Source organism: Tatumella sp. JGM130 (genome assembly GCF_018257525.1).
Classification (GTDB): Bacteria; Pseudomonadota; Gammaproteobacteria; order Enterobacterales; family Enterobacteriaceae; genus Tatumella; species Tatumella punctata.
Genome location: NZ_JAERJS010000005.1, coordinates 57672 through 112584 on the forward strand (window position 1 = coordinate 57672; position 54913 = coordinate 112584).

Annotated in this window: 65 protein-coding genes (1 of these 65 running past the window's edge); 33 read left to right on the top strand and 32 right to left on the bottom strand. The window is 51.4% G+C overall.

Translation table 11 applies throughout. The features are described from left to right. Nucleotides 1-112: 112 nt before the first annotated feature. The 4 genes from JK211_RS03675 (at nt 113) to JK211_RS03690 (ending at nt 2465) form a co-directional block, all read left to right on the top strand. On the top strand, nt 113-325 hold the full coding sequence (locus JK211_RS03675) for a YdgH/BhsA/McbA-like domain containing protein (protein ID WP_212707325.1): 213 nt from the start codon (nt 113-115) through the stop codon (nt 323-325). A 174-nt stretch (nt 326-499) separates the two neighbouring features. Then, the gene (locus tag JK211_RS03680) at nt 500-712 is read left to right on the top strand and encodes a YdgH/BhsA/McbA-like domain containing protein (protein WP_212707326.1); all 213 of its coding nucleotides are present in this window, start codon (nt 500-502) and stop codon (nt 710-712) included. 144 nt (nt 713-856) lie between these two features. Beyond that, nucleotides 857-1069 (top strand): YdgH/BhsA/McbA-like domain containing protein, encoded by a 213-nt coding sequence (locus JK211_RS03685; RefSeq protein WP_212707327.1) that lies wholly within the window; start codon nt 857-859, stop codon nt 1067-1069. A 136-nt stretch (nt 1070-1205) separates the two neighbouring features. Next, a complete protein-coding gene (locus tag JK211_RS03690; protein WP_212707328.1) occupies nt 1206-2465 on the top strand; it encodes a DUF3748 domain-containing protein in 1260 nt (419 codons plus the stop codon). Here the strand turns inward: JK211_RS03690 and JK211_RS03695 are convergent. Beyond that, entirely contained in the window at nt 2440-2805 is a 366-nt protein-coding gene (locus JK211_RS03695; RefSeq protein ID WP_212707424.1) for a YceK/YidQ family lipoprotein, read from the bottom strand. The genes JK211_RS03690 and JK211_RS03695 overlap by 26 nt on opposite strands. 266 nt (nt 2806-3071) lie before the next feature. On the opposite strand from JK211_RS03695, the gene ibpA reads away from it, so the two are divergent. Continuing rightward, a complete protein-coding gene (ibpA, locus tag JK211_RS03700) occupies nt 3072-3497 on the top strand; it encodes a small heat shock chaperone IbpA (RefSeq protein ID WP_212707329.1) in 426 nt (141 codons plus the stop codon). Between the two features lie 49 nt (nt 3498-3546). Here the strand turns inward: ibpA and JK211_RS03705 are convergent, their stop codons facing one another. The 7 genes from JK211_RS03705 to JK211_RS03735 form a co-directional block, all read right to left on the bottom strand. Then, complete coding sequence (locus JK211_RS03705) at nt 3547-4464, bottom strand: EamA family transporter (protein WP_212707330.1); 918 nt, start codon at nt 4462-4464, stop codon at nt 3547-3549. Nucleotides 4465-4492: 28 nt separating this feature from the next. After that, nucleotides 4493-5746 carry a valine--pyruvate transaminase gene (locus tag JK211_RS03710; RefSeq protein WP_212707425.1) on the bottom strand — a complete coding sequence of 418 codons (1254 nt, stop codon included), beginning with the start codon at nt 5744-5746 and terminating at the stop codon, nt 4493-4495. 100 nt (nt 5747-5846) lie between these two features. Next, nucleotides 5847-6827 (bottom strand): glyoxylate/hydroxypyruvate reductase GhrB, encoded by a 981-nt coding sequence (gene ghrB / locus JK211_RS03715; protein WP_212707331.1) that lies wholly within the window; start codon nt 6825-6827, stop codon nt 5847-5849. Nucleotides 6828-6945: 118 nt separating this feature from the next. Beyond that, nucleotides 6946-7695: a sugar phosphate isomerase/epimerase gene (locus tag JK211_RS03720; protein WP_212707332.1), complete on the bottom strand. Its 750-nt coding sequence runs from the start codon at nt 7693-7695 to the stop codon at nt 6946-6948. A 149-nt stretch (nt 7696-7844) separates the two neighbouring features. Beyond that, the gene (locus JK211_RS03725) at nt 7845-8867 is read right to left on the bottom strand and encodes a LacI family DNA-binding transcriptional regulator (RefSeq protein ID WP_212707333.1); all 1023 of its coding nucleotides are present in this window, start codon (nt 8865-8867) and stop codon (nt 7845-7847) included. A gap of 112 nt (nt 8868-8979) precedes the next feature. Next, nucleotides 8980-9552, bottom strand: a complete 573-nt coding sequence (locus JK211_RS03730; RefSeq protein ID WP_212707426.1) for a DNA-3-methyladenine glycosylase I — start codon at nt 9550-9552, stop codon at nt 8980-8982. Continuing rightward, nucleotides 9527-9697 (bottom strand): hypothetical protein, encoded by a 171-nt coding sequence (locus JK211_RS03735; protein WP_212707334.1) that lies wholly within the window; start codon nt 9695-9697, stop codon nt 9527-9529. The genes JK211_RS03730 and JK211_RS03735 overlap by 26 nt, the downstream gene beginning before the upstream one ends. A gap of 41 nt (nt 9698-9738) precedes the next feature. On the opposite strand from JK211_RS03735, the gene dnaT reads away from it, so the two are divergent. Further along, the gene (gene dnaT, locus JK211_RS03740; RefSeq protein WP_212707335.1) at nt 9739-10284 is read left to right on the top strand and encodes a primosomal protein DnaT; all 546 of its coding nucleotides are present in this window, start codon (nt 9739-9741) and stop codon (nt 10282-10284) included. After that, nucleotides 10284-11024, top strand: coding sequence for a DNA replication protein DnaC (gene dnaC, locus JK211_RS03745; RefSeq protein ID WP_212707336.1), 741 nt, complete (start codon nt 10284-10286; stop codon nt 11022-11024). The genes dnaT and dnaC overlap by 1 nt, the downstream gene beginning before the upstream one ends. Before the next feature lie 14 nt (nt 11025-11038). On the opposite strand, the gene JK211_RS03750 is transcribed toward dnaC, so the two are convergent. The 9 genes from JK211_RS03750 to JK211_RS03790 form a co-directional block, all read right to left on the bottom strand. Beyond that, nucleotides 11039-12940: a PRD domain-containing protein gene (locus tag JK211_RS03750; protein WP_212707337.1), complete on the bottom strand. Its 1902-nt coding sequence runs from the start codon at nt 12938-12940 to the stop codon at nt 11039-11041. Between the two features lie 22 nt (nt 12941-12962). Next, nucleotides 12963-13703 carry a KDGP aldolase family protein gene (locus JK211_RS03755; protein WP_212707338.1) on the bottom strand — a complete coding sequence of 247 codons (741 nt, stop codon included), beginning with the start codon at nt 13701-13703 and terminating at the stop codon, nt 12963-12965. Continuing rightward, nucleotides 13694-14821, bottom strand: coding sequence for a DgaE family pyridoxal phosphate-dependent ammonia lyase (locus JK211_RS03760; protein ID WP_212707427.1), 1128 nt, complete (start codon nt 14819-14821; stop codon nt 13694-13696). The genes JK211_RS03755 and JK211_RS03760 overlap by 10 nt, the downstream gene beginning before the upstream one ends. Beyond that, nucleotides 14805-15938: an amidohydrolase/deacetylase family metallohydrolase gene (locus tag JK211_RS03765; protein ID WP_212707339.1), complete on the bottom strand. Its 1134-nt coding sequence runs from the start codon at nt 15936-15938 to the stop codon at nt 14805-14807. The genes JK211_RS03760 and JK211_RS03765 overlap by 17 nt, the downstream gene beginning before the upstream one ends. 73 nt (nt 15939-16011) lie before the next feature. After that, nucleotides 16012-16656 carry a DUF4310 family protein gene (locus JK211_RS03770; RefSeq protein ID WP_212707340.1) on the bottom strand — a complete coding sequence of 215 codons (645 nt, stop codon included), beginning with the start codon at nt 16654-16656 and terminating at the stop codon, nt 16012-16014. Nucleotides 16657-16669: 13 nt separating this feature from the next. Further along, nucleotides 16670-17446 (bottom strand): DUF4311 domain-containing protein, encoded by a 777-nt coding sequence (locus JK211_RS03775; RefSeq protein ID WP_212707341.1) that lies wholly within the window; start codon nt 17444-17446, stop codon nt 16670-16672. A gap of 21 nt (nt 17447-17467) precedes the next feature. Beyond that, nucleotides 17468-17764 carry a DUF4312 family protein gene (locus JK211_RS03780; RefSeq protein WP_212707342.1) on the bottom strand — a complete coding sequence of 99 codons (297 nt, stop codon included), beginning with the start codon at nt 17762-17764 and terminating at the stop codon, nt 17468-17470. Between the two features lie 3 nt (nt 17765-17767). Continuing rightward, nucleotides 17768-18130 carry an SFCGS family glycine-rich protein gene (locus JK211_RS03785; RefSeq protein WP_212707343.1) on the bottom strand — a complete coding sequence of 121 codons (363 nt, stop codon included), beginning with the start codon at nt 18128-18130 and terminating at the stop codon, nt 17768-17770. Between the two features lie 72 nt (nt 18131-18202). Continuing rightward, entirely contained in the window at nt 18203-18532 is a 330-nt protein-coding gene (locus JK211_RS03790) for a glycine dehydrogenase (RefSeq protein WP_212707428.1), read from the bottom strand. Between the two features lie 321 nt (nt 18533-18853). Between JK211_RS03790 and pptA the strand changes: the two genes are divergently transcribed. The 3 genes from pptA (at nt 18854) to JK211_RS03805 (ending at nt 20678) form a co-directional block, all read left to right on the top strand. After that, entirely contained in the window at nt 18854-19084 is a 231-nt protein-coding gene (gene pptA, locus JK211_RS03795; protein ID WP_212707344.1) for a tautomerase PptA, read from the top strand. A gap of 155 nt (nt 19085-19239) precedes the next feature. Continuing rightward, nucleotides 19240-19794, top strand: coding sequence for an NADPH-dependent FMN reductase (ssuE, locus tag JK211_RS03800; RefSeq protein ID WP_212707345.1), 555 nt, complete (start codon nt 19240-19242; stop codon nt 19792-19794). A gap of 221 nt (nt 19795-20015) precedes the next feature. Continuing rightward, a complete protein-coding gene (locus JK211_RS03805) occupies nt 20016-20678 on the top strand; it encodes an epoxyqueuosine reductase QueH (protein WP_212707429.1) in 663 nt (220 codons plus the stop codon). A 66-nt stretch (nt 20679-20744) separates the two neighbouring features. On the opposite strand, the gene hemB is transcribed toward JK211_RS03805, so the two are convergent. From hemB to JK211_RS03825, 4 genes are all read right to left on the bottom strand, one after another. Then, entirely contained in the window at nt 20745-21728 is a 984-nt protein-coding gene (gene hemB, locus JK211_RS03810) for a porphobilinogen synthase (RefSeq protein WP_212707346.1), read from the bottom strand. 122 nt (nt 21729-21850) lie between these two features. Then, nucleotides 21851-23356, bottom strand: a complete 1506-nt coding sequence (gene proP, locus JK211_RS03815) for a glycine betaine/L-proline transporter ProP (protein ID WP_212707347.1) — start codon at nt 23354-23356, stop codon at nt 21851-21853. A gap of 301 nt (nt 23357-23657) precedes the next feature. Continuing rightward, complete coding sequence (locus JK211_RS03820) at nt 23658-24212, bottom strand: DcrB family lipoprotein (RefSeq protein WP_212707348.1); 555 nt, start codon at nt 24210-24212, stop codon at nt 23658-23660. A gap of 113 nt (nt 24213-24325) precedes the next feature. Next, nucleotides 24326-24991: a 7-cyano-7-deazaguanine/7-aminomethyl-7-deazaguanine transporter gene (locus JK211_RS03825; protein WP_212707349.1), complete on the bottom strand. Its 666-nt coding sequence runs from the start codon at nt 24989-24991 to the stop codon at nt 24326-24328. Between the two features lie 224 nt (nt 24992-25215). On the opposite strand from JK211_RS03825, the gene tusA reads away from it, so the two are divergent. Next, a complete protein-coding gene (tusA, locus tag JK211_RS03830; protein WP_212707350.1) occupies nt 25216-25461 on the top strand; it encodes a sulfurtransferase TusA in 246 nt (81 codons plus the stop codon). Nucleotides 25462-25510: 49 nt separating this feature from the next. Here the strand turns inward: tusA and JK211_RS03835 are convergent, their stop codons facing one another. Continuing rightward, complete coding sequence (locus tag JK211_RS03835) at nt 25511-26140, bottom strand: lysoplasmalogenase (RefSeq protein WP_212707351.1); 630 nt, start codon at nt 26138-26140, stop codon at nt 25511-25513. A 170-nt stretch (nt 26141-26310) separates the two neighbouring features. Between JK211_RS03835 and JK211_RS03840 the strand changes: the two genes are divergently transcribed. Next, on the top strand, nt 26311-26670 hold the full coding sequence (locus JK211_RS03840; RefSeq protein ID WP_212707352.1) for a DUF2500 domain-containing protein: 360 nt from the start codon (nt 26311-26313) through the stop codon (nt 26668-26670). Nucleotides 26671-26701: 31 nt separating this feature from the next. Here JK211_RS03840 and JK211_RS03845 read toward each other — a convergent pair whose 3' ends face one another. Continuing rightward, nucleotides 26702-26971, bottom strand: a complete 270-nt coding sequence (locus JK211_RS03845) for a DUF1145 family protein (protein WP_212707353.1) — start codon at nt 26969-26971, stop codon at nt 26702-26704. 2 nt (nt 26972-26973) lie between these two features. After that, nucleotides 26974-27573, bottom strand: a complete 600-nt coding sequence (gene rsmD / locus JK211_RS03850) for a 16S rRNA (guanine(966)-N(2))-methyltransferase (RefSeq protein WP_212707354.1) — start codon at nt 27571-27573, stop codon at nt 26974-26976. A gap of 244 nt (nt 27574-27817) precedes the next feature. Here rsmD and ftsY point away from each other — a divergent pair, with 244 nt between their 5' ends. The 4 genes from ftsY to rpoH all read left to right on the top strand — a co-directional run bounded on the left by ftsY (nt 27818) and on the right by rpoH (nt 32176). Then, on the top strand, nt 27818-29380 hold the full coding sequence (gene ftsY, locus JK211_RS03855; RefSeq protein ID WP_212707355.1) for a signal recognition particle-docking protein FtsY: 1563 nt from the start codon (nt 27818-27820) through the stop codon (nt 29378-29380). Between the two features lie 5 nt (nt 29381-29385). After that, nucleotides 29386-30048, top strand: coding sequence for a cell division ATP-binding protein FtsE (ftsE, locus tag JK211_RS03860; protein ID WP_029685343.1), 663 nt, complete (start codon nt 29386-29388; stop codon nt 30046-30048). Next, the gene (gene ftsX, locus JK211_RS03865) at nt 30045-31073 is read left to right on the top strand and encodes a permease-like cell division protein FtsX (protein WP_212707356.1); all 1029 of its coding nucleotides are present in this window, start codon (nt 30045-30047) and stop codon (nt 31071-31073) included. Before ftsE ends, ftsX begins: the two co-directional genes overlap by 4 nt. A gap of 245 nt (nt 31074-31318) precedes the next feature. Continuing rightward, nucleotides 31319-32176: an RNA polymerase sigma factor RpoH gene (rpoH, locus tag JK211_RS03870; protein ID WP_212707357.1), complete on the top strand. Its 858-nt coding sequence runs from the start codon at nt 31319-31321 to the stop codon at nt 32174-32176. 60 nt (nt 32177-32236) lie between these two features. Here rpoH and panM read toward each other — a convergent pair whose 3' ends face one another. Beyond that, entirely contained in the window at nt 32237-32629 is a 393-nt protein-coding gene (gene panM / locus JK211_RS03875; RefSeq protein WP_212707358.1) for an aspartate 1-decarboxylase autocleavage activator PanM, read from the bottom strand. A 186-nt stretch (nt 32630-32815) separates the two neighbouring features. Between panM and ugpB the strand changes: the two genes are divergently transcribed. The 5 genes from ugpB (at nt 32816) to ugpQ (ending at nt 37777) form a co-directional block, all read left to right on the top strand. Then, on the top strand, nt 32816-34135 hold the full coding sequence (ugpB, locus tag JK211_RS03880; protein ID WP_212707359.1) for a sn-glycerol-3-phosphate ABC transporter substrate-binding protein UgpB: 1320 nt from the start codon (nt 32816-32818) through the stop codon (nt 34133-34135). A gap of 96 nt (nt 34136-34231) precedes the next feature. Then, nucleotides 34232-35119: a sn-glycerol-3-phosphate ABC transporter permease UgpA gene (gene ugpA / locus JK211_RS03885; RefSeq protein ID WP_212707360.1), complete on the top strand. Its 888-nt coding sequence runs from the start codon at nt 34232-34234 to the stop codon at nt 35117-35119. Next, on the top strand, nt 35116-35961 hold the full coding sequence (gene ugpE / locus JK211_RS03890) for a sn-glycerol-3-phosphate ABC transporter permease UgpE (RefSeq protein WP_212707361.1): 846 nt from the start codon (nt 35116-35118) through the stop codon (nt 35959-35961). The genes ugpA and ugpE overlap by 4 nt, the downstream gene beginning before the upstream one ends. Nucleotides 35962-35963: 2 nt before the next feature. Next, nucleotides 35964-37037, top strand: a complete 1074-nt coding sequence (locus JK211_RS03895; protein ID WP_212707362.1) for a sn-glycerol-3-phosphate import ATP-binding protein UgpC — start codon at nt 35964-35966, stop codon at nt 37035-37037. After that, entirely contained in the window at nt 37034-37777 is a 744-nt protein-coding gene (gene ugpQ / locus JK211_RS03900; RefSeq protein WP_212707363.1) for a glycerophosphodiester phosphodiesterase, read from the top strand. Before JK211_RS03895 ends, ugpQ begins: the two co-directional genes overlap by 4 nt. 35 nt (nt 37778-37812) lie before the next feature. Here the strand turns inward: ugpQ and JK211_RS03905 are convergent, their stop codons facing one another. Beyond that, on the bottom strand, nt 37813-38079 hold the full coding sequence (locus tag JK211_RS03905) for a DUF2756 domain-containing protein (protein ID WP_212707364.1): 267 nt from the start codon (nt 38077-38079) through the stop codon (nt 37813-37815). 427 nt (nt 38080-38506) lie between these two features. Between JK211_RS03905 and JK211_RS03910 the strand changes: the two genes are divergently transcribed. From JK211_RS03910 to gntU, 4 genes are all read left to right on the top strand, one after another. After that, nucleotides 38507-39202 (top strand): pirin family protein, encoded by a 696-nt coding sequence (locus JK211_RS03910; protein WP_212707365.1) that lies wholly within the window; start codon nt 38507-38509, stop codon nt 39200-39202. Between the two features lie 110 nt (nt 39203-39312). Next, nucleotides 39313-40308: a gluconate operon transcriptional repressor GntR gene (gene gntR, locus JK211_RS03915; protein WP_212707366.1), complete on the top strand. Its 996-nt coding sequence runs from the start codon at nt 39313-39315 to the stop codon at nt 40306-40308. A 131-nt stretch (nt 40309-40439) separates the two neighbouring features. After that, nucleotides 40440-40970, top strand: a complete 531-nt coding sequence (gene gntK, locus JK211_RS03920) for a gluconokinase (protein WP_212707367.1) — start codon at nt 40440-40442, stop codon at nt 40968-40970. Between the two features lie 12 nt (nt 40971-40982). After that, the gene (gntU, locus tag JK211_RS03925) at nt 40983-42323 is read left to right on the top strand and encodes a gluconate transporter (protein WP_212707430.1); all 1341 of its coding nucleotides are present in this window, start codon (nt 40983-40985) and stop codon (nt 42321-42323) included. 51 nt (nt 42324-42374) lie between these two features. Here gntU and JK211_RS03930 read toward each other — a convergent pair whose 3' ends face one another. Next, on the bottom strand, nt 42375-42968 hold the full coding sequence (locus JK211_RS03930; protein ID WP_212707368.1) for a YhgN family NAAT transporter: 594 nt from the start codon (nt 42966-42968) through the stop codon (nt 42375-42377). 301 nt (nt 42969-43269) lie between these two features. Between JK211_RS03930 and asd the strand changes: the two genes are divergently transcribed. Next, complete coding sequence (gene asd, locus JK211_RS03935) at nt 43270-44379, top strand: aspartate-semialdehyde dehydrogenase (RefSeq protein ID WP_212707369.1); 1110 nt, start codon at nt 43270-43272, stop codon at nt 44377-44379. Between the two features lie 58 nt (nt 44380-44437). On the opposite strand, the gene glpD is transcribed toward asd, so the two are convergent. After that, nucleotides 44438-45964, bottom strand: coding sequence for a glycerol-3-phosphate dehydrogenase (gene glpD, locus JK211_RS03940; protein ID WP_212707370.1), 1527 nt, complete (start codon nt 45962-45964; stop codon nt 44438-44440). 229 nt (nt 45965-46193) lie between these two features. Here glpD and glpE point away from each other — a divergent pair, with 229 nt between their 5' ends. Genes glpE through JK211_RS03955 form a run of 3 tightly spaced genes read left to right on the top strand, consistent with a single transcriptional unit; the run spans nt 46194 to nt 48188 of the window. Continuing rightward, on the top strand, nt 46194-46526 hold the full coding sequence (glpE, locus tag JK211_RS03945) for a thiosulfate sulfurtransferase GlpE (protein ID WP_371734574.1): 333 nt from the start codon (nt 46194-46196) through the stop codon (nt 46524-46526). A gap of 24 nt (nt 46527-46550) precedes the next feature. Further along, nucleotides 46551-47390, top strand: coding sequence for a rhomboid family intramembrane serine protease GlpG (gene glpG, locus JK211_RS03950; protein ID WP_212707372.1), 840 nt, complete (start codon nt 46551-46553; stop codon nt 47388-47390). A 39-nt stretch (nt 47391-47429) separates the two neighbouring features. Further along, entirely contained in the window at nt 47430-48188 is a 759-nt protein-coding gene (locus tag JK211_RS03955) for a DeoR/GlpR family transcriptional regulator (RefSeq protein ID WP_212707373.1), read from the top strand. A gap of 46 nt (nt 48189-48234) precedes the next feature. Here JK211_RS03955 and nfuA read toward each other — a convergent pair whose 3' ends face one another. Together nfuA and gntX are read right to left on the bottom strand one after the other, a co-directional pair. Continuing rightward, nucleotides 48235-48810: a Fe-S biogenesis protein NfuA gene (gene nfuA, locus JK211_RS03960; RefSeq protein ID WP_212707374.1), complete on the bottom strand. Its 576-nt coding sequence runs from the start codon at nt 48808-48810 to the stop codon at nt 48235-48237. A 57-nt stretch (nt 48811-48867) separates the two neighbouring features. Continuing rightward, a complete protein-coding gene (gene gntX, locus JK211_RS03965) occupies nt 48868-49551 on the bottom strand; it encodes a DNA utilization protein GntX (RefSeq protein ID WP_212707375.1) in 684 nt (227 codons plus the stop codon). A 30-nt stretch (nt 49552-49581) separates the two neighbouring features. Between gntX and bioH the strand changes: the two genes are divergently transcribed. From bioH to JK211_RS03980, 3 genes are all read left to right on the top strand, one after another. Further along, on the top strand, nt 49582-50352 hold the full coding sequence (bioH, locus tag JK211_RS03970; RefSeq protein ID WP_212707431.1) for a pimeloyl-ACP methyl ester esterase BioH: 771 nt from the start codon (nt 49582-49584) through the stop codon (nt 50350-50352). A 154-nt stretch (nt 50353-50506) separates the two neighbouring features. Then, nucleotides 50507-50776 carry a DUF1471 domain-containing protein gene (locus JK211_RS03975; protein WP_212707376.1) on the top strand — a complete coding sequence of 90 codons (270 nt, stop codon included), beginning with the start codon at nt 50507-50509 and terminating at the stop codon, nt 50774-50776. A gap of 171 nt (nt 50777-50947) precedes the next feature. Beyond that, nucleotides 50948-51253 carry a putative quinol monooxygenase gene (locus JK211_RS03980; protein WP_212707377.1) on the top strand — a complete coding sequence of 102 codons (306 nt, stop codon included), beginning with the start codon at nt 50948-50950 and terminating at the stop codon, nt 51251-51253. A 52-nt stretch (nt 51254-51305) separates the two neighbouring features. On the opposite strand, the gene JK211_RS03985 is transcribed toward JK211_RS03980, so the two are convergent. Both JK211_RS03985 and greB read right to left on the bottom strand, forming a co-directional pair. Beyond that, nucleotides 51306-53627, bottom strand: coding sequence for a Tex family protein (locus tag JK211_RS03985; protein ID WP_212707378.1), 2322 nt, complete (start codon nt 53625-53627; stop codon nt 51306-51308). A gap of 98 nt (nt 53628-53725) precedes the next feature. After that, a complete protein-coding gene (greB, locus tag JK211_RS03990) occupies nt 53726-54205 on the bottom strand; it encodes a transcription elongation factor GreB (RefSeq protein ID WP_212707379.1) in 480 nt (159 codons plus the stop codon). A 330-nt stretch (nt 54206-54535) separates the two neighbouring features. Here greB and ompR point away from each other — a divergent pair, with 330 nt between their 5' ends. Further along, nucleotides 54536-54913 carry the 5' portion of a two-component system response regulator OmpR gene (ompR, locus tag JK211_RS03995; RefSeq protein WP_025901501.1) on the top strand. The gene runs 342 nt beyond the window's last position, so only the first 378 of its 720 coding nucleotides appear in the window; its start codon is at nt 54536-54538; its stop codon lies beyond the right edge, outside the window.

A 54913-nucleotide genomic window follows, 5' to 3' on the forward strand; every position in this document is an offset into this window, starting at 1 on the left:
GTTAATGAAACGGTATTTACCGCATCATTTGTTAACAAGCTAATAATAACCATTGTTATCACTATCCCGTCAAAACAAATGACATTTTTTAAACATTTATCAGGTATCCGTTATGAAAACCATTACTACGCTTGTTGCTGCCGCAGCATTATCTGTCCTGTCGTTCGGGGCTTTTGCTATTCCTGTATCAGCCAGTGGCAGTACTCTGGACAGTACTGAAGCGAATATTGCTGCGCAGGCGAAAGCGGCAGGAGCCTCTTCTTACATCATTACCAGTGCCCGTCAGGCGAATGGTGTCTATATGACGGCGGAACTGAATAAATAAGCGGTATCTTACCGATGCCGATTGGCCGGTCACTGAAAGTAATCGCAAAAATAATCGATTAAATGTGATGTAGATCGCACTTTCAGTTAATAGACTAATAATAACAATAGTTACTATATGCACTATCAGAACGACAGCTGTTCTGCGTAACAACCATAAAGAAGGATTTTGACCATGAAAACTATGACTGCATTATTTACTGCTGCGATGTTATCTGTCCTGTCATTTGGTGCGTTTGCTGAATCAGTGTCTGCCACCGGCAGTACCCTGGACAGTGCTGAAGCCCATATTGCAGCGCAGGCAAAAGCCGCGGGAGCCTCGTCTTACTCTATCACCAGCGCCCGTGATGATAATGGCGTCTACATGACTGCTGAACTGAATAAATAACCGTCCTGTCTTGCTGGCGCTGTATTTCCTGACCGGTAACCTCCTCAGAAAATAAAACAGATCTGCCGCGATAAGACGCGCGCCACGGGTTAACCCGGGACAATGTGTACCCTGCGTAACAAACCATAAACAAGGATTTTGACCATGAAAACGATGACTGCATTAGTTGCTGCTGCGATATTATCTGCCCTGTCATTTGGTGCGTTTGCCGAATCAGTGTCTGCCTCGGGCAGTACCCTGGACAGTGCTGAAGCCCATATTGCAGCGCAGGCAAAAGCTGCGGGTGCCTCCTCTTACTCTATCACCAGCGCCCGTGATGATAATGGCGTCTATATGACAGCCGAGTTAAATAAATAACCGCATTTGTTATTGAGTTCATTACCGGAAAGCTGCCTCAGGGCAGCTTTTGTTGTTTATCTGTCCCGCTTATGCTGGCACTGTCGGGCAGAATATTGCATATTCCCTTACCCCCAAGACTCATGCGGAACAGGCCATGCCGGACAGACAACTGACTTTTGAATCCCGTCATCATCAACTGACAAATGCTCAGATATGGACACCCGACAGCCAGTGGCTGGTGTTTGATGTGCGCCCGCCGGATGCAACCTTTAACAGCCAGACGGTGGAACGTGTAAATATAACGACCGGGGTCAGGGAAGTGATCTATCGGGCCTCACAAGGTGCCTGTGTCGGGGTAGTCAGTTGCAGCCCGCAATTACCTGAACGTTATGTCTGTATTCACGGGCCGGAAAATCCTGATCAGAGCTGGTATTACGATTTTCACCACCGTCGCGGGGTGATTATTAGTGATGGTCAGGCCGTGACCCTTGATGGCTGTGATATTACACCGCCTTATACGGCGGGTGCGTTACGTGGTGGCAGTCACGTGCATATGTTTGATGCAGACGGTGAGTTTCTCAGCTTTACCTATAATGACCATGTGATGCATCAACGTTCCACGGCTGAAGATTTACGGAATGTCGGAGTCGCGGTTCCCCTGCATCCGGTGATCGTCAGCAGGCAGCACCCGCGCGGACACGATGGCAGCCACTTTTGCGTCATTGTCAGCCAGACCACCCCGTTTCCTGATCCCGGCAGTGATCAGATTAATCGCGCCTATGAAGAAGGCTGGGTCGGGCATAAGGGCTACCGGAAAGCCAGCGGTGAATGGCAGCGCAGAGCGCTGGTCTTTATCGGGGATACACTGTCGACTGAAGGAAAGAAGGTCCCGGAGATTTTTATTGTCGATTTACCTGACGACCCGGCCGATTTTGCGGTGGCCGGTGAATACCCGTTACAGGGGACCGGGAGCCGGTTACCCGCCCCTCCTGCCGGCGTTACGCAACGCAGGCTGACCTATAGCCGGGGAATTGCACTACAGCCGCGCCACTGGCTGCGAACCTCGCCTGACGGCAGTATGGTGACATTTCTGATGGCAGACACCCGGGGTATCATTCAGTTATGGGGTGTCTCTCCTGCGGGTGGCAGCCCGCAACAGATTACGGATTTACCCCACAGTATCAGCTCGGTGGTTAACTGGCATCCGCAGGTCCGGCGGGTCGCTTTTATCTGCGATAACAGTGTGATGATTTGTGATCCTGACTCCGGAGATTGCCGGCGGGTGACTCAACGTACCACAACAGCACCCTGTGGCGATGCTGTGGTTTGGTCTCCGGATGGTGAAAAAATCGCCTTTATGCGGGATATTAACGGTTGGCGGCAGCTGTTTATTGTGGACGGTTTTGTATTGTAGCAGTGCTGCTGGCGGGCAGTGATTCACGGGTTTTCGCCAGACGTTCACTTTCTGCCACCCTGGCCCGCAGTGATGTACCGCTTTTACCTGTGTCTTCGCGAAAGTAATCCCACGGCAGTAACAGGGTATCCATTACGGCTGAAAAGGGGTAATCAACGACTGCCAGCGTTTTAATTGGCCAGCGGGTATTATCATCTTTAAGGATTTCGGTATTTGCCCGGGTCCCCGGATAATATCCCTGGTCAGCCCCGGTATGTGACATCACACTGGAACAGCCAGTGGACGAAAACGCACACCAGACAATTACGCCTGCTGCCGGAATCCTGTTTCTGGTTTTCATCATCATCATCCCTTTTCATTCCCGCAGCCTGATATTTCAGACAGAGTTAATCGTTGCAGATAAGCGCGCATATTGCGGTCAAGGTTCCCTGAGTGTAAGTCAATTCGTGGTCACTGGCTCAAAAAAACATCTTTTTGCTTGAAAAAAATGCGATCGACCCCACTATATGAGTAAGGCTCCGGATTTCGCCATCAGGGTTATCCGGAGGTTATCAGCCTGTCCCTCAGGGAAGGTGAACAATACTTGCTGACATTCAGGAGTCTGTTATGCGTAATTTTGACTTATCCCCGTTATATCGTTCTGCTATTGGTTTTGACCGTTTATTTAATCTGCTGGAATCTAATCCGAACCAGTCTAATGGCGGATATCCTCCGTACAATGTCGAACTGGTAGATGATACCCACTACCGGATCACTATTGCCGTTGCCGGCTTTTCGCAGAAAGAACTGGATATTACGTTTCACGATAATATGCTGATGGTCCGTGGCTCTCACCCCACAGAACAGAGTGAGAAAAAATACCTGTATCAGGGGATCGCTGAGCGTAACTTCGAGCGTAAGTTCCAGCTGGCTGATCATATCCTGGTGCGTGATGCACGGCTGGAGAATGGTTTACTGAGCATCGACCTGGAACGTATTACTCCGGAAGAAGCCAAACCCCGCCGCATCGAAATCAGTCACTCAGCGGTTTAATGGTTGCTGAGTATGCTCTGATTAAGCGCCGCAGAAATGCGGCGTTTTTTTATCTGTTATTCGTTAGGTTCCCGGTGAGTCGTTGCTGTAGCTTTCCGGCAAAGGTATTGACCAGCAGCCCGGCGATAATCACCATAATGCCGGAGATCTGTGCAGGACTCATAGATTCGTGTAACAGTAAGGCTGCACTGAATATCCCTGCGACCGGGACCAGTAAAGCCATGGGGGCCACCCGTGAGGTTTCATAACGGGCCAGTAAGCTGCCCCATAATCCATAGCCTATAATCGTCGACAGTAGTGACAGATAGATGACCGCGAATACACCCGTAAAAGAAAAATGTGTCAGGCTGTACTGGATGGTGTCGATACCGTCGAACCACCAGCTACAGAGCATAAACGGCAGTAACGGAATAAACGCACTCCATACCACCAGTGACATGGCGGGCACCGGATAATGGCGCATAATGACTTTGTTGGTGATATTTCCCAGTCCCCAGCAGACCGCTGCCGCCAGAGTGAACAGCAATGCGATGAGTGGCATACCGACAGTGCCTGTTCCTGTCAGACTGTGCTCTGCCAGAAAAATCATTCCGCAGACAGCAATCAGTAAGCCCGCAATGTTATACCAGCGCAGTGATTCCCTGAGAAACAGGGCCCCGAATAACAGCGTAAAGAATACCTGCGCCTGAAGGATCAGCGACGCGAGCCCGGCGGGCATCCCGAGCTTAATCGACAGAAACAGAAAAGCGAACTGACCGAAACTGATGGTCAGTCCATAGGCCAGCAGCCATTTGAAAGGCACTGCCGGCCGGCGAATAAACAGGCAGGCAGGAAAGGCCACCAGCGCAAAGCGCAGGCTGGCGAGCAGAAAGGGCGGAATATCGTCCAGGCCGACTTTGATAACAACGAAATTCACACCCCAGATAATCACCACGCAGAGTGCCAGGATAAAATCTTTAGAACGCATAAGTAAACCTGTGGAATCAGAAGGTTAACTAACCTGCTAATGAATATAATTTATCCAGCTCTTCAGCAAGAATAATGACTGCCCGTTCGATTTCTGCATGATCAGGCACATAATTCATTCGCATGCACTGATGGGTATGGGCCCATTCGTCCTGCAATCCGGGGAAAAAGAAATGCCCCGGCACCATCAGTACACCGCGCGCTTTCAGGCGATGGTAGAGTGTTTCGGTGGTGACCGGCAGCTCATGGAACCACAGCCAGAGGAAAATAGCGCCTTCCGGTTTATGGATCAGACAGCGTTCTTCCGGAATGTGGCGGCGGATCAGTGCGATAGTTTCTGCGACCTTATGGCGGTAATAGGGTTTGATCACCTGCTCTGATAATTCCAGTAAATCATTACGACAGATCATCTGGTGGGCAATCGCAGGTCCGACACTGCCCGGGGCCAGGCTGATAATACCGTTCATATTCCCCAGAGCCGTGATTGTCTGCTGGCTGGCGATAATGATCCCGCACCTTGCGCCGGGCAGCCCCAGTTTTGACAGGCTCATACACAGGATAATGTTCTGATTCCACACGGCATTGACGTCGGTAAAAATGATACCCGGAAAAGGCAGCCCATAGGCATTATCGATCAATAGCGGAATATTATGCTGTTGTGCCAGCTTATCCAGTTCCAGCACCTCTGCATCGGTAATCACATTACCTGTCGGGTTGGTGGGTCGTGAGACACAGATCAGACCAATATTGTCATCGACAGTAAGGTTGTCCATATCGATATGATATTTGAACTGCCCTTCCGGCAGATGGCGGATGGCCGGCCTGGCGGCGATAAACAGATCTTCTTCCAGACCCGCATCGGCATAGCCCAGGTATTCCGGGGTCAGAGGGAACAGGACTTTACGTGTTGTTCCGTCAGCCTGTTTACCGGCAAACAGATTGAACAGATAAAAAAAAGCGCTCTGACTGCCATTAGTCAGTGCAATATTTTTGGCAGAAATATCCCAGCCCTGACGTTGCCTGAGTGTTGCTGCCAGACTTTCCAGTAACTTGTCTTTGCCGCGCGGGCCATCATAGTTACACAGCGCTTCTGTCAGTGTGCCACTCTGGTGCATCTCTTCCAGTAATTGCTGAAAATATTCATCCATCTGCGGAATTTTTGCAGGGTTACCGCCGCCGAGCATCACGGTACCCGGGGTACGTAAACCCGCCCCCATATCTTCCATTAAACGGGAAATACCGGTCTGACGGGTAAATTTGTTACCGAACTGAGAAAAGTGCATAGAGGACAATAGTTGGTTAATCGGTGGTAATCTCACCATAGCGCCCGCCATTGGCGGGCGCAATGATTATATTGATGTTTTCTCCGTATTCCGCGGAAAACTAGGCCGGATTAACCGCCTGAGGATTTACACAGTTTTTTTCCAGCTTACCGTCCAGCGCCGCAATCAGATTTTCCACGGCATCACGTTTCATCCCGTAACGTGTTTCATGGGTCGCCGAACCGACATGTGGCAGCGTAACCACATTCGGTAAACTCAGCAGTTCTGCATTTGCCGGAACAGGTTCCTGTTCAAAGACATCCAGCCCTGCGGCATAGAGGGTGTGGTTTTTCAGTGCCCGGGTGAGGGCCTGCTCATCAACGACAGGCCCCCGGCCGGCATTGATCAATATCGCGCTGGGTTTCATACGGGACAGTTGTTCTTCGCCGATTAAATGCCGGGTTTGTTCAGTCAGCGGCAGAATAACACACACAAAATCACTCTGTTCAAGCAGCTGATTAATATCACAATATTTTGCAGAAAACCGTGATTCTGCCTGCGGGTGGTGTTTACGTGCGTTATACAGGATATTCATACCAAAGCCGTAATGAGCACGTTGTGCGACGGCCATCCCGATACGGCCCATGCCAACAATACCCAGAGTTTTATGGTGCACATCAATACTAAAGTGTTCAGGGCCAATACTTTTTTTCCATTCGCCGGCTTTGACCCAGCTATCCAACTCGGTCACCCGGCGTGCACTGGCGAGGATCAGTGCGAACACCGTGTCAGCGACGGTTTCGGTCAATACGGTAGGGGTATGCATTAATGCAATCCGGCGCGCATCCAGTGCATCAAGATCAAACAGATCGTAACCGACAGAAATTGTTGAACAGGCGCGCAATGCCGGCATCTGCTCCAGTAAGGCCTGATCGACTTTACTGCCGGAACCCAGCAGGCCCACAGCCTCAGAAAATGCAGCTGCATGACTGGCAATGGTGTGGCTGTCCAGATTGCTGACTTCGGTGACCTGGTAACGGGCTTCCAGCTGACTGCGCAAATCAGCGGGTAATGGTTCATAAAGTATTACGGAAGGTTTCATTCAGTCTCTCTTTATCATTACTGGTTGAGTTATACCGCGGGTCCCGTACCGACATTATCGGTGGTTCCGGAAAACAGAGGAGTAATCAGCCGGGAATATTCAGCGGACGGTGCACCGATCAGTCTTGCCGGAGCAAACTGACATAGCGACGGGTGACCGCAGTTAAGTCGCCGCCTGATAATGGAAATTCGATGCCTCGCGGTACGCGGGCGGGCAGGGCAGCCAGTAACTCGCGCCACTGGCTGTCATGCTCATCGGGCGGAACGGCCTGAAAGCCCGAAGGGTGCGGAATGGCGACTTTGACATGAATATAACTGACATAGGGGGCTAACCGGCTGGCGGCTTGTTCGGGAGATTCCCCGATCCATCGCCAGTTGCCTGTGTCGAATGTCATGCCCTGCAGTTTTTCAATACCATTGAAAGCGAAGAAAAAATCTTCCATCGGTGCGATTTTTCCGCCAGCCGTCTGATCATTCTCAATAACAATCGGGACCGGACAGGCTTCAATTGCCGCTGTCAGTTGTTGTCGGGTGACATCTCCGGCAGGGTACCCGAGGGATAATTTCAGTACCCCGGCATTGAGTATTGCGGCTTCCTCAAAGTAGGTCTGCAGGCCGGGGTTGATTACTCCGGGTGCGGTGAACAATGTATCCGGTACTGAATAGAAGGCGGTTAGCCGGTGACGGGCGATATCGGCCGCCAGAGCAGGCAGCCTGCTGAGTTCATCGTCAGAAAATAGCTCACGGCGGATTTCGACACCGTCAGCTCCGGCTTGCTCAATAACCGGAAGAAAAGCCCGCTGGCCTCCGGCAGCCAGTACTTCCTGTTTACCGTATGCTCCGGTAACGACAATAATCTCAGCTTCCATGTTCTGCCCCTTATGCTTTATCAGTCATGCATTAAGAATTTCTCACTTATACGCTATTTCTATCCGAATGGTATCGGTTCCACCAGGCGGAAAACAAAATATTAGATGTATATCTCAAAACTGACTGATTATTACTGCAGCAGCGTATTTCAGAGTGGCTGACTGGAGCCGCGTACCACCAGTTCACCACTAAAAAATTGTTCTGTTTTTTCAGCGTCCGGATGTTTAATCCGGTGAATGACGCTTTGCAGTGCCCTGTAACCAATCTGGTGGGTTGGCTGTTTCAGGGTGGTAATACCGCTCCCGACCAGTGAAGACCAGTTCATTTCATCGAACCCGACCAGCCCGGCATCGGTACCGGTGACAACCGCTTGCGCCTGCAACTCTTTCACCACCTGTAATGTCAGCGGCCCGTTAGCGGAGATAATGGCACAGCGCTGATGGCGGTGACGGTGCAGGAAATCTTTCAGACAAAGACTCAGCTCCGATGTCTGATGCAGGGCAATCTCCGCATTTTCACCCTCGACATCGGGACAGGCAGCGATTGTCTGCCGGAAAGTCTCAAGTCTTTCACGGCGGGTATTGACGCTGCCAATGGGTTCACTGATAAACAACAGAGCCGTGTATCCATTATCAGCCAGATGACGGGTCACTTTTTCTGACGCTTCATGGTTATCGAGGCCGATAACATCACAATCGAAATCAGCAATTTTCCGATCAATCAGGGTCATCGGCAGGCGCGATTGTTGTAACCTGCCGAGTTCTTCTTCCCGCATGCCGACAGCATTAACGATAATTCCTTCCACCTGATAGCTGCTCAGCAACTGGATATAGTATTGCTCCAGGGCAAGTTCGTTATTGGTATTACACATCAGCAGGGTAAAGCCATAGTCTCTGCAGGCGGCTTCAATGCCGCACATTATCTCAACTGAATAGGCATTGGTGATATCCGCAATAATCAGACCAATCAGTCGTGTCCGGCCGCGTTTCAGGCTGCGAGCCATCTGGCTTGGCCGGTAATCGAGGGCGGCAATTGCCTGCGCGATGCGTTCTTTTAACGCGGGAGATAATATATCCAGCTCACCATTAAGGTAGCGGGAAACACTGGTTTTACCTGTGCCCGCGGCTCTGGCGACGTCGCTGATTGTGGCTCTTGCTGGCCTGCTGGTCATTCCGTCTGTCTCCTGTTAAACCCGCAGGAAAGCGGATCCTTTGGGTTAATTATGCCTGTCTGTAAGGAGAGATTCGACCCTGCAGTACGTTCATCGGGTTATTTACCGGCATTCACTGACCGGAGGGGAGGTTATCCTGGTGGCAAAAACAGTCCGTCTGGTGATCGATAATCATACCTGTCGCCTGCATAAATGCATGGCAGATGGTCGGTCCGATAAAGGTAAACCCCCGCTTTTTCAGGGCCGCGGACAGGCGGGTTGCCTGAGGGCTGGTGGTCGGTGCGTCACGATAGCAGGCATAGCGGCTCACCTGTGGCTGATGATTGACGAATCCCCATAAAAAATCACTGAATGGCTCACCGGCCGACTCCATCGCCAGCATCGCCCTGGCATTGGTAAGCAGTGACGTTATTTTCCCCCGGTGACGAATTATTGAGGGATCGCGCAAGCGTTGTTCAATATCGTCATCAGTCATGCCGGCTATTTTACGGGCCGAAAACTGGTGGAATAATCGCCGGTAGGCCTCGCGCTTACGCAGTACGGTTATCCACGACAGACCGGCCTGCTGACCTTCGAGGCACAGCATTTCAAATAAGCGCTGCGGATCTTTAACGGGGACGCCCCATTCATGGTCATGGTAGGCAATATAAAGCGGGTCATCACTGACCCAGCCACAACGTGTAATCACCATTCTTCTCTCCTGCCAGTGAGTGCCGGGCCTGCCCGTTACCGCCAGACAGTGTCTTTCTGGCCGTCATATTGATCTCATGTTTTTGCGATCCGCGACGACAAACTTGATACACTATCTGCCGGTGGTTCGGTGGTGTCATTCATACCCTGAACAGAAAATTCTATAACATCAGGTTCTGCTATGCCGGTTAAAATTTTAGCCTCATCAATCATCGGGCTGGATGAATTCAGCCAGGATCCCGTTTCTGCACTGCAAAGCGCCGGGCAGGGAACGCTTGCGGTATTTAACCAGAATGCCCCGGTGATGTATGCGCTGACCGCTGAGCGGCTGGCAGAACTGTTAGCTGCGGAAACTGCGCTGCAACGACCGGCGGATATCGTGCTGGATGAACAGTTCTTTGACCCGCAAGCGGCATCGCCCGCCGCCTTACGTATTCCGGCCGGTAAGTTTCCGATGTTTGCCGGCTGGCAGCCTGATAAAGATTTTCAGCGTCAGGCAGCACTGTGGGGAATAGCCCTGAGTGAACCAGTTACCGATGAAGAGCTGGCCTCATTTGTCGCTTACTGGCAGGCTGAAGGACGGGTGTTTCATCATGTCCAGTGGCAGCAGAAACTGGCCCGCTCTCTGCAGACAGGCAGAGTGACTAAATACAGCCAGGGACGCCGTGACCTGACCGGGGTAGCAGAACCGGACCGTCAGACACCTAATGGCTTCAGGGGGGAATAATGAAAACACCGGAAAATCTTTTCAGTCGTTTACAAAGATTAATGCCTGCCGGGATCCAGCCTAAATTTACCAGTGGCGAGGAGTTACTGGCGTGGAATAAGCAGCAAGGCTTGCTGCGCTCGCAGGCAATTGTGCGTGAAAATCGTGCGATGAAAATGCAGCGTATTATGGGGCGTTCCGGGATCAGAGAGCTGCATATTAACTGCTCATTTGATAATTATCGTGTGGAATGTGAAGCACAGGGTAAGGCCCTGGCCATGGCGAGACAGTACGCCGCTGAATTTGAACACAGTATTGCCAGTTTTGTGTTTTCCGGTCGTCCCGGTACCGGCAAAAATCACCTGGCAGCGGCAATAGGTAACGATCTTATTTTACGGGGTAAGAGTGTACTGATTGTGACAGTCGCTGATCTTATGTCCAATATGAAAGGCACCTTTAGCGGCGACAGCGACCTGACCGAAGAAGGGCTGATCCATGATCTGAGTAGTGTGGATTTGCTGGTGATTGATGAAATCGGTATGCAGACAGAATCGCGCTATGAAAAGGTTATTATTAACCAGATAGTTGATCGTCGTTCTTCTTCTAAACGGCCGACCGGTATGCTTTCTAACCTCAATCACGATGGGATGAACGCATTACTGGGTGAACGTGTGATGGATCGTATGCGGCTGGGGAACAGTATGTGGGTGCGTTTTGACTGGGATAGCTACCGTGATCGGGTGCGGGGTGATGAGTACTAAGCCGTGGCCGGGAGTCAGTGCTCCGTCACCGACTGATGTAAACATTGCAGGGTTGTCAGGGTAAAATCGGAGAAATTTTTGCAGTGTCGCAGTAATAATGCAGATTTCCGGCACATCAGAGCGACAAACAGTTCATAGAGCGCCATGATTTCTGCATATTCGGTTTTACTGATCGCCAGCAAAAAAATGACATAGGCCCGTTCTTCTCCCCAGGGCACACCGTCTGGTGCCAGCAAAGTATAAACCACGGTTTTTTTGGCTTGCAGCCCGATGGCGTGAGGCAGGGCAATACCTTCACCCAGCAGCGTACTGACAATTTGCTCACGTTCGCTCACCGAAGCATAAAAGTGTTCATCAACAATATCTTCCTGCTGTAACTGATCACATACTCTGCGGAACAGTTCTGCACGGGTCAGCGGCTGGCTGAGGATCATAAAATGACGGGCATCAAAAAAACGTTCCAGCATCCGTGGCCAGGTACGATCTGTAAATACCTGACGACCAATCATCTCCCACTGATATTCACTCGGGAAGGGTGACATTACGACGACCGGTTTATTTTTGGTACTGAGACGTACGGTGGAGATAACAAAGTCTTCTTCAATGACAGACTGCTGTTGATACTCTCGCAGGGTAACCGTCTTTTTGATCATAATCTGCGGGTAGCGACGCAGCAGCAGAGCTTCGATGACCCTGATAGTTGATTGACCGGTATTACAGACCACCAGGACTTGCGGCTGATATTGTTTACCCGACGGAGACAGTCTTTCCAGACCGACCCCGATATGCAGAACCAGAAATCCGATTTCATTTTCACTGATCGGGTAATGCATTTTCCCGGCACATTCAGAGACCGCAGCCAGGGTCATATCATAGGCCATCGGGTAATACTGTTTGATATTGCTGAGTAAGGGATTCGGGATGGTAATTTGGTAACGTACGCGGGTCAGCATAGTGCGGATATGGGCGAGAAGATCACTGCATAACTGTGTATCGTGACACAGGTCAAAATTATAATGCCGGCCGATATAACTCAGAATAGCATTCATCAGCCGGAGGCTTTCATCAGGAAACCAGAGGCTGACTGTGTCTTCTCCGTGACGACGGGCGGCAATGTTGATACCGAGACAGGTCTCCTCGGCTTCCGGGACCTCTGACCCGCCGGGCAGTAGCTGGCGTATAATCTGCCGTGCGGCATGGCGTACCTCGGGGGCCATATCATCGGCGGTAAAATCATCAAGCCGATATCCCGCTTTCAGGCGTTGCAGCGAAATACTGCAATATAACTGCAGATAAAGGACATTATTATCGCTCATACGGATGTTATAGCGGCTGAAACTCTGGTGGAGAATATCGGGTAGTGCCGGGTTTATCTCCGGGCTGAACAGGGTGATGGCATTATCAGGCTGGATCTGCTGACAGTAAAAGTCAGTCAGACAATGACGGAGCGCCCGTTCACTGCCGAACAATTTCATGCCATACCTTGGCCTGTTTTCTATGGTCAGCCGGTAACGGTGGAATGTCTGGCGTACTTCTGCCATTTCACTTTGCAGGGTCGCGCGGCTGATAAAACATTCATCGGCCAGCTCTTCCAGCTTTACCGCCCCGCTGGCCGTGAGAAAGCGGTGCAGTAAATAATGTACCCGGGCAGCAGGAGAACGCGGGACATTATCCGGCCGGGTGCTCTGCGGCAACTGACTGAAGCGGGTTTTATCCGTAATCTGCAACTGGTAGCCCGCTCCGCGGATAAGACGGCAGCGGGCACCGTAGTCAGCCAGTAACTGGTTCAGACAGGTGATGTCCGTACGCAGTGTGCGTGTGGAAACCGTGAGCCGCCTCGCCAGTTCATCCGGCGGCAGTACTTCGTTTTGCAACTGTTCAAAGAGCAGCGCAATGCGCTGACTAGGGAATTTCACGGTTTCCTTTCTCCGGAGGTTATCAGCCTAATTGCTGCATTGTCATCTCAAGCAGCTTACCCACATCCTGCGGGCGCGAGTTACCTGTCTGCGGATCAATAATCGAACTGTAAATATGCGGAATAATTTTTTCGACCCCTGCATCCAGCGCTATTTTCAGGATTGCCGGATAATTTTGCAGGGTGATACCCCCTGTCGGTTCGAGCCAGAACCCCTGATCAGCACAGGCTTCGGCAACCGCTTTGTACTCATCAATCGCCTGCAGGCCGCCCATCGGGAAATATTTTACCGAACTGCCCCCCATGTCTCTGAGCAATGCAATGGCACTGGCCACGGGCACAATTGCATCCGCCGCCCGTGAACTCAGGGGACCGGTAGATATTTTTACCTGGCCCGGAATACCGGCAGGGGAGATCAGCCCATTGACAATGGTCTGCGTCTGCCCCAGTAAAGCCCTGCAGGTCGCAACACCGGTAAAAACCTGATTTACATGCTGCGGCTGAAGCCGGGCAGCAATCGCACTGACCATCGCTGATTGTTGCGGGTCTCCGCCCCCTAAACCCACTGACAGGGCATTTTCGGTGACGGCTGCATACTCGCGCATATCTGCCACAGCACTGTCGACCGACGTATACTTTTTAGATAAGACCCCAATCAGTACATAACCTTTTGCCGCCAGCCAGAGTTGCCCGGCATTTTCTTTCGAACCGGCCAGTACATTCAGGCAGACCCGATTCTGATAAAAATGAGTGGTCAGGGACATAGGATTTTTTCTCCGTTGAGGATGGTAGTAATCCGCTGGAAAATAAAAGTCAGCTGTGTGGTACTGATACTGCGTACATCCACTTCTATACTGCCTTCGCTGGCGTTATAACCGCGGCAATAGATAGCAATATCGCCTTCCTGTAATTGCTGAAGGATCTGTCCGGCCGTCTGGCCGGTCACTGTTTCATCAAACTGAATCCGCGTCCGGGCAATCTGGCGGCCTGCGGTGTCATACACCACACTGGCATCAACACCGCTAAGTGTATTAAGCTGGCGGATAAAAGGCGCCATTTTTGCTTCCATATCGGCCATGGCGGGCCTGCTGCGTTGCAGGTAACGCTCTATCGCCTTGCTGAGGCCAAGAATATTTTCCTTGCCGACCTTCATGGCACGTCCGATGCCGGATGATTGTTGCCTCACCCATCTGACGGGCTGCTGCCGGCCAGCCACCAACCCGCTGGCTGGTCCTTCAATGGCTTTCGCACCACTGTAAATCACCAGGTCAGCACCACAGTGAGAGTAATACTGCAGGTCTTCCTCGGCGGCGGCATCGACGATCAGCGGGACATGGTGTTGTCTGGCGACTGTGACCGCCTGTTCAATACTAAGATGGCTCTTCTGCACACAATGGTGGGATTTGATATATAAAATAGCCGCCGTTCGCGGAGTAATGGCCATCGCCAGCTGTGCGGGCGTGCACTGGTTAGCGTAACCGGCTTCTTTGAGTTGTCCGCCGCCCAGTGCCACCAGGGTACCTACGGGAGCGCCAAAATTCACGTTGTGCCCTTTGGCTATCACTATTTCATGGGGAACCTGTAATGGTGCCGTGTGCAGGTTTTCCAGTAACCAGGGATCATCTTTGACGATGACTCCGGCGATGGCCTGAGTGATACCGGCCGCAGCACAGGATACGACCACGGCATCTTCGGTCCCGAGTAAACCGGCAATATATCGCCCGCTATTCTCTGTCAGTGCCTGCATTTCGAAATAGTGGCTCAGACCGTCACTGACCGCCCGGATAACATCATCATCCGGGGTTGAAACACCGAGGATAGTCATACGGCCAGAGGCATTAATCACCTCTTTCAGTCCGTATTTTTCATACACTGAAGACATGGTTTTTTTTTCCTTCATCAGTTATACACCAGTGCCCGCCGGTAATGGCTGCCAGCGGCCGTAGCAGATACTCGCCATCCAGGGTATTGCCCTCCGCATCAGTAAACTGTTGCCGGTCCCTGCTGAGATCAAAAATAGTCAGGTCAGCATCCGCGCCTGGCGCCAGGCGGCCTTTTCCCTGTAAATTCAGCGCAAGGGCCGGATGGCAAGTTACACGGTCAAGGACTTGCGAGAGGGTCATCCCGAGATGAAGAAATGCGGACATTACCCGCGCAAGACTCCGGACCGGGCCCTGTCGCCGGTTCTGGCAGTAAATATCGGAGCTGATAGTATCGGGCAAAATCCCCCGGCCAATCGCTGTACGCGCCACCTCAAAAACGAAACTGGCACTGCCATGCCCGACATCCAGCAGGACGCCGCGCTGCAATGCATGGCTGACAGAGGTTTTCAATCCCCCGTCGGGGGTAAGTATCTGATTGGGTTTGCCGTTAAAACAATGGGTAATAATATCGCCCTGTCGCAACTGCCGGGTAATCTCATCAAGCCCGGGCGGCGCATTTCCCAGATGAACCATCAGGGGCAAGCCGGGATTTTCCTGCTGCATCTGGCGGGCGATTAATAAGGGCGTTATGCCATTATCTCCGACGACACTGCTGCTCATCCGGGCTTTCAGGCCCACAATAAACGCCGGATAATCCTGTATTGCCCGCCGGACGGCAGTATTATCAATCAGTGACAGTGCGGAGAGTTCATCCTGTCGGGCAATACCGCAGCGGGCAATATTCAGCAGGGCATAGACACAGGTACGGACCGTTCGGGTTAACTGATAGAAATCGCCGATGTTATCGGCACCGGTACTGCCGGCATCAATAATGGTGGTGACCCCTTGTTCCACACCGACCTTATCCGGTTCATCATGATAAACCGGTGATGGCGGGTAACAATGCACATGGCAATCTATCCAGCCGGCACTGACCAGGTAACGGCCATTCAGCGGGTATTCCCTGAGAGCATTACCGGGAAACTGCCCGAGTGCCGCAATCCTGCCCTCTTGTACCGCGATATCTGCCAGTTTCCCGTCACCGAGACGCGCACCGCGAATGATAAAATCAAACATCAGAACTCCTTATCCGTCAGACAATCATTCTGCCTCCGTCATGATCATCCGTCGGGAAGCAGAGCCGCCGCACTCACAGAGAGACAGGGAAAAGGGTACCCAGTAACATTGCACCGAGAATAGCACCGCCGGTAATCGGCTTATCCCACAGATAAAACAGCAGTGCACCGGCCAGTGACCCGAGGCCAATCGGTATGGACGTTGCCATGGCTGACAGAATAATCAGTGGCCCGAGAAAACGGCCTGATGCGTTACCGGCCCCCATCATGACGTCAGCACCGTAGGTTGAATGGCTGTTATTAATCGTGAATTTCCTTGCCAGGATAATAATGTAGCCAATCGCCAGCCCGAGCAGAAAACCGGTGACCAGAGATAACAGAAAGCTGGTCACCGGTAAGGTGATCCCTGCGGCCAGCAGCAGAGCCGGTACCCCCAGGCCGATACCGGTCTGGATTGCGCCACCAATATCCAGGATACCGACCAGTGAACCTTCGATTATCCTGGCGAACAGGAAACTGGCACCGAATGCGGCGACAGCGCCATAGACACCAGTTTCTATCCCGGAACGCAGCATTGAAACAAAGGCCACCTCATTAAATGCCCCGATACCATAGACGTAGTACATATGGGTTCCGGCGAAGACACCGGCAGAGAGCAGGCCGACAAACAGAGGAAACGCGCGGTCGGCGTACCAGAAGTTGTCTTGTGACGATTCCATGGTGATAAGTCTCCTATTTACCGTTCAGCAGGTTATGCAGAGCTCCCAGCCAGCCAGGAACATCCAGCCGGAAGGATTGCAACATCTGGATATCGAATCCGCGGAAGAAAGCGCTCATGGCAAACAGGACGATAACGGCGGCCATCATAATATTAGTGATCCTGTTCCAGCCACTTTCCTCCACACCCTTACCAATCAGGATCCCCAGTACGACACCGGGAACAGCATTCCCCATGATCAGCTGGGATAACCCGCCAAAAACCGTGGCCCAGAGGCCAGACTTTTTACCGGCATCGATCGCTGCCAGCCAGAAGATCACCGGCATAACCGTGTTAACCAGCAGGTTGGCCGCCGGGACCAGTACTTTCACCGCCGTAACCTGCAGCGCCGCCGGCACCGCCGAAGCCGTCGAATTGAGAAATGTCACCACCAGCATCCCGATCAGGGTGCAGGCAAGGGTCATTTTTTTCGGATCGTGCAGGGTTTTCGCGACATTACGGTTGCTGATTAGCAGAACGGCAGCTCCCCAGTTGGGGATAATACGATGGTCAACATCCTGGGTGAATGCACCCGCAGCGACCGAGGATGCCCAGGCATTAAAGAAAAACCCCAGTCCGAAGGAGAAATGAGAAGCAGGATCACCGGCACAGGAATTAAGCTCACCTAACGTTCTGAATGCTCCCATACCTTGTGTCGCCGGCGCATGAAACATACGCGCTGCCCCGGCACCGACCCCCGCGCCCACCAGACCGCCAATAATCAGTGATTTAAATAAAATGAGTAAAAACATAGTGCTTTCCTCGTCGCAGAGCTACTGCAGGGTGAAATTGATACTTTCCGTATCAACGGCAGAAACACTGGCGGTAATTTCCAGCTCAATACTGTAGCGGTAACGTTTTCTCGCCAGGAAAAAGAACAAAAATCGCTCACGCTTACACTGATAATTGGCCTGAATCACTTTCACTTCCCGGGGTTCAATGCGCAGTAACACTTTACGTGTCGATAACAATACCGCCCTCTGTACCTGGCCGAGGGCATCAGTAAAGGCACTGACTTTGCTGATACCGTTTCCCCTGACCCTGACGGTGGTGACAAATTGTTCCTTCATCGGCTATCCACCGTATTTTTTTATCCAGGCCTGCACCAGCCGCTCTCCGAGTACTTCCTGATCCATAAAACCGAAGCCCAGCACTTTGTTTCCCTCGTTAATCGCCGTGACACCCTCGTCAACCGAACGCATGCCATACTTTGCCGGATACCCATATGTTGTCCGGGCGGTAATCGCTCCTGCGCCGCCGCTGCCGCAAAAAGAGAGGCCGAATGATGCACCCTGCGCATGCATGGTTTCGCCCAGCTTCATATCTGCCGCAACGCCGGCAATCACGATGGCGGTACCTCCCGCTTTTTCTACCCCGGCCGCGACTTTCTGACCTTTGCCCAGACGGTCTCCAATCACTACGATCACCTTTGACATATTTTCTTCCTTATTGAGGGGGGGATAACGCGCCTGTACTGTTTTTCAGGCGTGGCTGCAGGCGACAAAACCTCAGGGGGATTCTCTGGCTACTTCGAAATGAACCGATAATAGCCATGCTTCTTCCTGCGGCAGATTACCGAACAGGCTGACGATGCTGGTGGCCAGTGCCATTGACGCCGGGGAGATTTCATCAAATAGCTCCCTGTCGACCACTGGCAAGGCTTCGCCGGTTCGTGAGCGCAGAGCCATGGCCTGAACGTGTGATTGCAACATCTGTTGCTGTACCGCGGTGGGATGGATACCTGAGGCGGTAAACAGGCAGTGAATCTGTGACATTATCTGGTCGGCAAGTCCCTGAATGGCGAGTTGCTGATCTGTCATTGCTGCTGCCTGCTCCATAGTGACTCCTTTTGCCTGCTGTTTCGCGAAGAACACTGAATCCCTGTTTACGGAATCAATACAGTAGCCTGTGGCAGCGGGGCTGTGTAGCCGGCAGTTTTTCCTGCTGGCTGTGGAAAAAGTCGCGGTGAAGATGATCAGTCGCACAAAAAAACAGCGCATACACCAACGGATTATCTAATTCTGTTATGGCGGCAGAATGCTCCTGACGCAGCAGCCACGTGTGTATAACGGATGCGGACTTTCCTGTGACAGATTCTGATGTCATTATCGGAACCGTCGCCTTATACAGCGTATTATCTATTCAGACAGGAGCCGGTTATGCCGCATATTGAAATACAGTCTTTTCCACGTGAGTTAACTGATGAGCAAAAAACAGCCCTGGCCGGGGCCATGACCGCAGTGTTACAGGAACATCTGAACAGCAGTGATTCAGCGGTCAGTATTGCACTGAAATATGTGCCGCAGGAAAACTGGAAATCCACGGTCTGGGATACGCAAATTGCGCCACAGATGGATCAACTGATAAAGAAACCCGGCTATCAGCTATAAAATAACCGCATAACAGCCATCCGCGTAGCCGGCGGTACGGATTATTCATATCCGGCAATAGCTTTGCCGGATATATTATTTTTCCTTAACCGGTAATTCTGTCATGCTGTGGACACATTTTCTGCTGAAAACAACACACTGATAAGGGGACAGTCATGCGGGTAGTGACTTTAGCCGGAAGTCCGCGTTTTCCTTCGCGCTCTGCGGCATTACTGACACGTAGCCAAAAAATACTTGAATCCCGGGGGGTCGAAGTCCTGCCGTGGAATATTCAGCATTTTGAGCCCGCGGATTTAATTCAGGCCCGGTTTGATGCACCTGCAATCTCTCTGTTTAAAGAAGACCTTGCCAGTGCGCAGGGACTGATTATTGCAACGCCGGTATATAAAGCGTCTTACTCCGGAGCATTAAAAACCGTACTGGATCTGTTACCTGAACGGGCACTGGAAAATAAAGTAGTATTACCGGTGGCGACTGCCGGCAGTCATGCGCATATGCTGGCAATCGATTATGCACTTAAACCGGTGCTGGGTGCCCTGAAAGCCAGGGATATTCTGCATGGGGTTTTTGCCAACGATTCGCAAATCATCCCTGGAGAAAGGGATGTACAGATTGATGATGTGATCCTCACACGGCTCAATGATGAACTGGACGCGTTTCTCAATGCGCTGAACCGTTTGCACAGGGTGTCTGCTGAGCTTGTTGCCTGACCGATACGCGACGGTCGTTTCGGCCGTCCGTGTCTGTCACCCGTCTCATTGTGCGGTAGTTGTACTCTGCTGAACGGCGCGGTTCCGCGAAAAAATGGCGTTTTTGCTATTCCGTACTGGCGTATTGAATAAAATCCTATAACAATATGCTGTATACTTTACATCCGGGCACTGACCCTGATGACGCTTTTTCGCTGTTGCTACGTTTTGGAAATCTGAGTATGTCTGACGCTATCGAAAGAAAACCACTTCCTCTGCCAGGTGGTCATAATAAAGTATTACTGCATTCCTGCTGTGCCCCTTGCTCCGGGGAAGTGATGGAAGCCATGCTGGCATCGGGGATTGAATACACCATTTTCTTCTATAATCCGAATATCCATCCGCTGAAAGAATACGAATTACGTAAAGAAGAAAACATTCGGTTTGCCGAGAAATTTGGTGTGCCTTTTGTGGATGCGGACTATGACCGTGACAACTGGTTTGAGCGGGCTAAAGGAATGGAGTGGTCTCCGGAACGCGGAGAACGCTGTACGATGTGTTTCGATATGCGTTTCGAGCGTACTGCATTATATGCCCACGAGCATGGTTTCCCGGTGATCACTTCGTCGCTGGGGATTTCCCGCTGGAAGGATATGAAGCAAATCAATGGTTGCGGTGTCCGTGCGGCGGAAAAATATCCGGACATGATGTACTGGGAGTTTAACTGGCGTAAAGGCGGTGGCTCCGCCCGGATGATCGATATCAGTAAGCGGGAACGTTTTTATCAGCAGGAATATTGTGGCTGTATCTACTCGTTGCGTGACACTAACCGTCACCGTGTAGCGACGGGCCGTGAACGTATTACCATCGGGGTACAGTATTACGAACCGGAGAATAAAAAATAATTTTTCCGGTCAGTGAAAAGGCGTCCCCGCGGACGCCTTTTTTTGTGCTGCTCTGTCTGCCGGCGATTAGCGGGTCAGAATTTTCTGCTCAGCTAATTCCAGAGCAAAATAACTCATAATAATATCGGCACCGGCGCGTTTTATAGCGCCCAGGCTTTCCAGAACAACGTTCTGCTCATCGATAGCACCGGCCTGAGCAGCGAATTTAATCATCGCATACTCACCACTGACCTGATACGCCGCCAGCGGTAAATCAGTACGTTCGCGAATATCACGCAATATATCCAGATAGGCACCGGCCGGTTTCACCATCAGCGCATCGGCCCCTTCAGCCTCATCAATCAGTGACTCACGGATAGCCTCGCGGCGGTTCATCGGGTTCATCTGATAGGTTTTACGATCCCCTTTCAGTGCTGTGCCGGCGGCTTCGCGGAACGGGCCGTAAAAGGCAGACGCAAATTTGGTGGAATAGGACATAATGGCCGTATCAGTAAATCCGGCAGCATCCAGCGCCTGACGGATCGCTTTTACCTGGCCATCCATCGCTGCGGAAGGGGCGATAAAATCAGCACCGGCAGAGGCTGCGGCAACCGCCTGTTTACCCAGGTTAACCAGCGTCTGATCATTATGTACCGCACCGTTGCACAGCACCCCGCAGTGCCCATGAGAGGTATATTCGCAGAAGCAGGTATCTGACATAACCACCATGTCCGGCACCGTGTCTTTGCAGATACGTGACATTCTTGAGACCAGGCCATTCTCTGCCCAGCTGTCGCTGCCGGTGTCATCCAGATGGTGAGAGATGCCAAAGGTCATCACTGAACGGATCCCTGCCCGGGCAATACGCTCTATTTCATAGGCCAGCCGCTTTTCAGGAATTCGTACCACGCCAGGCATGGCCGTGATTGGCTGATAATCATCCAGCCCTTCTTCGACAAAGATTGGCAATACCAGATCATTCAGGCTCAGAGAGGTTTCTTTGAAGAGTTCACGGACAGATGAGTTTTTACGCAGCCTTCTTGGACGCTGCACAAGAGAGAAATCGGACATACTATACCCGGCACTGATTAAAATGTGATTCCAGTCTACTCCTTTTAACCAGCAGAGACGATGTAAGCCGCAATAATTGTTACATAATATCCCTCAGCGGGGGCCCGCTGAGGGAGAGGGGATTACTCGTTAATGTCCGGATGCTGTTGTACCAGGGTTTTCCGTTTAGCTTCCAGGCGGGCAATTTCCTCGTCAATATCTTCAATTTTGTGTTCGATATTGTCGTGGTGTTCCTGCAGAATCTCTCTGGCTTCTGCCAGATCAGAAGCTGCCGGTGTTGCACCGCTTAAAGGTTTGTTGGCGGTTTCTTTCATAAAGATACCGGTCAGTAAGCCAATCACCGCGATAACCATCAGATAATAAGCCGGCATAAACAGGTTATTGGTCGCCTCCACCAGCCAGGCGGCGAGTGTCGGGGTCAGACCGGCAACCAGAATCGAAATATTAAAGGCACTGGCCAGCGCACTATAACGGATATGGGTCGGAAACATTGCCGGCAGGGTAGAAGCCATGACGCCGGTAAAGGCATTGAGGATCACTGCCAGAATCAGCAGCCCTGCAAAGATCAGTCCGAGTACATTACTGGTGATCAGCATAAACGCCGGAATCGCAAAAATCAGCAGGGCAATACTGCCGATAATTACAAACGGACGACGCCCGAAACGGTCACTGAGCATACCCATTACCGGCTGAACGAACAGCATACCAATCATTATTGCAATGATGATCAGTACCCCGTGATCTTCTGAATAATGCAGATTATGGGTCAGATAGCTGGGCATATAGGTCAGTAACATGTAATAGGTCACATTGGTCGAAATCACCAGACCGACACAGGACAACAGGCTTTTCCAGTGTTTGGTGGCAATTTCTCTGAATGAGACTTTCGGACCATCCTGTAACCCTTCACGGTCGCCTTGCTCAAGTTTATCCACATGTTGCTGAAACGCAGGCGTTTCTTCCAGGGCGTGGCGTAAATAGAGCCCGACCACCCCTAACGGTAATGCCAGGAAGAACGGCAAACGCCAGCCCCATTCCATGAATTTTTCGTCACCGACGATGGTAGAGATAAGCACCACAATCCCTGCACCGAGGACAAAGCCGATAATGGAACCAAAGTCGAGCCAGCTACCCATAAAACCGCGTTTACGGTCAGGGGAGTATTCGGCAACAAAAATAGATGCTCCGGTATATTCTCCGCCGACGGAGAACCCCTGCGCCATTTTAGCAATTAACAGCAGGATCGGTGCCCAGATACCGATGGAGGCATATGAGGGGATAAGTCCTATACAGAAAGTACTGATCGACATAATGACGATAGTGATGGACAGGATTTTCTGTCGGCCGTATTTATCGCCGAGCATACCGAAGAACAGCCCACCCAACGGGCGGATCAGGAACGGAACAGAGAAGGTGGCGAGAGCCGCAATCATCTGGATACCGGGAGATGCTGAAGGGAAAAATACTTTACCTAATGCAAAGGCAACAAATCCATAAACCCCGAAATCAAACCATTCCATGGCGTTGCCTAGCGATGCAGCAGTAATCGCCTTCCGCAACCTGGCGTCATCGATAATGGTGACGTCATCAATCCCAATGGGTTTTATACGCTTCCTACGCAATTTCATATGAATACCTGTATTTTGTTCATAAGTTATCAGCATGATCCCCGGTAATCGATGTGTAAAAATATTACCGGCGATAGTAAGCATAGATGCAAATTGTCGTTTCGGACCACCCTGATCGTACAATAAATTAACGGACTTATTATTGTAATGAACGGTTAAGTATAACCTTTTTGTATACTAAAAGATATTTTGGGTATTTTTTGGTCGTTATGGAGAAGTCAGGGGGAAATGGCAGGTATGTGTCTCACTGACAGAACAGGATTATCACGCCCTGACGAGGCGTGATAATCGTCACTGAAAATTATTTCAGTGTAATTGTTTTCACAATATTTTCGGCGGTAGTTTGTGACTGGGCCTGATTATCGGCAGGTAATGAGATTTGCAGAGTAATCAGTTTTCCGTCAACTTTGGTCATCACCACCGTTGACCAGTTTGTCTGGTTTTTGGCAGAAATAACGCTGTCCAGCTGCTGCGCCGGGTGACCACTCAGGGTAATTTCTTTATCAGAGACGACCTGCAACTGCGGGTCACGGTTGCGCTGCTGTTGTTCCAGCCGCTGACTGAGTACATCCAGTGCTTCACTGGTGTTATCACCGGTAATCACGATAATCGCCTGTTGCCCATTATTGTTTGCATAAACATGCATGTTATTGCCGGTGGTGCCGAGTTTCCCGGTCTGATCTGTCATTCCTGATGGCAGGGTGAAACTCAGTTTTCCCCCGGCCAGGGTCACGGTTTGTGCATCCTGCTGGCTGGCGGCGGCATGCTGCCCGGCAGTATCCTCTTTCTTCTGGTCACATGCAGCCAGACCGATGACCAGTAATCCGACACTGAGGTATTTAAGTAACTTGCTCATCTGAATTCCTTTTTATATTTCACATCGGGTGATCACAACGAAAATGAACGGGAAAAGCAATCCGTTGATTGTCACCAAATCTTAGCTGTTGTCACAGACCCGGTCATTCAGTGTTAACCTGAACTGACCGCGGGTTGTTGCGTCCTGCCGGACATCTTTTTCAGGATAGCATTCAGCAGCACACCATAGGCAGGCAGGAAAAAGACCAGGCAAATAAATATCTTATAACTGTAGTCCGCCAGGGCGATTTCGAACCAGTGCTGAGCCATAAACGCATCACTGCTGTGATAAAATGCGATAAAGAAAAATGCCAGTGTATCGCTGATATTTCCCAGAAACATTGCCGCAGCCGGAGCCAGCCACCAGCGGGACAGGCGGCGCAGCCGGTCGAATACGTAAATATCCAGTATTTGTCCCAGAACATAAGCCATAAAGCTGGCCAGCGCTATTCTGGCGACGACGACATTGATGTGCTGCAGTGAATCCCAGCCCTGCCAGCTGCCCTGATAAAAAAAACAGGACACAACGTAAGAAACCCCCAGAGCAGGGAGCATCACCAGCAAAATAATGCGTCTGGCCAGCGGTGCACCAAAAATGCGTACCGTCAGGTCAGTGGCGAGGAAGATAAACGGAAAACTGAATGCACCCCAGGTGGTATGAAACCCGAAAATATCGACGGGCAACTGCACCAGGTAATTACTTGAGGTAATAATCAGTAAATGAAATACAGACAAAACGACACCGGCAAACCATTGCTGGCGGGGAGTAAAGGTGATCATAGCTGGCCTTTTTAGGTTGGGGTGAGGGAACCCATATATCGGCCGGAGGGCTGCGTGAACGCAGGCAGTCTTCCGGCATTACAGTGTACAATAAACCGCTCGCATGTTACCTGCCTGGCGAGACAATGCAAGAAAAGTCTCTGTTGATCACCGCACCTCAGGCGTTTGTCTGGCTGCCGGGCGCGGGGTAGAATAACCATCCTTTATGTTTATCAGAGTACGTCATGAGTGATCTCTTCAGTAGCGCCGATCATACCCTCGATGCGCTGGGTCTGCGTTGTCCCGAACCGGTAATGATGGTGCGTAAAACCATTCGTTATATGCAGGAAGGTGAGACTTTATTAATTATTGCCGATGATCCGGCAACCACACGCGATATTCCGGGGTTTTGTCGTTTTATGGAACATACCTTGCTGGAACAGGACACCGCGCAGTTGCCTTTTCATTATCTGGTAAAAAAAGGTCTCTGAGACAACAGCACCGCAGACAAAAATTACGGTGTCTGCCTGCGGGTCTGTATCAGGAAAGCCACAGGGAACGAATAATCATAAAGTGGCCGAGGATAAATAAGGCTTCATAAATTGCTCTGTCGGCCGGGAAACGATGACGGAAAAAACTGATTAACCAGCAAAAATTCGCCAGTAACAGTAAAATGGCCCCGGCCATTAAAGACAGCGTCTGATCGGTTTGCAGGCTGACATATTGCAGGATCGCCAGCCAGCACATCACTAATACCATGGTCAGCATGGTGCATACCGGCCAGCAGAGCTCGTCCAGTTGCTTACGAATGGTCATCAGTACCAGCAGACCGGCGACCAGCAGGGCTACCGGGACAGGCCAGTAAATCGTCAGGGTTATCCCGCGGGTCAGACTGAGCGTATACAGTAAATACGACAGGAACATGGTACCGAAGGCGTAGACCAGTTGCGGACGTGACAACAGACTCAGGACCCCGCCAGCCATAGCGGCAACCAGTCCGCCAATCAGTAAATAATCCGTGACCGAGCGGACAGGGGCCTGCCATGCCCATGCCAGCATTAGCAGAAAAGTTACGGGTTTAAACAACCAGCGCTGCCAGCGCGGGCCACGGTAAGAGGCGTCAATATACAGCCATCCGGAAAACAGTACTGCAAGAAATGACCAAAGCATATGCTCTTCCTTAATCCTTTTCGAATCTGGCCGGTAACGGGCAAGAGCGGTGCTATCCGCGATACCCTTTGACTTTCGGCCACTGCCAGCGATTATTACTGTGAATGATGAAAAATACAGGAAAAATAATACAGATTTTATTTCTTCCTGCGCACTGCCCCGGAGGACTGATGAGTAAACCACCGCTTATTTTTATTATCGTCATCGTTGCTATTATTCTGCTGGCCGGCCGGCAGTTTTTCAGACAACGCAGTGAAAATGCCCTGAATGATGCGTCACCGGTGGTTACACAACAGGCGCTGGTGGTCAGTAAACGCGACTTTACGGCTGATAACCGGCGTTCACGACAACGAGAAGTGATTGCCGGTGAAATAGTGCGTTATGAAGTGACGTTCCGCCGCGAACCGGTGGGTGATGACTTCAGCGTACAGATGTCAGAGGAGCAGTATAATCAGTGCAGGGTCGGGACAACGGGCGCCTTACGTATGCAGGGCACCCGTTTTATCGGTTTTACCGCCGGCGGCCACTGATCAGGGAGTGGCGTTCCGTTGACGGAGTCGCTCAGTGTTTAGGATAATTTTTCTTCTGCCACGCCAGCAGTTCAAAAACGCCAAAAAAAAATATTTTCAACTGAGTCAGACCGCCGAGTGCCGGCCCGTCTTTGGGCTGGGTGGCACGCAGTAAAACCAGCTGCAGGCCGTGCATCACCACCATAAAAAACAGTGCCACATCAATAAAGTATTTCAATGGTTTCGGGGCCGGATGCACTATATTCATCAGTAAAAAAGCCCAGACAAACAGCATCAGGATACGTCCGCCGATAAGTAACATAATTATTCTCCCTGAGAGTCCGGTGCAGAGTGATGATAGAGGCGATAAGCGACCTGACCTGCCACTTTCTCACGGTGCAGTTGCCAGCTGGCAGGTACCTGCGGAGCGCCTTGTTCCACTTCACATTCAATATAGATCAAGGCATTGCTGGCCAGCCAGCCGCCGGTATCCAGTAAGGTGATTGTCTGTGCCAGCAGTCCTTTACGGAAAGGGGGATCGATAAACACAATATCGTACGGCTGACCGGGAGTCCCTAACCAGCGCAGGGTGTCTGCCTGTATTACCTGTCCGGCGCTACTGTTAAGGGTACGCAGATTCCCTGTCAGCTGACGCGCCACCTGAGGTTCCAGCTCAACTAAGGTGACATGTCCCGCATAACGTGACAATGCCTCGATACCCAGAGCACCACTTCCGGCAAAACAGTCCAGGCAACGGGCCTGTGGCAGGTCTGCCGCCAGCCAGTTGAACAGGGTTTCCCGTACCCGGTCAGTGGTTGGCCGCAGCCCGGCACTTTCCGGGACCGGAAGTTTCCGGCCTCGCCATTGTCCGCCAATAATTCGTATTTGTCCGGCACCTGCCGGTGCCCGGGAATGTTTCTTCATTTCAATCACAACTCTTCATAATTTGTTGCTTAGTTTAACGGGCAGCGGCGTGATAAGAAACGGTAAAAAAGGGTGCTGTAATGCAATGCCAGGAAAATGATAGACTATCTGACTATGCTTTCACGATCTCTGCGGGTGCCTGATCGCGGCAGGGATTTGATAAATTAACATCTATGTTCCGAATTTTTTCTGGCAGAACCTGACGCGGTTCTCTGATTCGGGCCTAAAGGAGTGTCGTTAGATAATGGCAAAAGAAAAAAAACGGGGCTTTTTCTCCTGGCTGGGTTTTGGTCGCGATGAAGATACCGCAGAACCGGAAAAACAACCCGCAGAACAAAAAGAAACCCCGGACGCTGGCCCTGCGCAGGATCCCGCATCTGATACGGAAACCCCTGCGGCCGGCAGTACAGATGTTCCTGTAGTGACAGAAGAAACCTCAGAGCTACCTGCGGCGGCAGATATGGCTGCTGAGATTACAGAGGCTGAGTCGCAACGGCCACCGGCAGTCCCTGACCAGCCGGTTGACGTTGCTTCACCGGAGACAGAACAGCCGGTGACGGCTGACGTGCCTGAACCTGTGACCCTGATACAGGAACCCGGGGTGATGTCCGGCGTTACGGCACCTGACACGGATACGGAGCAGCTACTGGCGGCGAAAGTGGCTGAACAGCAGATGCCTGTTGCGGCTCCGGTCCCGGAGCACGCCGCTCAGGACAGTAACAGCCTGTCTGAATCCTCAGCGGCTGTCGTCGAAAGCCGTCAGGAGATACCGGCAACGATCGCGACGCAAAGCGAAAACGTTCCCTCCGTGTCTCAGAATAGTCCGGAAGCGCAGGTTGTTGATGCCCCTGAATCAGCGAGAGTTACCGAGCAGGAACGTCCGACACGGGAAGGTTTTTTTGCCCGTTTAAAACGCAGCCTGGTGAAAACACGACAGAATCTTGGCTCCGGTTTTATCGGTTTATTTCGCGGTAAAAAAATCGATGATGATCTGTTTGAAGAGCTTGAAGAACAACTACTTATCGCCGATGTCGGGGTTGAAACGACCCGTAAGATTATTGGCAGTCTGACAGAACATGCCAGCCGGAAACAGTTACGGGATGCGGAGGCGCTTTATGGTCTGTTAAAAGACGAAATGTCCTCCATTCTGGATAAAGTTGAACAACCGCTGGATATTGAAGGAAAAACACCTTTTGTTATCCTGATGGTCGGTGTGAATGGTGTGGGTAAAACCACGACCATCGGTAAGCTGGCACGCCAGTTTCAGTCTCAGGGGAAATCGGTCATGCTGGCCGCCGGAGATACCTTCCGTGCCGCTGCGGTGGAACAGCTGGAAGTCTGGGGCAAACGCAACAATATTCCGGTGGTTGCCCAGCACACGGGCGCGGATTCAGCATCGGTGATTTTCGATGCAATTCAGGCGGCTAAATCCCGCGGGATTGATGTGCTGATCGCCGATACCGCAGGGCGTCTGCAGAATAAATCTCACCTGATGGAAGAACTGAAGAAAATCACCCGTGTGATGAGCAAACTGGATGACAGCGCTCCCCATGAGGTGATGCTGACCCTGGACGCCAGCACCGGGCAGAATGCGATCAGTCAGGCGAAATTATTCAATGAAGCCGTTGGCCTGAGCGGTATTACACTGACTAAACTGGATGGTACAGCTAAAGGCGGGGTGATTTTCTCCGTGGCTGACCAGTTCAATATTCCTATCCGGTACATTGGTGTCGGTGAAGGCATTGATGATTTACGGCCATTTAAGGCCGGCGATTTTATAGAGGCATTGTTTGCCCGAGAGGACTAATTTGGATGATTCGCTTTGAAGAGGTCAGTAAAGCTTATCTGGGGGGACGCCAGGCGCTTCAGGGTGTGGATTTTCATCTGCGTCAGGGAGAAATGGCGTTTCTGACAGGTCATTCGGGAGCAGGTAAAAGTACATTGCTCAAATTGATCTGCGGAATTGAACGTCCCAGTGCCGGACAAATCTGGTTTAGCGGCCATAATATAACGCGTTTGCGTAATAGCGAGATCCCGTTCCTGCGCCGGCAAATCGGGATGATCTTTCAGGATCATCATTTGCTGATGGACAGAACGGTCTACGATAATATCGCCATCCCGTTAATTATTTCCGGCGCCAGTGGCGAAGATATCCGCCGCCGGGTGTCTGCCGCACTGGATAAGGTCGGCCTTCTCGATAAAGCGAAAAGTTTTCCGATACAACTTTCCGGGGGTGAGCAGCAACGTGTTGGTATCGCCAGAGCAGTGGTGAATAAACCGGCATTATTACTGGCGGACGAACCGACCGGTAATCTTGATCACGCCTTATCTGAAGATATCCTGCGTTTATTTGAAGAATTTAACCGCGTTGGTGTCACTGTATTGATGGCAACTCATGATATGTCTCTTATTTCCCGTAGAAATTATCGTGTGATGACCCTCAGTCAGGGACGTTTACATGGGGGAGTGGCATGAAGTTCGGTAAGGGAAATCAGGTTAACCGGCGGGTTAAAAAGTCGCCTGCGGCAGCGGCCAGACCAAGGTCTAAGCCAAAGCCAAAACGGGTATCTAAAGAGAAAGCACTGCGCGGCGGGTGGCAGGAGCAATGGCATTATGCCTGGCGCGGAATGCTTGCCGATATGCTGCGTCAGCCGTTAGCGACCTTACTGACGGTAACCGTTATCGCTATTTCACTGACACTGCCCAGTGTCTGTTATATCGTCTGGAAAAACGTCGATCAGGCTGCGACCGAATGGTATCCGGCACCTCAGCTGACGGTCTATCTGTCGAAAACACTGGATGATGACGCAGCACAGAATGTGATTAACCAGCTGAAACAGACAGACGGCGTGCAGCATGTGGATTATCTCAGCCGAGAAGAAGCACTGAATGAATTCCGTAACTGGTCCGGATTTGGCGGTGCGATGGATATGCTTGAGCAGAATCCTCTGCCAGCGGTGGCGATTATCACGCCGGCACTGAATTTCCAGAATTCAGAGACCATGAATACCCTGCGTGATCGGGTAGCAAAAGTGAGTGGTATTGATGAGGTCCGGATGGATGACAGCTGGTTTGCCCGGCTTTCAGCTCTGACCGGACTTGTCGGTCAGGTGGCTTTAATGATCGGGCTGCTGATGGTGGTGGCCGTCTTCCTGGTGATTGGTAACAGTGTCCGGCTGAGTATTTTTGCCCGCCGCGATACGATTAATGTACAGAAACTGATCGGTGCAACAGATGGCTTTATTCTGCGCCCCTTTGTTTACGGCGGTGCGATGCTTGGATTATCCGGCGCTTTTGTCTCGCTGATTTTATCAGAGGTTCTGGTCTTCCGGCTGGAGTCGGTGGTCTCCCATGTCGCCAGTGTGTTCAGTACTTCTTTTACACTGACGGGTTTCTCATGGGATGAAGCGTTACTGCTATTACTGGTTTCGGCGATGGTGGGCTGGATAGCCGCCTGGCTGGCGACGGCACAACATTTACGCCGTTTTACACCGCAGTAATCAGGGGAAATATTTTTTTGCTATACTTTTCCTCTGTTGCCAAAGGTCGGGGAGCAGAGGAGCTTTCCCCGCAGTACTCCGGGCCTTGTCAAAATATTCACAGGTAAAACTGAACCTGTGGATAACTTTTGTGTCTTAATGATTAATAGCACGCATTGCTTTCGATCTTTTGACACGGCTGACATAATAGAGGTGCTGGTTGTAAGGATCAGGCAATATTTTTTATGAATTCTGAGAGGGTTTGAATGACCAAAGAAATGCAAGCTCTGGCTATTGCTCCTCTGGGTAATCTTGATGCATATATCCGGGCGGCTAATGGCTGCCCGATGCTGACAGCCGATGAGGAAAAAATGCTGGCTGAACGGCTGCATTACCAAGGCGATCTGGATGCAGCCAAAAAGCTGATCCTGTCACATTTGCGCTTTGTGGTTCATATCGCTCGTAATTATGCAGGTTATGGTTTACCTCAGGCTGACCTTGTTCAGGAAGGTAATATCGGTCTGATGAAGGCGGTACGCCGTTTTAACCCCGAAGTGGGTGTGCGTCTGGTCTCGTTCGCGGTGCACTGGATCAAAGCTGAAATTCACGAATATGTACTGCGTAACTGGCGGATCGTGAAAGTAGCAACCACCAAAGCACAGCGGAAGTTATTCTTTAATCTGCGTAAAACCAAACAGCGGCTTGGCTGGTTTAACCAGGATGAAGTTGAAATGGTGGCGCGCGAGCTGGGTGTCAGCAGTAAAGACGTACGTGAGATGGAATCGCGGATGGCGGCTCAGGATATGACTTTCGATCCGACTCCGGACGATGAAAATGCCGAGGGTAAGTCTGCAGCACCGGTGTTTTATCTGCAGGACAAAACGTCTGATTTTGCTGATGGTATCGAAGAAGATAACTGGGAATCACACGCAGCCGACAAACTCAGTGATGCTATGCAGGGGCTCGACGAACGCAGCCAGCATATTATTCGCGCCCGCTGGCTGGATGATGACAACAAAACCACATTGCAGGAGCTGGCCGATAAGTACGGTGTTTCCGCTGAGCGTGTTCGTCAGCTGGAAAAAAATGCGATGAAAAAACTGCGTGTTGCTATCGAAGCATGATAAGACGACAGTGCAGTCACAGCAGGGTGGCCCATGGCCACCCTTTTTTATGCCTGTTATTCAACGGGTTTTAGACCAGCATTGCGGGTGCTGTGGCTGAAAACCACAGTATTGTAAAAAAAGGCAGGCCGCGTCAGAAAACGGGAACCCTGCCGTGCTGATTTCCCAGTGGCTGATCGCCGGATTCATCCGCAGGGTTTCTTCCAGCAAAAAATATCCGACACCGCGTCTGCGGGTGGCTTCCCTTACCATGAACCGCCGGATATTCCCGGTCTGGTGTTGCACCTGTAATTCAAGCCCCGCCAGCAGCCGCTGATTAAAACGGGCAACATACCATTCCGGGTGATCCGTGCTGTTCAGGTACTGTTCTGCCGGGGTCTCCGGCCATATTTTCTTCAGGTCAGCCAGGTCCTGTGCTGAGGGATCGGACAGTCGTTCTATGGTCAGTCTCATGGTGATATCCGGTTCTGTTGGCAGGCCGGGGAAAGGCATCCGGGCGAAGATACTATGATCTTTTCCTGATATCTGTCATTACCCGGTCATATCTCTGTCATCTTATATTAATTTTTCTGTCATTTTTCCGTGTCATTTTACCTCGCGAACTTCCCATAGCGCACGATCATGCCACAGGATAAAACTATGTCAGTTCTTAAATTTCGTCGTCATGCCGCATGTGTAATGCTGGCATTAGGGTTGAGCGGAAATGCTTTCGCTGTGACCGAAATACCTTTCTGGCATTCCATGGAAGGCGGGCTGGGTACCGAAGTTGATTCGCTGGCCCAGCGTTTTAACCAGACACACCCGGAATATAAAATTGTACCGGTGTACAAAGGTAACTACGAACAGAGCCTTGCGGCCGGTATTGCTGCTGTTCGCAGCGGTGATGCACCTGCAATATTACAGGTGTATGAAGTGGGTACGGCTACCATGATGGCATCGCATGCGATTAAACCGGTCTATCAGGTCTTTAAAGATGCCGGTGTGCCTTTTGATGAGCAGCAGTTTGTACCGACGATCGTTGGTTATTACAGTGACGCAAAAACCGGTCATATGCTGTCTGAGCCTTTTAACAGCTCGACACCGGTACTGTATTACAACAAGGATGCGTTCAAAAAAGCCGGCCTGAATCCTGATCAGCCACCAAAAACCTGGCAGGAACTGGAAGCGGATGCTGCTGCACTGCGTAAGTCAGGGATGAGCTGCGGTTATGCCAGTGGCTGGCAAGGCTGGATTCAGCTCGAAGAATTCAGTGCATGGCATGGTCTGCCGTTTGCTTCTGAGAATAACGGGTTTGATGGCACAGACGCCAAACTGGTGTTTAATGGCCCTGAGCAGATTCGCCATATTGAGATGCTGGAACGCATGAACAAGGCAGGTACCTTTACCTACTTTGGGCGGAAAGATGAGTCGACTGCTAAGTTCTACAGTGGTGACTGCGGAATGACAACCGCCTCGTCCGCCTCTCTGGCAGATATCCGGCAGTATGCCAAATTTAATTTTGGTGTCGGGATGATGCCATACGATGAAACAGTGAAGAACGCACCGCAGAATGCCATGATTGGCGGAGCCAGTCTGTGGGTGATGCGTGGTCAGAATGATGCAACTTATAAAGGGGTCGCTGAGTTTCTGAAATACCTTGCACAGCCGGAAATTGCTGCCGAATGGCATCAGAAAACCGGTTACCTGCCGGCAACAACGGCAGCCTATGATCTTAGTCGCCAGCAGGGCTTCTACCAGAAGAACCCCGGTGCTGATATCGCCATGAAACAAATGCTGAACAAGCCGCCGCTCGCTTTTACTAAAGGTCTGCGTCTGGGCAATATGCCACAGATCCGTACCGTGGTGGATGAAGAACTGGAAAGTGTCTGGACCGGGAAAGAAACCCCGAAAGCAGCACTGGATAATGCCGTTACACGTGGTAATCAGTTACTTCGTCGCTTCCAGCAGCAGGTTAATTAGTCAAATTACCTGCGGAAAAAGCCGCGTCTGTCAGAGATTACTCCAGTATAACTGACAGTCGCGGCCCGGAGGTCTACCGCCTGAGGTCAGGGTTTTATGTCATCTTCTCGTCCCGTTTTTCGTCACCGTACACTGCCTTATCTGCTGCTGCTGCCCCAGATTGTGATTACGGTTATTTTCTTTATCTGGCCTGCCGCCGAAGCCTTGTGGTATTCGGTACTAAACCTCGACCCGTTTGGTTTTTCGGCACACTTTGTCGGGCTGGAGAATTTTACTCAGCTATTCCGGGATCCTTACTATCTGGACTCCTTTAAAACCACCCTGGTTTTCAGCTTTCTGGTGGCGGGTATCGGGTTGTTGATTTCTTTATTTCTGGCGGCACTGGTCGACCATGTACTGCGGCTGAAAAAGTTCTATCAGACCCTGTTGCTGCTTCCTTATGCGGTTGCTCCGGCGATTGCCGCGGTACTCTGGATGTTCCTGTTTAACCCGGGGATGGGTGTTATCAGCCATTTTTTGCAAAGTATTGGCTATAACTGGAACTATGCGCAAAACAGTGGCCAGGCGATGTTCCTGGTGGTACTGGCCTCCATATGGCAGCAGATCAGTTACAACTTCCTGTTCTTTTTTGCCGGATTACAGTCGATACCCCGGTCACTGGTCGAAGCGGCTGCGCTGGATGGTGCCGGGCCGGTCAGGCGTTTTATACATCTTTCGTTACCACTGATCGCCCCCGTCAGTTTCTTTTTGCTGGTAGTCAATCTGGTGTATGCCTTCTTTGATACCTTCCCGGTGATAGATGCCGCCACCCAGGGCGGGCCGGTACAGTCAACCACCACGCTGATTTATAAAATTTATCGTGAAGGTTTTACTGGTCTTGATCTCAGCTCATCAGCCGCACAGTCGGTCGTTCTGATGGTCATTGTGATTTTGCTGACGGTTGTGCAGTTCCGTTTTATTGAACGTAAGGTTCGTTATCAATGATAGAAAATCGCCGTGGATTAGATATCTTCAGTCACGTCATGCTATGGCTGGGGATCCTTACTATTCTGTTTCCGCTGTATGTCGCTTTTGTTGCGGCCACAATGGATAACCATCAGGTGTTCCAGTCCCCGATATCACTGTTGCCGGGCGGCCATTTCTGGCAAAACATCGATACGATTTGGACCCGGGGTGTCAGCCCGAACAGCCCGCCCATCGGTCAGATGCTGTTGAATAGCATCATCATGGCACTGGGGATTACGGTCGGTAAAATTGCTATTTCGATCATTTCTGCGTTTGCGCTGGTGTGGTTCCGTTTCCCGTTACGGCAGTTTTTTTTCTGGATGATTTTTATCACTCTGATGTTACCGGTGGAAGTGCGTATTTTTCCCACCGTGGAAGTGATTTCAAAATTACATATGCTGAACAGCTACAACGGATTGATCCTGCCGATGATGGCTTCTGCCACCGCGACATTCCTGTTTCGTCAGTTCTTTATGTCGATGCCCAACGAGTTGATAGAAGCAGCGCGGATCGATGGTGCCAGCCCGATGCGTTTTTTCTTCGATATCGTCTTACCCTTATCGAAAACTAACCTGGCGGCACTGTTCGTTATTACATTTATATACGGCTGGAACCAGTATCTCTGGCCTCTGTTAATTACCAGTGATTCACGGATGAGTACCGCGGTCGCCGGGATCCGCAGCATGATTTCTCTGGGAGAAGGGGTGACCCAGTGGAATCTGGTGATGGCGGCGATGTTACTGACTCTGATCCCGCCATTAGTCGTGGTCCTTATTATGCAGCGTGCCTTTGTGAAAGGCCTGGTAGAGAGTGAGAAATAGTTATGGCAAGTGTGCATTTTCAGGCAGTCACCAAATCTTACGACGGTAAAAACCGCATCCTCCAGCCTCTGGATATCACCATTAATGAAGGTGAATTTATGGTAATGGTCGGCCCTTCAGGGTGCGGTAAATCGACGTTACTGCGGATGGTTGCCGGACTGGAAACCGTCAGTTCCGGTGATATCTATATTGATCAGCGGTGTGTTACCCGGCTGGAGCCAAAAGAGCGTGGCATTGCGATGGTATTCCAGAACTACGCGCTGTACCCGCATATGACGGTTGAGCAGAATATGGGTTACGGACTAAAGATCCGTGGTATGGGTAAAGAGCAGATCCGTCAGCGGGTACTGAATGCAGCCCGTAGCCTGGAACTGGATGCATTACTGACCCGCCACCCGCGTGAACTGTCAGGCGGACAACGTCAGCGGGTCGCCATGGGCAGGGCGATCGTCCGTGAGCCTTCAGTGTTCCTGTTTGATGAACCGTTATCTAACCTTGATGCCCGGCTAAGATCACAGATGCGGCTGGAATTACAGCAATTACATCAGCGGTTAAACACCACCAGTCTCTATGTTACCCATGATCAGGTAGAAGCGATGACGCTTGCCCAGCGGGTGATGGTGATGAATAAAGGCGTGGTGGAACAGGTGGGAACTCCGTCACAAGTTTATGAGAAACCTGCTACCACTTTTGTGGCCGGTTTTATCGGTTCACCGGCGATGAATCTGCTGCCGGGCAAGGTCAGTACCGATGGCCGTGAGCTGGTGATAGATCCGCAATGCCGGATACTCCTGGCAGAACAACAGCCGGCACTGGCGAATCAGCTGGTGACTCTGGGGATCCGTCCTGAGCATATTCAGACGGTGGCTCAGTCTGCCAGCGCGATAGCCATGCAGGTGGAAACGCTGGAAATCCTGGGTGCAGATAATCTAGTGCATGGTAAAATCGGTGGTCAGCGGCTGGTGGTTCGGTTACCTCATGAACAGCGGCCTGCAGCCGGTACATTACTCTGGCTGGACTTTCCGTATCATGGACGACATTTATTTAATACCACCACAGGATTACGTCTGGAATGATATATCAGCACTGGCCCTATCCGCATATCGTCGCCCACCGTGGCGGCGGAAAATATGCACCTGAAAATACCCTCGCGGCAATCGATACCGGGCATCGTTACGGTCATACCATGATCGAATTTGATGCCAAACTGTCTGCCGACGGGCAGGTTTTCTTACTGCATGATGATTCACTGGAACGTACGACCAACGGCCACGGGATTGCCGGGCTGCAGACATGGCAAAGCTTATCCGGTCTGGATGCCGGCAGCTGGTTTTCTGAGCAGTTCAGTGCAGAGCCTCTGGCGACGCTGCCGCAGGTTGCAGAACGTTGCCGCCAGTACAGGATGCTGGCAAACATCGAAATTAAGCCGACCCGCGGTGAAGATACGATGACAGGCCGTGCTGTCGCACTGGCAGCAGAAAAACTCTGGCAGTGTCAGACGGCGCCGTTATTGTCTTCTTTTTCTCTGCAGGCACTGGCGGCTGCACAGCAGGCAGTGCCGGGGCTTCCGCGCGGACTGTTACTGGACCAATGGCGCGACGACTGGCAGCAACTGACGACCCGGCTGGGATGTGTGGCCATTCACCTTAATCACCGGTTACTGGATGCTGAACGTGTCCGGTTACTGAAAGAGGCGGGGCTGCGTATTCTGGCTTATACGGTTAATCAGCCAGAGCGGGCCCGGCAGTTGCTCGGGCTGGGGGTCGATATGATTTGTACGGATAATATTGAGTATATCGGTCCTGATTTTCGCTGAGTTGACGGGCGGGTTCTTTCCCCGCCCGTGATATATCAGGGTTGTGCATGAGTAATACGCTGCTGTGCGCGGTTTTGTTGCTGTTGTATTTTTTGCTGTAATGCCTGTGACTCCATCTGCTGATCATTACGCAGTTGCATTTGCTGCTGTTGCTGCTGCATTTGCATCTGATTCAGCATGCGTTGTTGTGACGGGTTATACATCCTGTCCGGCGGGCGAACTCCTGAAGGATCATTATTGAGCGCTGCAGCGGCCAGCAGAGGACAGGCAGCAATAAGCACTGTCAGTAGCATTTTTTTCATTGTGACCTCCGGTCTGAATCTCATCTGACAACAGAGTTTCTGCAGCGGCCTGCGGATAACGGGCCTTTGTCGTGCAGAAAACGTATCTTCTCAAAGGCGGTCACAGTTTTTTTCCCGGCTAGTGCGGTTTTCCGCTGAAACATCAGCTACGCGGCGTAGTGATAAAAAAGCAAAATTTATCTTTACAAGTGATAATGATAATGATTATTATTCACTTGTCTTCACGAGACATCTCACTCAGATAGCTGGTGAAGACACGACATTGCTCACATTGCTTCCAGTATTTTTTGCCAGCCGTCAGGCTGGCTTTTTTTTGCCCACAGCCTGCCAGCAGCAACCTTCATTTTTTTTGAACAGACCCATGAACTTTTTCCGCTATTTTTTCAGGCAGTTCGGGGTGAGACTATAAAAAACGGAGGATTAGCGAATGATTTATTTACGTAAAGCGCAGGACCGTGGTTATGCACAGCATGGCTGGCTGGAAAGCTGGCATACTTTTTCCTTTGCCGGCTATCATGACCCGGATTTTATGGGATTTTCGGCACTCAGGGTAATCAACGAAGATATTATTGCTCCGGGGCAGGGATTCGGAACCCATCCCCATAAAGATATGGAAATTCTGACCTATGTTCTGTCCGGAACGGTGGAACATCAGGACAGTATGGGCAATAAAGAACAGATTCCGGCGGGGGAATTTCAGATAATGAGTGCCGGGACCGGTGTCCGTCACTCAGAATATAATCCCAGTGGCACAGAGCCGTTACATCTGTACCAGATCTGGATTATTCCGCAGACTACCGGCATCACTCCCCGCTATGGACAACGGCGATTTGCTGACCAGCAGGGACGGCAGTGGGTATTGACACCCGATGGCCGGGAAGACTCGCTCACCGTCTGGCAGGATATGACATTATCCCGCTGGGCATTAGTGACCGGGGAGCAGGGGATGTTATCACCGCAAGCGGGGCGTAATATCTGGATTCAGGTGGTAAAAGGCCGCCTGACCATCAATGGGCAACAGGTGAATACCAGCGATGCTCTGGCTATCCGCGATGAAGCCGAATTACAGATCACTGCCGACAGTGACGCCGAAATTCTTATCTTTGATTTACCCCCGGTCTGAAAATAATCTCCAACACCAGGGCCCTGCCGGAATGATCGCCGGCGGGGCATTTTGTCTGCGGAATTGATGCTAAACTCTGCCTAATTTCTCTGGTGTGAGTTGCGATAACAATGAAGAAAAAAAGACCCGTGCTTCAGGATGTTGCCGACCAGCTGGGTGTCACAAAAATGACAGTCAGCCGCTATTTACGTAACCCCGGCCAGGTCTCTGCCGCATTGGGGGAGAAAATAGGGAGAGTACTGGATGAGCTCGGGTATATCCCTAACCGTGTACCGGATATGCTGTCCAGCGCGACCAGCCGCGCCATCGGTGTTTTGTTACCCTCACTGACCAACCATGTGTTTGCCGATGTGCTGCAGGGCATTGAAGCCGTGACGGATAATGCGGGGTACCAGACGCTGGTGGCTCACTTTGGTTATCAGCCAGAAAAAGAGGAACGACAGCTGCGTTCATTACTGGGATGGAATGTCGACGGGGTGATCCTCACCGAGCGAACCCATACCCCGGCAACCTTACGGATGCTGGAAACAGCCGGTATCCCGGTGGTTGAAATTATGGACTCAGTCTCTCCCTGCCTCGATATGGCTGTCGGGTTTGATAATGTAGACGCTGCCCGGCAAATGACCCGGATGCTGATCAGTCACGGTTACCGGTCAGTGGTTTATCTGGGGGCCCGCCTTGATGAACGTACCCTGCAAAAACAGCAGGGTTACGTGCTGGCGATGCGTGAAGCCGGCCTTGAACCACAGAGTGTGATGGACGAAATGCCCTCTTCATTTACCACGGGGGCAGTGTTGTTGCGCCATGCCCTGCAGCGCTTTCCCCGTATGGACAGCCTGTGTTGTACGAACGATGACCTGGCCGTCGGGGCGATGTTTGAATGTCAGCGGCAGGGGATTGCCGTTCCGCAACAGATAGCCATTATGGGGTTCCATGGGCACGATATTACCCGGGTGGTCTCACCGGCACTGGCCACGGTGATAACTCCCCGTAAACAAATCGGAGAAACGGCGGCCGCCATGCTGTTGCAACGTCTGCGAGGTGAAACGGTGACAGACAAAGTCCGTAACCTGGGTTTCAGTCTGTATCGTGGCGGCAGTGTTTAGCTGATTTTATGATTCAGTTCACAGTTTGATGTTTTATTTGCCAAAGCTGTTGCCAGTAATTGTCCGGGTCATGACAATGTTTTAATCAATTGTTATCGGTAACATTACTGTATCTACAGTCGGAGCAAAAAATGACTACACCCTCTTCAAATCATTATGTGTTTATTCTGATGGGCGTTTCCGGCAGTGGGAAATCGGTGGTTGCAAGCCGTGTCGCCCACCAGCTGCAAACCGCATTTCTCGATGGTGATTTTCTGCATCCGAGAGCCAATATCTTAAAAATGGCCGACGGGCACCCCCTGAATGACCAGGATCGTCAGCCCTGGCTACAGGCAATTAATGATGCGGCTTTTGCGATGCAGCGTACTCAGGCTGTATCGTTAATTGTGTGCTCGTCCCTGAAGAAAAGTTACCGTGATATCCTGCGGCAAGGGAATCACAATCTTAACTTTATCTATCTGAAAGGTGATTTTGACACCATAGAATCACGCCTTAAAGCACGGAAAGGGCATTTCTTTAAACCGGCAATGCTGGTGACTCAGTTCGCCACCCTGCAGGAACCTGCTGAGAATGAACACGATGTGATTACGGTAGATATCCGTCAGTCTGTTGATCAGGTTGTTGCGGATACCGTTGCAGCGATAAAACACGCGATTCAGTAAGGGCAGATAATGATGAGTACCGCTACACTGGTATTAACGGCAGCGGGATCTGTGCTGCTGTTACTATTGTTAGTAATGAAAGCACGGATGCATGCTTTTGTGGCCCTGATGTTAGTGTCGGTCGGTGCTGGGATTATGTCCGGAATGCCGCTGGAAAAAATTACCGAAGCAATGCAGGCAGGCATGGGCGGAACCCTGGGTTTTCTGGCGATTGTCGTCGGACTGGGGGCCATGTTCGGGAAAATTTTACATGAAACAGGGGCGGTGGATCAGATAGCGATCCGTATGCTGAAAACTTTTGGTGAAAAGCGTGCCCATTATGCGATGGGGATCGCCGGATTTATCTGTGCGCTGCCACTGTTTTTCGAAGTGGCGATTGTATTACTGATCAGTATTGCCTTCGCCGTTGCCAGACGTACCGGCGGTAACCTGGTACGGCTGGTTATCCCGTTATTCGCCGGGGTAGCCGCTGCAGCGGCTTTCGTACTGCCGGGGCCTGCGCCGATGCTGGTGGCTGCCCAGATGCATGCTGATTTTGGCTGGATGATCCTGTTAGGACTGTGCGCCGCCATTCCCGGTATGCTGATTGCCGGGCCATTATTTGGCAGTTTTATTTCCCGGCATGTGCATTTTTCATTGCCGGAAGATGATGTGCCGCCGCCAGCCGGAACCCATCAGTTACCTTCCTTTGGTTTCAGTATCTCACTGATATTATTTCCGTTAGTGCTGGTCGGGTTAAAAACCATCGGGGCACATTTTGTAACTCAGGGCTCGTCGCTGGATCACCTGCTGGAGTTTATCGGCCATCCGTTTATTGCCATTTTACTGGCCTGCCTTATTACCATCTATGGCCTGGCTTACCGTCAGGGGATGGACAAAACCCGTATCATGCAGATCTGTGGTGAAGCATTACAGCCCGCGGGGATTATTCTGCTGGTGATAGGTGCCGGCGGGGTATTCAAACAGGTACTGGTGGACTCCGGTGTGGGGCCGGCACTGGGTGATGCTGTTGCCGGTGCCGGTATGCCGGTTGCGGTGGCGTGTTTTATTCTGGCCGGTGTTGTCAGGATTATCCAGGGCTCTGCGACTGTTGCCTGTCTGACGGCAGTCGGACTGATTATGCCGGTGATCACCCCGCTTCATTACAGTGGTGCTCAGCTGGCAGCCCTCTCTGTCTGTATCGGCGGCGGATCTATTATCTGTAGTCACGTGAATGATGCGGGGTTCTGGTTATTTGGCCGTTTTACCGGAGCATCTGAAGCGCAGACTTTGAAGACCTGGACTCTGATGGAAACTATTCTGGGGACGACCGGCGGGGTTATCGGCATGATCGCTTTCTGGTTACTTAGTTAAGGAGTTGTCCCGTGTAAAATGCCGCAGCAGGTCATCTGCTGCGGCATTTTTTTATAATTTCATATAGGCGCGGATACCGTCGAGAAACATTTGTGTTGCCAGCATAATCAAAATCAGCCCCATCAGCCGTTCCAGCGCATTGACCCCTTTATTCCCCAGCAACCGTAAAAAGACACCGGACAGTAACAGAATGGTCGAGGTAATCGCCCAGGCGAGCAGCAGTGCCACGACCAGCGTCCCCGGCTGACCAGGATACTGGTGAGACATCAGCATCAGGGTTGCCAGCAGCGACGGCCCTGCCACCAGCGGAATGGCGAGGGGAACCAGGAAAGGTTCTTCGCCTGCCGGCAGCCCGGAACTTTCATTGTCAGGTCCGGGGAAAATCATTTTTATCGCGATCAGAAATAAAATAATTCCGCCGGAAATAGACACGGTTTCTGCCCGCAAATTAAGGAACGACAGTATTTTTTCGCCGGTAAACAGAAACAGCAGCATAATAGCTAACGCAATTAACAGTTCACGAATAATGACGATACGCCGCCGCCGGGGTTCCAGATGTTTAAGCACTGACATAAAGATCGGCAGGTTACCCAGCGGATCCATGATCAGCAGAAGCAGTACAGTGGCAGAAATCATTTCGGTCATAAGAGCGTTAGTATCCTTTAGCTAAACGACAACTATTAGTGCAATTGTTGAAAATGCCCGGCGTATCGAATTAATTCACTTGCCAGACAGTGTGCATTTTGTAGAGTTGGGGGTTACAGGTAAATATGATTATGACACTGAGTACCCTGCAGGGGTATTTTAGTGAATTTTTTTTCATTAATAAGCACCGGACCGGAATCTGGTGACTCAGGGATCGTATAATCCTCTGGTCCGTTGTCAATGTTCCTGACGGTGTGGCGTGGAAAAATCTGGCTCAGAATACAGGATAAGCAGGCATAACATGAAAAATGTAGGTTTTATTGGCTGGCGCGGTATGGTGGGTTCCGTACTGATGTCGAGAATGACAGAAGAACGTGATTTTGACAGTATCAATCCGATCTTTTTCTCCACTTCACAGCACGGACAACCGGCGCCTGCGTTTGGCGGCGGTCAGAATGGTGTGTTACAGGATGCGGGAGATATTGACGCATTACGGGCGCTGGATATTATCGTGACCTGCCAGGGGGGCGATTATACCAGCGAGATCTATCCCAGACTGCGGGCATCTGGCTGGCAGGGATACTGGATTGATGCAGCGTCAACCCTGCGGATGAACGATGATGCCATTATTATTCTTGATCCGGTAAACCAGCAGGTTATTCATCAGGGACTGGATAAAGGCATCAAAACCTTTGTCGGCGGTAACTGTACCGTCAGTCTGATGCTGATGTCACTCGGTGGCCTGTTTACACAGGATTTAGTGGAATGGGCCTCAGTCGCGACTTACCAGGCGGCCTCCGGGGGCGGTGCCCGGCATATGCGTGAATTATTAAGCCAGATGGGCATGCTGCATAATCATGTCGCGAAAGAGTTGCAGGATCCTGCGTCAGCGATTCTGGATATTGAGCGTAAGGTAACAGAGTTAACCCGTTCCGGTACCTTACCTGCGGATAACTTCGGTGTGCCGCTGGCAGGCAGTCTTATCCCGTGGATTGATAAACAGCTGGATAACGGGCAGAGCCGCGAAGAGTGGAAAGGCCAGGCGGAGACTAATAAGATCCTTGCGACCCGCCAGCCAGTACCGGTAGACGGCTTATGTGTGCGGGTTGGTGCTCTGCGTTGCCATAGTCAGGCGTTTACCCTGAAACTGAAAAAAGATATTCCGCTGGCTGAAATTGAACAGCTGCTGGCGGGACATAATGAATGGGCCAGAGTAATCCCTAATGATCGTGAACTGACTATGCGTGAACTGACACCTGCGGCGGTGACAGGTACGCTGAATACCCCGGTAGGCCGGTTGCGTAAACTGAATATGGGTCCTGAATACCTGTCGGCCTTTACGGTGGGTGATCAGCTGCTATGGGGGGCTGCTGAGCCTCTGAGAAGAATGCTGCGTCAGCTGGCAGGTTAAGCGGTCAGAAAGGTGAAAAAGGCGACGGTTATGTCGCCTTTTTAGATTACGCAGCGAGTCAGAGGGTACGGGTTTCTGCGGCGGCCGGGCGGGGGATCGTCTGTGGATAACGGACCTGCAGCCATTCAGTAATACGGGCCTGCTGTGCTGGCGTCAGCCACATACCTTGTTTGGTTCTGCGCCAGATGGCATCATCAAGTTCGCGTACCCATTCGTTATCTGCCAGATAGCGCAGTTCGGCCTCATAAAATTCATGACCAAAATTTTCACCCAGCTCTGCCAGTTGCTGCGCATCTCCCAGTAATTTCTCCGTATTACTGCCGTAGGTCCGTGCGTAATGAGTCGCCATACTGGTCGTGATAAACGGATAACGTCTGCGCAGTCCGGCAGCCAGATCCTCTCTGCTGCCGGAGAAGTGGCCGCCGGGCAGTACCGCATTTTTCGTCCAGGCCGGGCCGGCTTGCGGGTAGTATTTCGCCAGTTTTTCCAGCGCATGTTCTGCCAGTTTGCGGTAGGTGGTCAGCTTACCGCCAAAAACGGATAATAGCGGGGCTTTACCCTGCTCATCATGCACATCAAGGGTGTAGTCACGGGTCACGGCCTGGGGTGAATCAGACTCATCATCACATAATGGCCGGACGCCGGAGTATGTCCAGACAATGTCCTGACGTGACAGGTTGTGACGGAAATGCTGGTTAAATACTGTTAGCAGGTAGTCAATTTCGTTGTCGTCAATAGCAACCTGCGCCGGATCACCATGGTATTCAACATCGGTGGTGCCAATGATAGAAAATTCGTCCATCCACGGGATGACAAAAACTATCCGGTGATCTTCATTTTGCAGGATATAGGCTTGTTTATCGTTATGTACCCGCGGGACGACAATATGGCTGCCTTTGATTAAACGGATACCGTACGGCGATTTAAGCTGCAGGCCGTGATCAAAAAATTCTTTAACCCAGGGGCCGGCAGCATTTACCAGCCCCCTCGCCTGCCAGCGAAATATTTCTCCCTTGTCCGTATCTTCGGCTTCGACCATCCACAGACCGTTTTCGCGCCAGGCGCGGGTGACCCGGGTACGGGTTCTGACTTCCCCGCCACGTTCCGTGACTGCCTGAGCATTGAGCACAACCATCCGCGCATCATCGACCCAGCAGTCCGAATACTCAAAGCCACGGGTGATTTCGGGTTTCAGTACCGAGTCCTGACCAAAGCTGATCCCCCGGCTGGCGGGCAGACTGGTACGTTTGCCTAAATGATCATACAGGAACAATCCGGCGCGGATCATCCACGCGGGGCGCAGATGCGGGCGATGCGGCAGACGAAATCGCATCGGAAACGCCAGATGCGGTGCCATTCTGAGCAGAACTTCACGTTCGGCAAGGGCTTCACTGACCAGACGGAATTCATAATGTTCCAGATAGCGTAAGCCACCGTGGATCAGTTTCGAACTGGCAGAAGAAGTCGCAGAGGCAAAATCCCTGGCTTCCAGCATCAATACGGACAGGCCGCGTCCGGCGGCATCTGCCGCAATACCGGCACCGTTGATACCGCCACCGATGACGATCAGATCTTTGGTTTCCACGTAGTATCCCCCGGGGTTCGGAAAATCATGTTATGTTCGTTTTCGAGCTTTATGGTAGTCGAAAACAAACATTGACGCCAATGGTTAACCAGAAGAAAACAATTTTGCGTGATACAGGTAACATAAACACACAACAAAAAAACTGACGATTATTTTTTAACGGATTATTGAGCGCCGGGATCAGGTTACAATGTGCGGCAGTGAACTGATGAGATGAATGAGAGAGATTATGGAAACCTATGAGTGTATCAGTGTGCAGCAGGCCGATGAAAAGTTACAGCAGGGGGCATTGCTGGTGGATATTCGTGACCCGCAAAGTTTTGACGCCGCCCATGTGGCAGAAGCTTTTCACCTTACCCAGGGCACTCTTAACACTTTTATGGAAAAAGCTGATCCGGATCAGCCGGTGATGGTGCTTTGTTATCACGGTAACAGCAGCAAAGGGGCTGCCCAGTACCTGATCAATCAGGGCTTTGACCAGGTCTACAGTGTGGATGGTGGTTTCGATGCCTGGCGGACAGCTTTTCCGGCTCAGATTTGTACTGATGCCCGTCAGAGCTGACAGACGATCACAGAGGGGAACTCCATGAAACGTATCTCTCAGCTTGCGAATCCACGCATGGCTCAGGCGTTTATCGACTATATGGCCACCCGCGGTATCAGGCTGCACCTTGAACAGCAGCAGCAATATTATCTGTTATGGCTGGACGATGATGAGCAACTGGCACTGGTCGAAAGCGAATACGCGCTCTTTATCCGGGATCCTGATCATCCGCGTTACCAGGATGCCAGCTGGAAAAGTGGCGATACCCGGTTTCAGATAAATTACCCGCGTGGGCATCTGTGGCGTACCGTTCGTGAGCGCGGTGGTCCGATAACGATGACGGTGTCAGCCCTCTGTATTCTGGTATTTATTCTGATGCAGTTGCTGGGGGAGGATAGGGTACTGAGCTGGCTGGCATGGCCGCAGGGGCCGGACCAGTATTTTCAGCTCTGGCGCTGGGTCAGCCCCGCATTTTTGCATTTTTCTTTTTTACATATCCTGTTCAACTTACTGTGGTGGTGGTATCTCGGCGGGGCGGTTGAAAAAAGACTGGGCAGCGGAAAACTGTTTGTGATTACACTGATTTCCGCCTTACTGAGTGGCTGGATGCAGGCTAAATTCAGCGGTGTCTGGTTTGGCGGCCTCTCCGGGGTAGTGTATGCCCTGATGGGATATTGCTGGCTACGCGGTGAACTGGATCCTGACAGCGGGGTGTATCTGGAGCGCGGCCTGATCGTGTTTTCCATTCTCTGGCTGGTGGTGGGATATTACGGTTTATTCGGGATGTCGATCGCCAATATGGCGCATTTCACCGGGTTACTGACCGGCCTGGCAATGGCTTTTGTCGACAGCCGTGCTGCCGGTAAAGCAGGCAGAAAGTAATCTGAACAGCCCGGCAATCTGCCGGCAAAGGAGAGTTATGTGAAGCAGACCCAGCGGCATGACGTAATTATTGAGCTGGTCAAACGTCAGGGATATGTGAGTACCGAAGAACTGGTCGAATATTTCGCGGTAAGCCCGCAGACGATCCGTCGTGATTTAAATGAGCTTGCTGAACAAAACCGTATTCAACGGCATCATGGCGGTGCGGCATTACCTTCCAGTGCAGAAAATACCGCCTGGCATGACCGTAAAATGATGTATTCCGAAGAAAAAGCCCGGATTGCACAGAAGGTAGCAGCGCAAATCCCTGACGGGTCAACCCTGTTTATTGATATCGGGACAACGCCTGAAGCGGTTGCCCATGCTCTGCTTAATCATAACCAATTACAGGTCGTGACCAATAATCTGAATGTGGCGATATTACTGATGGCAAAGCCTGATTTCAGGGTGATTATTGCCGGAGGTGATGTCCGTTCAAGGGACGGCGGAATTATCGGTGAAGCCACCATGGACTTTATCTCTCAGTTCCGTCTGGACTACGGAATACTCGGGATTAGCGGTATTGATATGGATGGTGCCTTGCTGGAGTTTGATTATCATGAAGTTCGCACCAAGCGGGCGATCATCGAAAGTTCACGTAACGTTATACTGGTCACTGATCATTCAAAATTTGGCCGCAGTGCGATGGTGAATCTTGGCAGTATCGATATGCTCGACAGCTTATATACAGATAAGAAACCGCCGGAAGCGGTGCTGAAAGCGATTACACAGGGGGATGTGCAGCTGGTGCTGTGCTGAAACCCGTAAACACCACAGGTCCGTAGCGGGACCTGTGGCATCACTCTTAATAGTAAGAGTGTTCACCTGGCTGATGTTCTGTTAAATCACGTACACCCTTCAGTTCAGGGAATGCGGCCAGCAGCTCTTTTTCGATGCCTTCTTTTAATGTTACATCGACCATAGAACAGCCATTACAACCGCCGCCAAATTGCAAAATGGCGTAACCATCCTCAGTAATTTCCATCAGGGATACTTTTCCGCCATGGCTGGCAAGCTGCGGGTTAATCTGTGCCTGTAACTGATATTCGACCCGCTCAAGTAATGGCGCATCGTCAGCCACCTTACGCATTTTTGCGTTAGGTGCCTTAAGGGTTAGTTGTGAGCCCAGATTGTCGGTCACAAAATCAATTTCTGCCTCTTCAAGGTAAGGGGCACTCAGCTCATCAACATAAGCGATCAGATTATCGAACCTGAGTTCGGTATCTGTACTTTCTACCGCATCAGGCGGGCAATAGGACACACCACATTCTGCACCTGGCGTCCCCGGATTGATCACAAAGACACGGATTTGTGTGCCTTCTTCTTGTTTAGCGAGAAGCTTAGCGAAATGCTCCTGGGCAGTGTCAGTAATACGGATCATAGCATTGCTCAATAGTTGACTGAAACAGTGGGTTATAATACGCCCATCACTGTGACTCTACAAGGTTCGGCACAGGCACCAAACCTGGATGCTGGCCACAGCATGCAGGGACAGTAAGCGTGATATTTCACCGGCGGTACTGCCGCTGGTGACGACATCATCGACCAGGGCAACATGGCGGCCAGTGAGGTCTTTTTCGACGCAAAAGGCATTGCGTAAATTACGTTTTCTCTGACGTATATTCAGCAGGTGCTGCACGGCCGTTTTGCGATGACGGCGTAAGGCAAAGGGTGCAAACTCGCAGGATAACCAATGTGCCAGTGGCTGTGCCAGTAAAGCCGATTGATTAAATCCCCGTTGCCAGAGTCGCTGTCTGTGCAGGGGTGAGCATAGCAGGATATCCGGCTTTCGCAGACCATAGTCTCTGTGCTGCTGCAGAAAGCTTAGCAAAATAAGTCTGGCGAGCATCACCGAGAGTGCGGTGTTGCCGGAAAATTTGAATTTATGCAGTAAACGACTGAGTGGCGGGAGATAGTCGCCGGCACACACCAGATGCTGCCACGGGGGCGGGTCTGTCAGACAACGGCCACATTCAGCGGTGTCCGGGGCGGCCGGTAACCCACAACGGCGACATAAAAAGGGCAGCGGCGGCAGCCGGCACTGACAGCCGGTACAGATACCGGTGGTCCTTAACATCAGCGGCAGATGGCATAACCAGCAATAACTCTTCAGTATCAGCATGGTATCCTGTGATTTTTGACGGGGGAATTTATTATGTCGCTTTTCTGGCATACCTGTGGCGCGGGAGAGAGAGATCTTGTGCTGTTACACGGATGGGGGCTTAACGCTGAAGTCTGGAATTGTGTCACCGCACGGCTTAGCCCGCATTTTCGTTTGCATCTGGTCGATTTGCCGGGGTATGGCCGCAGTCAGGGCGTAACGGCGCTGACGCTGGATCACATGGTCACCCTGCTGGAACCCCGGTTACCGGAAAATGCCATTATTGTCGGCTGGTCTCTTGGCGGGCTGGTGGCTACCAGACTGGCCCGGAGTGCTTCGGTTACGGTACGGGGGTTAATTACGGTTGCCTCTTCCCCTTGCTTTTCAGCACAACAGGGCTGGCCGGGCATTAAGCCTTCGGTATTGCAGGGGTTTCAGCAGCAACTGAGCAGCCACTTTGAAAAGACCATTGATCGCTTTATGGCGCTGCAAACTCTCGGAACCGACACTGCCCGCCATGATGCACGATTACTGCGACAGGCTGTTTTGTCTCAGCCATTACCGGAAGTGACAGTATTAAACGCCGGGCTGGGTATCCTGCAGTCTGCGGATCTCCGTCGCGAACTGTCGTCGGTTAATCTGCCATTCCTGCGTATTTACGGAGCGCTTGATGGGCTGGTACCCCGTGATATTGCCGGGCAAGTCGATACACTGGCGGGCGGTGGCCTCTCCGTCGTGATGCCGAAAGCCGGCCATGCGCCGTTTATTTCCCATCCCGCAGAATTTTGCGAGCAGGTTCTCGCTTTTTCGTCTGAATTATAGAAACGGCGGCGGTTTTATTGCTGTTTCCCCTAACCGGAACTAATAATTCAGAGGTGCCTGACACTCCCGGCAAACGGCCTGTGCTGATCTCCGGTGACTGTCAGTAGCACAGGCAGTGAATTTTGTTACGGCAATACCATAAGGGGCTTATGCTATGAAAATGACGAAATATACGGTGAGTGTGCTGATGGCAGGCATCCTGTCTTTTTCTGCTGTTGCTGCGGAAGAAGTGACTCAGGCACAGGCAGACAGTCAGCAGCTGGTCTCTCTGGGGACCGTATCTACCACGGCTGAAACGACATCGCCGATGGATGCTAAAAAAGAACTCTCCAGACTGGCGGATGAAAAAGGCGGTAAGTATTTTAAAGTGATTGCCGGGCGTGAGCATGGCCGCATCAGCGCGGTTGCCGAAGTGTATAAATAATCCACCCCCGGCGCCGGTAACTGTGGCGGGGGAGTGTTTTATCCCCTGATGCGACAGGGTCCGGTGCCGGTTGCCATCTTCCCCGTGAGCATTGCATACTTAATCACGCTGGAAACTATACCGGTTGTGTTCCGGTATGCCGTGTTAATCACTTCTGCAAGAAGGTCAGATATGAGCCAGGTTATTACTGTTACTGCATTGATTACAGCGAAAGCAGGGGAAGAACAGATCGTTGCTGACGCATTGAAAACAGCCGAAAAAGAGGTTCAGGGAGAACCGGGTTGCGAGTCCTATGTATTACATCAGAATACGCAAAATACCGCCCAGTATCTTATGCTGGAACGCTGGAGCTCCGGACAGCACCTGGCGGATCACGAACAGGCACCTGCATTTCAAAAACTGGCTGCAGCACTGGCTGGCCGTGCTGAATTACAGGTTATTACCTCAACGGCAGTCACTGGTGGTGTGAATAAATAAAATACTGAAACGCCCCGTGAGGGGCATTTCAGTATGCAGGCCGGAGTCAGGATCAGCGCTTCTTACCGAAGGCCGCGGCCAGAGCATCTTCCATTGCACTGTTGGTGACAGGTTTCTGCCGTGGCTTCGCTGAAGGCTGTCGTGTCTGCGGGCGTGGCTGACCGGCAGCAGCGGCAGGCGATCCGGATTTACGGCCTTCCTGAGGCTGTTCATCAAGACGCATCGTCAGAGCAATCCGCTTACGCTGCAGGTCGACTTCCATGACTTTGACTTTCACAATATCACCCGCTTTCACCACCTGATGCGGGTCTTCGACAAATTTGTCGGACAGTGACGAAATATGCACCAGTCCGTCCTGGTGAACACCGATATCCACAAAGGCACCAAAATTGGTGACATTAGTGACAGACCCTTCTAATACCATGCCCGGCAGCAGGTCAGACAGGGTATCCACACCGTCAGCAAAGGTTGCTGTTTTGAATTCAGGCCGTGGGTCGCGGCCGGGTTTTTCCAGTTCTTTTAAAATATCGTTAACCGTCGGCAAGCCAAAACGTTCATCGGTAAACTGTGATGCGGCCAGGGCACGTACAGCTGAACTGTTCCCCATTAATTCATTTAATGCCTGACGTGTCGCGGTAAGAATACGCTCCACCACCGGATACGCTTCCGGATGGACTGTCGATGCATCCAGCGGATTGTCGCCCTGGTTAATACGCAGGAAGCCGGCACATTGTTCAAAGGCTTTTGGCCCCAGCCTGCTGACTTTCAGCAACTGCTGGCGGTTATGAAAACGACCATTTTCATCACGCCAGTTAACGACATTTTGCGCCATAGTACGGGTCAGACCTGCCACCCGGGTCAGCAGGGCAACCGAGGCGGTATTCAGATCCACACCGACGGCGTTAACACAGTCTTCCACCACGGCATCCAGTTTTTTGGCCAGCAGGCTCTGACTGACATCATGCTGGTACTGGCCGACACCAATCGATTTAGGATCGATTTTTACCAGCTCTGCGAGAGGATCCTGCAGACGGCGGGCAATAGAAACCGCGCCACGCAGTGAAACATCCAGCTCAGGGAATTCCAGAGCAGCCAGTTCTGATGCCGAATAAACCGAGGCTCCGGCTTCACTGACGATCACTTTCTGGGCGGTTACCTGCGGGAACTGCTGCTGAAGATCGAGGAAAAAACGTTCTGTTTCACGTGATGCCGTACCGTTACCGATGGCCACCAGTTCTACCTGATGACGTGAACAAAGTGCCGCAACGGCCGCCGCTGCTTTTGCCGCCTGGCCGGTGTGGGGATAAACCGTATCGGTCGCGACCAGTTTACCGGTGGCATCGACAACCGCGACTTTGACGCCGGTACGTAAGCCCGGATCGAGACCCATCGTCGCGCGCATACCGGCCGGGGCTGCCATCAACAGATCATGCATATTACGGGCAAACACGTTGATTGCTTCGTCTTCTGCACGTTCACGAAGCGTCCCCATCAGCTCGGTTTCCATATGCAGTAAGACTTTAATACGCCATGTCCAGCTGATAACCGCTTTGCGCCAGCTATCGGCGGGGGCATTATTAAAGATTACCTGCAGATGGCTGGCGATCAGTGTTTCACCATAGCTTTCGCGGGGAGGTTCGTCTGACTGCGGGTCCGGATTGACTGACAGCTGAAGGATGCCTTCATTACGACCACGGAACATCGCCAGGGCACGGTGTGACGGTACCGCAGACAGTGGCTCATGATGGTCGAAATAATCCCGGAACTTTGCACCTTCTGCTTCTTTCCCTTCCACGACCCGTGACACAAGGTGTGCATTGCGGGACAGATAATCACGGACTTTGGCCAGTAATACGGCATCTTCGGCGAACCGCTCCATCAGGATGTAACGTGCACCATCGAGGGCGGCTTTACTGTCAGCAATGCCGTTATCCGCATTGATATAAGCCTGCGCGCTGGCTTCAGGGTCCTGCTGAGGATCCTGCCACAGGCTGGTGGCCAGAGGTTCCAGCCCTGCTTCGATGGCAATCTGACCACGGGTACGGCGTTTGGGTTTAAACGGCAGGTAAAGGTCTTCCAGTTCCGTTTTACTCAGGGTGGCGGTCAGGGCGCTGGCAAGTGCGGGGGTCATTTTCCCCTGTTCTTCAATCGAGCGGAGAATTGTCTGGCGGCGGTCTTCGAGTTCACGCAGGTAACTCAGACGGGACTCCAGCTGGCGTAGCTGTGTGTCATCCAGCCCGCCGGTGACTTCTTTACGATAACGTGCAATAAATGGCACGGTATTCCCTTCGTCCAACAGATGTACGGCAGAATCAACCTGCTCTGTCCGTACCTGAAGTTCACTGGCAATAATCTGATTTGGTGAATTTTTCATCTTTAGCATCAGGTTTGTACGGGGTAAGTTTATAGGGGACAGTTATACGGATTGAGCGAGTAAAATGCCAGCCGCTGTGGTCGCTTTGCAGGATATTCCTATCCGGCGTCGGGGTAGGTTATCTCATTGATGTACCAGACTGCACTGCCCGCGGGTGTGTCGACCCGTGCCGCATCACCGGTTTCTTTTTTTAACAGGGCGCGTGCCATTGGTGAGTCTATGGAGATGTAATCTTTACGCCCGAAGATTTCGTCGTAACCGACAATACGAAACTGCTTAGTTTCACCTTCATCATTTTCGATTTCCACCCGCGCACCGAAAAAGACTTTCCCCTGTTGTTGTGGCGAATAATCGACGATACGCAGTATCCCGAGGCTTTTTGTCAGGTAGCGGACCCTGCGGTCAATTTCCCGTAGCCGCTTTTTGTTATACTGGTAATCAGCATTCTCGCTGCGATCACCCAGACTGGCAGCCCAGGTGACTTTTTTTGTCACTTCAGGACGTTCTTCACGCCACAGATAATCAAGTTCCTGCTTTAATTGATTGTAGCCTTCGCGTGTAATCAGTGGCGTTCTCATTTGGGACCCCTGCAGCTGTCATGGTAGTTGTCAGTTAATTGTCCGTTTTGTTGTTATATGCGTTCGTCAGCGCCTTATCAGCGCGCTATTCGTCCGGTGTAACCGCGGGGGTTAATTTTCATGAATTGACGAACGCCCGGCGGGCCGGCAGAAAAGGCTGAGTGAATTCAGGGCATTTTTTCTGCAATGCCAGACAAAAGCAGACATAACTTGCTGTTTAATATGCTTTGTAACAATTTTGGCCAGAATATAAACCATTATAAACTGTCACTGTAATATATCTTTTTTAACAATACAGCATCAGGCAATTGTGCCTTTGGGAGTGAAGAAATGCAGGAAAATTACAAAGTTTTAGTCGTTGATGATGATATGCGACTGCGTGCACTGCTGGAAAGATATCTGACGGAACAAGGTTTTCAGGTCCGTAGCGTTGCGAATGCTGAACAAATGGATCGTCTGCTGACCCGCGAGTCCTTTCACCTGATGGTGCTGGACCTGATGTTACCGGGGGAAGACGGGTTGTCGATTTGCCGCCGTTTGCGCAGCCAGAGTAACCCGATGCCGATTATTATGGTGACTGCCAAGGGTGAAGAAGTGGACCGGATTGTCGGGCTGGAAATCGGTGCTGACGACTATATTCCTAAACCGTTTAACCCGCGAGAACTACTGGCACGTATTCGCGCAGTATTGCGTCGTCAGGCGAACGAA

Bases quoted from the DNA above. Each gene is read 5' to 3' on its own strand.
- JK211_RS03675 (WP_212707325.1), top strand. From the start codon at position 113: ATGAAAACCATTACTACGCTTGTTGCTGCCGCAGCATTATCTGTCCTG.
- JK211_RS03680 (WP_212707326.1), top strand. From the start codon at position 500: ATGAAAACTATGACTGCATTATTTACTGCTGCGATGTTATCTGTCCTG.
- JK211_RS03685 (WP_212707327.1), top strand. From the start codon at position 857: ATGAAAACGATGACTGCATTAGTTGCTGCTGCGATATTATCTGCCCTG.
- JK211_RS03690 (WP_212707328.1), top strand. From the start codon at position 1,206: ATGCCGGACAGACAACTGACTTTTGAATCCCGTCATCATCAACTGACA.
- JK211_RS03695 (WP_212707424.1), bottom strand. From the start codon at position 2,805: ATGAAAACCAGAAACAGGATTCCGGCAGCAGGCGTAATTGTCTGGTGT.
- ibpA (WP_212707329.1), top strand. From the start codon at position 3,072: ATGCGTAATTTTGACTTATCCCCGTTATATCGTTCTGCTATTGGTTTT.
- JK211_RS03705 (WP_212707330.1), bottom strand. From the start codon at position 4,464: ATGCGTTCTAAAGATTTTATCCTGGCACTCTGCGTGGTGATTATCTGG.
- JK211_RS03710 (WP_212707425.1), bottom strand. From the start codon at position 5,746: ATGCACTTTTCTCAGTTCGGTAACAAATTTACCCGTCAGACCGGTATT.
- ghrB (WP_212707331.1), bottom strand. From the start codon at position 6,827: ATGAAACCTTCCGTAATACTTTATGAACCATTACCCGCTGATTTGCGC.
- JK211_RS03720 (WP_212707332.1), bottom strand. From the start codon at position 7,695: ATGGAAGCTGAGATTATTGTCGTTACCGGAGCATACGGTAAACAGGAA.
- JK211_RS03725 (WP_212707333.1), bottom strand. From the start codon at position 8,867: ATGACCAGCAGGCCAGCAAGAGCCACAATCAGCGACGTCGCCAGAGCC.
- JK211_RS03735 (WP_212707334.1), bottom strand. From the start codon at position 9,697: ATGACACCACCGAACCACCGGCAGATAGTGTATCAAGTTTGTCGTCGC.
- dnaT (WP_212707335.1), top strand. From the start codon at position 9,739: ATGCCGGTTAAAATTTTAGCCTCATCAATCATCGGGCTGGATGAATTC.
- dnaC (WP_212707336.1), top strand. From the start codon at position 10,284: ATGAAAACACCGGAAAATCTTTTCAGTCGTTTACAAAGATTAATGCCT.
- JK211_RS03755 (WP_212707338.1), bottom strand. From the start codon at position 13,703: ATGTCCCTGACCACTCATTTTTATCAGAATCGGGTCTGCCTGAATGTA.
- JK211_RS03760 (WP_212707427.1), bottom strand. From the start codon at position 14,821: ATGTCTTCAGTGTATGAAAAATACGGACTGAAAGAGGTGATTAATGCC.
- JK211_RS03765 (WP_212707339.1), bottom strand. From the start codon at position 15,938: ATGTTTGATTTTATCATTCGCGGTGCGCGTCTCGGTGACGGGAAACTG.
- JK211_RS03770 (WP_212707340.1), bottom strand. From the start codon at position 16,656: ATGGAATCGTCACAAGACAACTTCTGGTACGCCGACCGCGCGTTTCCT.
- JK211_RS03775 (WP_212707341.1), bottom strand. From the start codon at position 17,446: ATGTTTTTACTCATTTTATTTAAATCACTGATTATTGGCGGTCTGGTG.
- JK211_RS03780 (WP_212707342.1), bottom strand. From the start codon at position 17,764: ATGAAGGAACAATTTGTCACCACCGTCAGGGTCAGGGGAAACGGTATC.
- JK211_RS03785 (WP_212707343.1), bottom strand. From the start codon at position 18,130: ATGTCAAAGGTGATCGTAGTGATTGGAGACCGTCTGGGCAAAGGTCAG.
- JK211_RS03790 (WP_212707428.1), bottom strand. From the start codon at position 18,532: ATGGAGCAGGCAGCAGCAATGACAGATCAGCAACTCGCCATTCAGGGA.
- pptA (WP_212707344.1), top strand. From the start codon at position 18,854: ATGCCGCATATTGAAATACAGTCTTTTCCACGTGAGTTAACTGATGAG.
- ssuE (WP_212707345.1), top strand. From the start codon at position 19,240: ATGCGGGTAGTGACTTTAGCCGGAAGTCCGCGTTTTCCTTCGCGCTCT.
- JK211_RS03805 (WP_212707429.1), top strand. From the start codon at position 20,016: ATGTCTGACGCTATCGAAAGAAAACCACTTCCTCTGCCAGGTGGTCAT.
- hemB (WP_212707346.1), bottom strand. From the start codon at position 21,728: ATGTCCGATTTCTCTCTTGTGCAGCGTCCAAGAAGGCTGCGTAAAAAC.
- proP (WP_212707347.1), bottom strand. From the start codon at position 23,356: ATGAAATTGCGTAGGAAGCGTATAAAACCCATTGGGATTGATGACGTC.
- JK211_RS03820 (WP_212707348.1), bottom strand. From the start codon at position 24,212: ATGAGCAAGTTACTTAAATACCTCAGTGTCGGATTACTGGTCATCGGT.
- JK211_RS03825 (WP_212707349.1), bottom strand. From the start codon at position 24,991: ATGATCACCTTTACTCCCCGCCAGCAATGGTTTGCCGGTGTCGTTTTG.
- tusA (WP_212707350.1), top strand. From the start codon at position 25,216: ATGAGTGATCTCTTCAGTAGCGCCGATCATACCCTCGATGCGCTGGGT.
- JK211_RS03835 (WP_212707351.1), bottom strand. From the start codon at position 26,140: ATGCTTTGGTCATTTCTTGCAGTACTGTTTTCCGGATGGCTGTATATT.
- JK211_RS03840 (WP_212707352.1), top strand. From the start codon at position 26,311: ATGAGTAAACCACCGCTTATTTTTATTATCGTCATCGTTGCTATTATT.
- JK211_RS03845 (WP_212707353.1), bottom strand. From the start codon at position 26,971: ATGTTACTTATCGGCGGACGTATCCTGATGCTGTTTGTCTGGGCTTTT.
- rsmD (WP_212707354.1), bottom strand. From the start codon at position 27,573: ATGAAGAAACATTCCCGGGCACCGGCAGGTGCCGGACAAATACGAATT.
- ftsY (WP_212707355.1), top strand. From the start codon at position 27,818: ATGGCAAAAGAAAAAAAACGGGGCTTTTTCTCCTGGCTGGGTTTTGGT.
- ftsE (WP_029685343.1), top strand. From the start codon at position 29,386: ATGATTCGCTTTGAAGAGGTCAGTAAAGCTTATCTGGGGGGACGCCAG.
- ftsX (WP_212707356.1), top strand. From the start codon at position 30,045: ATGAAGTTCGGTAAGGGAAATCAGGTTAACCGGCGGGTTAAAAAGTCG.
- rpoH (WP_212707357.1), top strand. From the start codon at position 31,319: ATGACCAAAGAAATGCAAGCTCTGGCTATTGCTCCTCTGGGTAATCTT.
- panM (WP_212707358.1), bottom strand. From the start codon at position 32,629: ATGAGACTGACCATAGAACGACTGTCCGATCCCTCAGCACAGGACCTG.
- ugpB (WP_212707359.1), top strand. From the start codon at position 32,816: ATGTCAGTTCTTAAATTTCGTCGTCATGCCGCATGTGTAATGCTGGCA.
- ugpA (WP_212707360.1), top strand. From the start codon at position 34,232: ATGTCATCTTCTCGTCCCGTTTTTCGTCACCGTACACTGCCTTATCTG.
- ugpE (WP_212707361.1), top strand. From the start codon at position 35,116: ATGATAGAAAATCGCCGTGGATTAGATATCTTCAGTCACGTCATGCTA.
- JK211_RS03895 (WP_212707362.1), top strand. From the start codon at position 35,964: ATGGCAAGTGTGCATTTTCAGGCAGTCACCAAATCTTACGACGGTAAA.
- ugpQ (WP_212707363.1), top strand. From the start codon at position 37,034: ATGATATATCAGCACTGGCCCTATCCGCATATCGTCGCCCACCGTGGC.
- JK211_RS03905 (WP_212707364.1), bottom strand. From the start codon at position 38,079: ATGAAAAAAATGCTACTGACAGTGCTTATTGCTGCCTGTCCTCTGCTG.
- JK211_RS03910 (WP_212707365.1), top strand. From the start codon at position 38,507: ATGATTTATTTACGTAAAGCGCAGGACCGTGGTTATGCACAGCATGGC.
- gntR (WP_212707366.1), top strand. From the start codon at position 39,313: ATGAAGAAAAAAAGACCCGTGCTTCAGGATGTTGCCGACCAGCTGGGT.
- gntK (WP_212707367.1), top strand. From the start codon at position 40,440: ATGACTACACCCTCTTCAAATCATTATGTGTTTATTCTGATGGGCGTT.
- gntU (WP_212707430.1), top strand. From the start codon at position 40,983: ATGAGTACCGCTACACTGGTATTAACGGCAGCGGGATCTGTGCTGCTG.
- JK211_RS03930 (WP_212707368.1), bottom strand. From the start codon at position 42,968: ATGACCGAAATGATTTCTGCCACTGTACTGCTTCTGCTGATCATGGAT.
- asd (WP_212707369.1), top strand. From the start codon at position 43,270: ATGAAAAATGTAGGTTTTATTGGCTGGCGCGGTATGGTGGGTTCCGTA.
- glpE (WP_371734574.1), top strand. From the start codon at position 46,194: ATGGAAACCTATGAGTGTATCAGTGTGCAGCAGGCCGATGAAAAGTTA.
- glpG (WP_212707372.1), top strand. From the start codon at position 46,551: ATGAAACGTATCTCTCAGCTTGCGAATCCACGCATGGCTCAGGCGTTT.
- nfuA (WP_212707374.1), bottom strand. From the start codon at position 48,810: ATGATCCGTATTACTGACACTGCCCAGGAGCATTTCGCTAAGCTTCTC.
- gntX (WP_212707375.1), bottom strand. From the start codon at position 49,551: ATGCTGATACTGAAGAGTTATTGCTGGTTATGCCATCTGCCGCTGATG.
- JK211_RS03975 (WP_212707376.1), top strand. From the start codon at position 50,507: ATGAAAATGACGAAATATACGGTGAGTGTGCTGATGGCAGGCATCCTG.
- JK211_RS03980 (WP_212707377.1), top strand. From the start codon at position 50,948: ATGAGCCAGGTTATTACTGTTACTGCATTGATTACAGCGAAAGCAGGG.
- JK211_RS03985 (WP_212707378.1), bottom strand. From the start codon at position 53,627: ATGAAAAATTCACCAAATCAGATTATTGCCAGTGAACTTCAGGTACGG.
- greB (WP_212707379.1), bottom strand. From the start codon at position 54,205: ATGAGAACGCCACTGATTACACGCGAAGGCTACAATCAATTAAAGCAG.